The 57,671-nt window shown below is 45.2% G+C and carries 49 protein-coding genes and 1 pseudogene (1 of these 50 running past the window's edge); 10 read left to right on the forward strand and 40 right to left on the reverse strand.

The window, feature by feature from the left end; translation table 11 throughout:
* The first annotated feature begins 62 nt into the window (after nucleotides 1–62).
* The 3 genes from AOU00_RS05720 to AOU00_RS05730 all read left to right on the forward strand — a co-directional run bounded on the left by AOU00_RS05720 (nucleotide 63) and on the right by AOU00_RS05730 (nucleotide 4,219).
* Entirely contained in the window at nucleotides 63–1,520 is a 1,458-nt protein-coding gene (locus AOU00_RS05720; protein WP_069290147.1) for an RtcB family protein, read from the forward strand.
* A gap of 1 nt (nucleotide 1,521) precedes the next feature.
* A complete protein-coding gene (locus AOU00_RS05725) occupies nucleotides 1,522–2,802 on the forward strand; it encodes an AAA family ATPase (protein ID WP_069290148.1) in 1,281 nt (426 codons plus the stop codon).
* 262 nt (nucleotides 2,803–3,064) lie between these two features.
* Entirely contained in the window at nucleotides 3,065–4,219 is a 1,155-nt protein-coding gene (locus tag AOU00_RS05730; protein ID WP_069290149.1) for an MFS transporter, read from the forward strand.
* 120 nt (nucleotides 4,220–4,339) lie between these two features.
* On the opposite strand, the gene AOU00_RS05735 is transcribed toward AOU00_RS05730, so the two are convergent.
* From AOU00_RS05735 to AOU00_RS05745, 3 genes are all read right to left on the reverse strand, one after another.
* Nucleotides 4,340–5,092 (reverse strand): amino acid ABC transporter ATP-binding protein, encoded by a 753-nt coding sequence (locus tag AOU00_RS05735; protein WP_069290150.1) that lies wholly within the window; start codon nucleotides 5,090–5,092, stop codon nucleotides 4,340–4,342.
* Nucleotides 5,093–5,106: 14 nt separating this feature from the next.
* Nucleotides 5,107–5,775, reverse strand: coding sequence for an amino acid ABC transporter permease (locus AOU00_RS05740; RefSeq protein ID WP_013311442.1), 669 nt, complete (start codon nucleotides 5,773–5,775; stop codon nucleotides 5,107–5,109).
* Between the two features lie 73 nt (nucleotides 5,776–5,848).
* Nucleotides 5,849–6,700 carry an amino acid ABC transporter substrate-binding protein gene (locus tag AOU00_RS05745; RefSeq protein WP_069290151.1) on the reverse strand — a complete coding sequence of 284 codons (852 nt, stop codon included), beginning with the start codon at nucleotides 6,698–6,700 and terminating at the stop codon, nucleotides 5,849–5,851.
* A 278-nt stretch (nucleotides 6,701–6,978) separates the two neighbouring features.
* Here AOU00_RS05745 and AOU00_RS05750 point away from each other — a divergent pair, with 278 nt between their 5' ends.
* Entirely contained in the window at nucleotides 6,979–8,280 is a 1,302-nt protein-coding gene (locus AOU00_RS05750; protein ID WP_069290152.1) for an MFS transporter, read from the forward strand.
* A 126-nt stretch (nucleotides 8,281–8,406) separates the two neighbouring features.
* Here AOU00_RS05750 and AOU00_RS05755 read toward each other — a convergent pair whose 3' ends face one another.
* A complete protein-coding gene (locus AOU00_RS05755) occupies nucleotides 8,407–8,664 on the reverse strand; it encodes a GlsB/YeaQ/YmgE family stress response membrane protein (RefSeq protein ID WP_025686368.1) in 258 nt (85 codons plus the stop codon).
* Nucleotides 8,665–8,964: 300 nt separating this feature from the next.
* On the opposite strand from AOU00_RS05755, the gene AOU00_RS26970 reads away from it, so the two are divergent.
* Both AOU00_RS26970 and AOU00_RS05760 read left to right on the forward strand, forming a co-directional pair.
* Nucleotides 8,965–9,228 (forward strand): YkgJ family cysteine cluster protein, encoded by a 264-nt coding sequence (locus tag AOU00_RS26970; RefSeq protein WP_013311446.1) that lies wholly within the window; start codon nucleotides 8,965–8,967, stop codon nucleotides 9,226–9,228.
* A gap of 36 nt (nucleotides 9,229–9,264) precedes the next feature.
* Nucleotides 9,265–10,215, forward strand: a complete 951-nt coding sequence (locus AOU00_RS05760) for an acetylxylan esterase (protein ID WP_069290153.1) — start codon at nucleotides 9,265–9,267, stop codon at nucleotides 10,213–10,215.
* A 168-nt stretch (nucleotides 10,216–10,383) separates the two neighbouring features.
* Here AOU00_RS05760 and AOU00_RS05765 read toward each other — a convergent pair whose 3' ends face one another.
* A complete protein-coding gene (locus tag AOU00_RS05765; RefSeq protein ID WP_069290154.1) occupies nucleotides 10,384–10,707 on the reverse strand; it encodes a DUF3817 domain-containing protein in 324 nt (107 codons plus the stop codon).
* Between the two features lie 152 nt (nucleotides 10,708–10,859).
* Here AOU00_RS05765 and AOU00_RS05770 point away from each other — a divergent pair, with 152 nt between their 5' ends.
* A complete protein-coding gene (locus AOU00_RS05770) occupies nucleotides 10,860–11,861 on the forward strand; it encodes an LLM class flavin-dependent oxidoreductase (RefSeq protein WP_069290155.1) in 1,002 nt (333 codons plus the stop codon).
* A gap of 321 nt (nucleotides 11,862–12,182) precedes the next feature.
* On the opposite strand, the gene AOU00_RS05775 is transcribed toward AOU00_RS05770, so the two are convergent.
* From AOU00_RS05775 to AOU00_RS05790, 4 genes are all read right to left on the reverse strand, one after another.
* Nucleotides 12,183–13,805 (reverse strand): cellulase family glycosylhydrolase, encoded by a 1,623-nt coding sequence (locus AOU00_RS05775; RefSeq protein WP_069290156.1) that lies wholly within the window; start codon nucleotides 13,803–13,805, stop codon nucleotides 12,183–12,185.
* 404 nt (nucleotides 13,806–14,209) lie between these two features.
* Nucleotides 14,210–14,461 carry a hypothetical protein gene (locus AOU00_RS05780; RefSeq protein ID WP_025723818.1) on the reverse strand — a complete coding sequence of 84 codons (252 nt, stop codon included), beginning with the start codon at nucleotides 14,459–14,461 and terminating at the stop codon, nucleotides 14,210–14,212.
* A 226-nt stretch (nucleotides 14,462–14,687) separates the two neighbouring features.
* Nucleotides 14,688–16,448 (reverse strand): dihydroxyacetone kinase subunit DhaK, encoded by a 1,761-nt coding sequence (gene dhaK / locus AOU00_RS05785; RefSeq protein ID WP_069290157.1) that lies wholly within the window; start codon nucleotides 16,446–16,448, stop codon nucleotides 14,688–14,690.
* A gap of 1 nt (nucleotide 16,449) precedes the next feature.
* Nucleotides 16,450–17,583 carry a glycerol dehydrogenase gene (locus AOU00_RS05790; RefSeq protein ID WP_061828720.1) on the reverse strand — a complete coding sequence of 378 codons (1,134 nt, stop codon included), beginning with the start codon at nucleotides 17,581–17,583 and terminating at the stop codon, nucleotides 16,450–16,452.
* Nucleotides 17,584–17,772: 189 nt separating this feature from the next.
* Here AOU00_RS05790 and AOU00_RS05795 point away from each other — a divergent pair, with 189 nt between their 5' ends.
* The gene (locus AOU00_RS05795) at nucleotides 17,773–18,804 is read left to right on the forward strand and encodes a PocR ligand-binding domain-containing protein (protein ID WP_061828719.1); all 1,032 of its coding nucleotides are present in this window, start codon (nucleotides 17,773–17,775) and stop codon (nucleotides 18,802–18,804) included.
* Nucleotides 18,805–20,172: 1,368 nt separating this feature from the next.
* Here AOU00_RS05795 and AOU00_RS05805 read toward each other — a convergent pair.
* The 4 genes and pseudogenes from AOU00_RS05805 to AOU00_RS05820 all read right to left on the reverse strand — a co-directional run bounded on the left by AOU00_RS05805 (nucleotide 20,173) and on the right by AOU00_RS05820 (nucleotide 22,890).
* Nucleotides 20,173–21,255: an ADP-ribosylglycohydrolase family protein gene (locus AOU00_RS05805; RefSeq protein ID WP_335582237.1), complete on the reverse strand. Its 1,083-nt coding sequence runs from the start codon at nucleotides 21,253–21,255 to the stop codon at nucleotides 20,173–20,175.
* Nucleotides 21,238–21,729: pseudogene (locus AOU00_RS05810) on the reverse strand (IS110 family transposase); the annotation flags it as partial. The gene AOU00_RS05805 and the pseudogene AOU00_RS05810, both read right to left, overlap by 18 nt.
* A 130-nt stretch (nucleotides 21,730–21,859) precedes the next feature.
* Complete coding sequence (locus AOU00_RS05815) at nucleotides 21,860–22,102, reverse strand: hypothetical protein (protein WP_061828716.1); 243 nt, start codon at nucleotides 22,100–22,102, stop codon at nucleotides 21,860–21,862.
* Between the two features lie 11 nt (nucleotides 22,103–22,113).
* Entirely contained in the window at nucleotides 22,114–22,890 is a 777-nt protein-coding gene (locus AOU00_RS05820; RefSeq protein WP_061828715.1) for a recombinase family protein, read from the reverse strand.
* 176 nt (nucleotides 22,891–23,066) lie between these two features.
* On the opposite strand from AOU00_RS05820, the gene AOU00_RS05825 reads away from it, so the two are divergent.
* A complete protein-coding gene (locus AOU00_RS05825; RefSeq protein WP_061828714.1) occupies nucleotides 23,067–23,276 on the forward strand; it encodes a helix-turn-helix domain-containing protein in 210 nt (69 codons plus the stop codon).
* A gap of 519 nt (nucleotides 23,277–23,795) precedes the next feature.
* Here the strand turns inward: AOU00_RS05825 and AOU00_RS05830 are convergent.
* The 19 genes from AOU00_RS05830 to AOU00_RS05915 form a co-directional block, all read right to left on the reverse strand.
* Nucleotides 23,796–24,419 carry a helix-turn-helix domain-containing protein gene (locus tag AOU00_RS05830; protein ID WP_061828713.1) on the reverse strand — a complete coding sequence of 208 codons (624 nt, stop codon included), beginning with the start codon at nucleotides 24,417–24,419 and terminating at the stop codon, nucleotides 23,796–23,798.
* Between the two features lie 576 nt (nucleotides 24,420–24,995).
* A complete protein-coding gene (locus AOU00_RS05835) occupies nucleotides 24,996–25,688 on the reverse strand; it encodes an Imm3 family immunity protein (protein WP_061828712.1) in 693 nt (230 codons plus the stop codon).
* Nucleotides 25,689–25,710: 22 nt separating this feature from the next.
* Nucleotides 25,711–29,196 carry a deaminase domain-containing protein gene (locus AOU00_RS05840; protein ID WP_069290158.1) on the reverse strand — a complete coding sequence of 1,162 codons (3,486 nt, stop codon included), beginning with the start codon at nucleotides 29,194–29,196 and terminating at the stop codon, nucleotides 25,711–25,713.
* A gap of 68 nt (nucleotides 29,197–29,264) precedes the next feature.
* Nucleotides 29,265–29,687: a DUF4280 domain-containing protein gene (locus AOU00_RS05845; RefSeq protein ID WP_069290159.1), complete on the reverse strand. Its 423-nt coding sequence runs from the start codon at nucleotides 29,685–29,687 to the stop codon at nucleotides 29,265–29,267.
* Nucleotides 29,688–29,713: 26 nt separating this feature from the next.
* On the reverse strand, nucleotides 29,714–31,138 hold the full coding sequence (locus AOU00_RS05850; protein WP_069290160.1) for a phage baseplate assembly protein V: 1,425 nt from the start codon (nucleotides 31,136–31,138) through the stop codon (nucleotides 29,714–29,716).
* Nucleotides 31,135–31,752: a hypothetical protein gene (locus AOU00_RS05855; protein WP_061828708.1), complete on the reverse strand. Its 618-nt coding sequence runs from the start codon at nucleotides 31,750–31,752 to the stop codon at nucleotides 31,135–31,137. Before AOU00_RS05855 ends, AOU00_RS05850 begins: the two co-directional genes overlap by 4 nt.
* A 95-nt stretch (nucleotides 31,753–31,847) precedes the next feature.
* A complete protein-coding gene (locus AOU00_RS05860; protein WP_061828707.1) occupies nucleotides 31,848–32,618 on the reverse strand; it encodes a hypothetical protein in 771 nt (256 codons plus the stop codon).
* 18 nt (nucleotides 32,619–32,636) lie between these two features.
* Nucleotides 32,637–32,789 carry a hypothetical protein gene (locus AOU00_RS26535; protein WP_172828266.1) on the reverse strand — a complete coding sequence of 51 codons (153 nt, stop codon included), beginning with the start codon at nucleotides 32,787–32,789 and terminating at the stop codon, nucleotides 32,637–32,639.
* A gap of 60 nt (nucleotides 32,790–32,849) precedes the next feature.
* Nucleotides 32,850–33,362: an RDD family protein gene (locus tag AOU00_RS05865; protein ID WP_061828795.1), complete on the reverse strand. Its 513-nt coding sequence runs from the start codon at nucleotides 33,360–33,362 to the stop codon at nucleotides 32,850–32,852.
* A gap of 62 nt (nucleotides 33,363–33,424) precedes the next feature.
* Nucleotides 33,425–36,076, reverse strand: a complete 2,652-nt coding sequence (locus tag AOU00_RS05870) for an Hsp70 family protein (RefSeq protein ID WP_069290161.1) — start codon at nucleotides 36,074–36,076, stop codon at nucleotides 33,425–33,427.
* Nucleotides 36,077–36,107: 31 nt separating this feature from the next.
* Nucleotides 36,108–36,797 carry a hypothetical protein gene (locus AOU00_RS05875; protein WP_028542472.1) on the reverse strand — a complete coding sequence of 230 codons (690 nt, stop codon included), beginning with the start codon at nucleotides 36,795–36,797 and terminating at the stop codon, nucleotides 36,108–36,110.
* Nucleotides 36,794–38,113, reverse strand: a complete 1,320-nt coding sequence (locus AOU00_RS05880) for a normocyte-binding protein (protein ID WP_069290162.1) — start codon at nucleotides 38,111–38,113, stop codon at nucleotides 36,794–36,796. The genes AOU00_RS05875 and AOU00_RS05880 overlap by 4 nt, the downstream gene beginning before the upstream one ends.
* A 47-nt stretch (nucleotides 38,114–38,160) precedes the next feature.
* Nucleotides 38,161–40,038 carry a serine/threonine protein phosphatase gene (locus tag AOU00_RS05885; RefSeq protein WP_069290163.1) on the reverse strand — a complete coding sequence of 626 codons (1,878 nt, stop codon included), beginning with the start codon at nucleotides 40,036–40,038 and terminating at the stop codon, nucleotides 38,161–38,163.
* A gap of 22 nt (nucleotides 40,039–40,060) precedes the next feature.
* The gene (locus AOU00_RS05890) at nucleotides 40,061–40,891 is read right to left on the reverse strand and encodes a PP2C family protein-serine/threonine phosphatase (protein WP_069290164.1); all 831 of its coding nucleotides are present in this window, start codon (nucleotides 40,889–40,891) and stop codon (nucleotides 40,061–40,063) included.
* Nucleotides 40,892–40,926: 35 nt separating this feature from the next.
* Nucleotides 40,927–41,454: an FHA domain-containing protein gene (locus AOU00_RS05895; RefSeq protein ID WP_069290165.1), complete on the reverse strand. Its 528-nt coding sequence runs from the start codon at nucleotides 41,452–41,454 to the stop codon at nucleotides 40,927–40,929.
* A 68-nt stretch (nucleotides 41,455–41,522) separates the two neighbouring features.
* Nucleotides 41,523–42,071, reverse strand: a complete 549-nt coding sequence (locus AOU00_RS05900; RefSeq protein WP_023989858.1) for an FHA domain-containing protein — start codon at nucleotides 42,069–42,071, stop codon at nucleotides 41,523–41,525.
* Between the two features lie 32 nt (nucleotides 42,072–42,103).
* The gene (locus AOU00_RS05905; RefSeq protein WP_069290166.1) at nucleotides 42,104–42,553 is read right to left on the reverse strand and encodes a J domain-containing protein; all 450 of its coding nucleotides are present in this window, start codon (nucleotides 42,551–42,553) and stop codon (nucleotides 42,104–42,106) included.
* Between the two features lie 130 nt (nucleotides 42,554–42,683).
* Complete coding sequence (locus tag AOU00_RS05910; protein WP_013311475.1) at nucleotides 42,684–43,109, reverse strand: hypothetical protein; 426 nt, start codon at nucleotides 43,107–43,109, stop codon at nucleotides 42,684–42,686.
* A gap of 119 nt (nucleotides 43,110–43,228) precedes the next feature.
* Nucleotides 43,229–45,397 carry a hypothetical protein gene (locus AOU00_RS05915; RefSeq protein WP_023989860.1) on the reverse strand — a complete coding sequence of 723 codons (2,169 nt, stop codon included), beginning with the start codon at nucleotides 45,395–45,397 and terminating at the stop codon, nucleotides 43,229–43,231.
* 638 nt (nucleotides 45,398–46,035) lie between these two features.
* Between AOU00_RS05915 and AOU00_RS05920 the strand changes: the two genes are divergently transcribed.
* The gene (locus tag AOU00_RS05920) at nucleotides 46,036–48,123 is read left to right on the forward strand and encodes a vWA domain-containing protein (protein ID WP_230585121.1); all 2,088 of its coding nucleotides are present in this window, start codon (nucleotides 46,036–46,038) and stop codon (nucleotides 48,121–48,123) included.
* Nucleotides 48,124–48,166: 43 nt separating this feature from the next.
* Here AOU00_RS05920 and AOU00_RS05925 read toward each other — a convergent pair whose 3' ends face one another.
* The 8 genes from AOU00_RS05925 to pulA form a co-directional block, all read right to left on the reverse strand.
* Nucleotides 48,167–49,078: a serine/threonine protein kinase gene (locus AOU00_RS05925; RefSeq protein WP_039272919.1), complete on the reverse strand. Its 912-nt coding sequence runs from the start codon at nucleotides 49,076–49,078 to the stop codon at nucleotides 48,167–48,169.
* Nucleotides 49,079–49,255: 177 nt separating this feature from the next.
* Nucleotides 49,256–50,509 carry an L-lactate MFS transporter gene (locus tag AOU00_RS05930; protein WP_061828705.1) on the reverse strand — a complete coding sequence of 418 codons (1,254 nt, stop codon included), beginning with the start codon at nucleotides 50,507–50,509 and terminating at the stop codon, nucleotides 49,256–49,258.
* A gap of 190 nt (nucleotides 50,510–50,699) precedes the next feature.
* Nucleotides 50,700–51,464 (reverse strand): LytR/AlgR family response regulator transcription factor, encoded by a 765-nt coding sequence (locus tag AOU00_RS05935; RefSeq protein WP_013311480.1) that lies wholly within the window; start codon nucleotides 51,462–51,464, stop codon nucleotides 50,700–50,702.
* Nucleotides 51,461–53,122 (reverse strand): sensor histidine kinase, encoded by a 1,662-nt coding sequence (locus tag AOU00_RS05940; protein WP_172828267.1) that lies wholly within the window; start codon nucleotides 53,120–53,122, stop codon nucleotides 51,461–51,463. The genes AOU00_RS05935 and AOU00_RS05940 overlap by 4 nt, the downstream gene beginning before the upstream one ends.
* A 45-nt stretch (nucleotides 53,123–53,167) precedes the next feature.
* Nucleotides 53,168–53,416 carry a hypothetical protein gene (locus AOU00_RS05945; RefSeq protein WP_039272912.1) on the reverse strand — a complete coding sequence of 83 codons (249 nt, stop codon included), beginning with the start codon at nucleotides 53,414–53,416 and terminating at the stop codon, nucleotides 53,168–53,170.
* A gap of 186 nt (nucleotides 53,417–53,602) precedes the next feature.
* Nucleotides 53,603–55,099 (reverse strand): methyl-accepting chemotaxis protein, encoded by a 1,497-nt coding sequence (locus AOU00_RS05950; protein ID WP_069290167.1) that lies wholly within the window; start codon nucleotides 55,097–55,099, stop codon nucleotides 53,603–53,605.
* A gap of 284 nt (nucleotides 55,100–55,383) precedes the next feature.
* Nucleotides 55,384–56,025, reverse strand: a complete 642-nt coding sequence (locus tag AOU00_RS05955; RefSeq protein WP_061828704.1) for a 50S ribosomal protein L25 — start codon at nucleotides 56,023–56,025, stop codon at nucleotides 55,384–55,386.
* Between the two features lie 231 nt (nucleotides 56,026–56,256).
* A protein-coding gene (gene pulA, locus AOU00_RS05960) for a type I pullulanase (protein WP_069290168.1) crosses the window boundary here: on the reverse strand, nucleotides 56,257–57,671 show its 3' portion. It continues 1,120 nt past the right edge of the window; the window shows 1,415 of its 2,535 coding nt (coding positions 1,121–2,535); the start codon falls outside the window, past its right edge; it ends in the stop codon at nucleotides 56,257–56,259.

Here is a 57,671-nt window from a genome sequence, read left to right on the forward strand (position 1 = left end):
TTTTTATATCTTTTTATGCAAGTATTTATGAATTTACTTGAAGAAGGGAACTACCCATTTATATGAATATACAACATACAACCGACTCGTCCTTGCATAAAGGACCATACAGCCATCTGATGAAGCTTCCGGCAGGTGATCTGACCGTATATGCTTCTCAGCAACTTTTCTCCTCACTAGATTACAAGGTGTTCGAGATGGCTAATAACAATTTACAAATTCCGGGTATCCGCTATATGGGATACACACCAGATGTACATGTAGGCGTCGGAACCTGCATCGGTACGACTGCTGTATGGGGAATAGAGGACGGCTATGTATCTCCCTCCATCGTTGGCAGTGATATTGGCTGCGGCATGCGCCTACACCTGACCAATCTGCACAAGGATGCTTTGAAGGAAACCAAGCTGCGCCGTAAGCTGGTCAAAACCATCGACAAATATTTGCCTATGGAAGCCCACCAGCGCGGGCATTATTCGGATATCCGACTGGAGCATATTGTACGCAAGGGTCTGCACGGCTTACCCAACAAATATATTCCGGACAGCTACACTCCTAAGAAATCCACCTCACTCACCCATGTAGAGCACAGTAAGTTCTCCTTTGACGAGGAGGTGCTGAATCTTGTCGAAGATCGTACGTGGCATCGGGCTCACCGACAGCTCGGCACGCTGGGTGGAGGCAATCACTTCGTCGAAATTCAGGCGATTGAAATCGCGGAGGAAAACCGCGAAACAGCTGAAGCTTGGGGGATGTTCGACGGTCAGGTGGCTGTGATGATTCATTCGGGATCACGGGCTTGGGGTGGAGCAGTCAGCCAGGCCAGCTCATCTGCCATTGCCAAGGCAATGAGCCGTCTCGGGCTCGGTACCTCCGACCCGAGACTAGTATTCGCACCGCTGGATCACCCCGAGGCTGCACATTATGTCGATATGATGTATTCGGCGCTGAATTATGCTGTGGTGAACCGACATCTCATCGCATACTCCGTGCGTGAAGCCTTCCGCGATGTCTTTGGTACAAAGTGCGAGTTGCGTACTTTGTACGATCTAATGCACAATTATGCTTGGGAGGAATCCCATCCGGATCACGGCAGCGTGTTTGTGCATCGTAAAGGTGCTACGCGTGCTCTTCCAGCAGGACACCCCGACAATCCGCGGCCTTATCAGGCGACCGGGCATCCAGCCCTGATCCCCGGCTCTATGGGGACAGCCTCTTATATTATGGTAGGTTTACCGGGCGGTCAGCATAACTTCCACTCCATTTGCCATGGAGCAGGCCGGATTCGCTCGCGTTCTGCGACCAAACGACTCGTCAGTGTGGACGATTTTGCAGGGGCCCTGGGTGTAGGAACAGACGACGAAATTGTGGTCAATCAGGCATCGCTGGAAAGCATTATCGACGAGTCTCCACAGGCCTACAAAAATGTAGATGATATTATCGAAAGTGTCACCGGGGCAGGACTCGCAGCAGTTGTAGCCAAATGCAAGCCGCTGGCCGCCCTGAAAGGAGCCAAATAATTTGAGTATAGACATCCCAGCTATTTACGAATTTGATGAACGTACAGATGGACGCATTACCGGTTATGCCGCTTATGCCCGTCTAATCGATGGTATCAGTGAAGCACTCTATAACCGCTACGGCGTAAAATACGTGCTGTATGCCAGCGATGATCCCAATATTGAGTATTGGGATCTGCTGGAGGAGGACATTCGTTCAGGTAGCCCCAATCTGGAGCATGTGGCACGGGTCTTCGATCGTTTGGAGGAACGCACCATCCAGTATGACGATGACGGACCGACTCCTGAATACGGCGTGCATCTGTCGATGCGTAATAATGTATTCGCCTACCCCAAGTGGGGCATCGCGCTGGCGCGAGTTCCCTTTTTCCGTGAGAATGGCGTGTACAATGAAGATTACGTATTTGCGATAGGCGACCAGGAGCTGCAAGGCTTCCTCGCGGGAGTACGCGGTCGTGAACGTAAGCAGAATATGAAGCGTGTCACCGTTTTTACCGACACAAGCCGTGGACTTTCTCGGCAGGCAGAGCCGATAACCCGCGCAATTACGCGGGATGACGTGATTTTGAAAGCGGAAATCAAACGGGATATTTTCCGATCACTCGATCAGTTTTTTGAAGCGGATCGTACCTTCTATCAGACTTATAACATTCCTTATAAGCGTGGTATTTTGCTATATGGCCATCCGGGCAACGGCAAAACAACACTTGTAAAATCTATTGCCAGCAGTGTACCGGGTCCGGCAGCCTACTGGCAAATTACGGAGTATACAACCAGTGAATCGGTCAAAGAGGTGTTCGAGGCGGCTACTCGCCTGGCTCCGATGGTGCTAGTCATTGAGGACATTGATTCCATGCCTCAGGAAGTGCGTTCCTTTTTCCTGAATACCCTCGACGGTGCTACATCCAAGGAGGGCATCTTCCTGATCGGAACGACCAATTATCCCGAAAAAATCGACCCGGGTCTGATGAACCGGGCAGGGCGTTTCGATCGGGCCTATGAAATCAGTTTGCCTGACGAAGCGCTGCGACTGGCATATCTCAAGCTGCGTAACTTCCTTGTTTTTGCAGGGGAAACAGGTACACAGAAGGCGGCAGCCATGACTGACGGTTTTTCCTTGGCTCAGCTCGGAGAACTGTATGTCAGCACTGCTCTGGAGTGGCATGAGCAGGGAAAAGCCGATATTGAGCTGATTATTAAAGGTATGCGAGGCGAGCTCGATAAGAGCCGTAAGCAGGACTGGCTAAAAAATGTGGCCGAAGGACGAGTCGGGTTCTTCTGATTTATCCTTTCATTGCCTTATCAAGAAATTTATGTTACGTTGATAAACAATAAAGTATCGAAAGGGTGACCTTAAGCCAATGATCTACTAATCCTATTCCACCAAAGAAAAAAATCGTAATCTTACGAATTTTCTGGATAGGATTAGTGTAGGCTTTTGGGTATTAACGATAAGAGCATTGCTTCTTTGACGGGAGCAGTGTATCTTCTTGTTCGTACGTCTACCTCCTATCCAGAAACCAATGGATCAGGAGGTTTTTTGCATGAAAAGAATACTTGGAATCCTAATGATTAATATCTTCATCGTTATGGTGGGCGTTGGTTTAATTACCCCCATCCTGCCAGAACTGATCATTGAATTTGGTGCCAGTGGGCGGGCGATCGGTTTATTGGTAGCAGCCTATGGAGTGACACAATTCCTGCTCTCTCCAATGACTGGGCAACTGTCTGATCGATATGGGAGAAAAGTATTCATCGTCGTAGGTGGCATTGTTTTTGCTGTAGCTAAATTTATCTTTGCTATCGGAGATGAGTTATGGATGCTGTATACCTCAAGACTTCTGGAAGGAATGGCAGCAGCCCTGATTATTCCGCCCATGATGGCATATGTGGCGGATATTACAACAACCGAAGAACGTGCCAAAGGAAATAGCCTGCTAGCCGCAGCCATGTCATTCGGATTTGTCATCGGTCCTGGACTTGGTGGTCTTCTTGCAGGATATGGAACGAGAGTGCCGCTGTATATAGCAACGGGTGCGGCTATTATTGCAGTTATTTTTTCAATGATTTGTTTACCTGAAAGTTTGACGAAAGAACAAATGAAGGCAGCTCGGGCAAGAATTTCTCGGAAGGAATCTATGTACAAACAATATGTGAGATCGTTAAGGTCAAAGTATGCGATGCTCTTTGTACTTGTTCTGGTGATGACCTTTGGACTCGCTAATTTTGAATCTGTTCTTGGTTTATATGTAACGAACCGCTTCCAATTCTCGCCGCAAGATATTTCAATTATTCTAACAGCAGGTGCTGTGATCGGAGTCGGTATGCAGGCACTAGTTGTTGCTAAAATAATTAATAAGTTTGGTGAACAAAGGGTGATCAAAGGTTCGCTTCTTTTCACCTCAGCTGCTTATATTTTGTTTCTTTTCGCCATAGATTTTTGGAGTATCTTTCTTCTCACTTCCCTTATTTTCTTTGCTACCGCTATGCTTCGTCCAGCTCTTAATACACAATTATCGAAGATGGCAGGGAATGAGCAAGGATATGTAGCTGGTATGAATAATGCCTATATGAGTGTCGGGAATATTGTAGGCCCTACTCTAGCGGGATTTTTATTTGATACAAATATGTTCGCACCATTCATAGCAGGCTGTTGTATTCTATTGGGTACTTTTTTGCTTACATTAAAAATGAAATAAAAGAGGACAAATGATGAGTAAAAGGCAGCTACGGGTGCGGGGCTTATTTTTCAACGCCCGCCTGTAGCTGCCTTTTTATTCAGTCTAATCGCTTATATTTAACAAACACTCAAATTCCCTTTATTCTGCTTCCCCGCTTAGACGATTCAAAAATTGAATAGCCCGCGAACTGGTCGGCTGCTCCAAAACCTCATGCGGCGTACCCTGCTCAACGATTACACCCTGATCCATCAAAATCACATGGTCCGCCACCTCAGCTGCAAACTTCATTTCATGGGTGACAATAACCATGGTCATCCCTTCAGCAGCCAGTTGCTTTATGACCTTAAGCACCTCACCTACTAACTCAGGATCAAGCGCAGAGGTCGGTTCGTCGAACAATAGTACCTCAGGTTCGACCGCCATTGCCCGGGCAATACCGACTCGTTGCTGCTGTCCTCCCGATAACTGATGCGGATAGGATTCCGCTTTATCAGCCAACCCCACTTTTTTTAGCAATTCCAATGCACGTTTGCGCGCCTCGTCCTTGCTCTTTTTCTGAACCGTGACTTGTCCCTCCATCACATTTTGTACGGCTGTCATATGCGGGAAGAGGTTGTAGGATTGAAATACCATCCCTGTCCGCTTTCGCAGCGCCAAAATGTTTTCTTGCCAGAGCTTCGTTCCTTTCGCAAAATTCAGTGCAATATCCCCTACTTGGATCTCTCCTTGGTCAGGAACCTCCAGCAAATTCAAGCAGCGTAAAAGCGTTGTTTTACCAGAGCCGGAAGGACCAATGATAACAAGCACTTTCCCCTTATCCAACGTCACGTCAACACCCTTAAGCACTTCCAGCGAGCCGAACGATTTGTGTATATTCCGAATTTGGATCACCGGTACAATCTCCTTTATCTGACGGAAAAACGGCCTAGTCGCTTCTCCAGGTAATTTTGCAGCACAGTCAAAATGGTGCTAAACAGCAGGTAAATAACTCCCGCCTCGGTATACACCAATAGCGGTTCGTATGTGGTAGCTACAATCTGGTTAGCCGTTCTGAACATTTCCACATAGGTGATGGTCGCAGCCAGTGAGGTATCCTTCACCAAGCTGATGAATGAATTAGCCAACGGAGGTACGGACACACGGGATGCTTGCGGAAGCACGATACGACGCAATACTTGCCATCGCGTCATCCCCAAGGAGTACCCCGCCTCCCATTGGCCTTCCTGAATGGATATGATAGCCGCACGTATAATTTCAGAGCTATAAGCCCCTACGCTGAGAGTAAAGCCGATCACTGAAGCAATAAACGGGTCCAGTGTAATACCTACGGAAGGTAAACCATAGAAAATGATATACAATTGCACCAGCAAAGGAGTTCCTCGAATCACCCATACATAGAAGCCGAAAATCAGCTTGAGTATTCTCCATTTGGACAGCCGGGCCAACGCTGTAATCAGCGCCAGCACGAGTCCAAGAGCAAAGGAGATAAGCGTGAGCGGAATCGTAAAAGAAACCCCTGCTTTAAGCAGAGGCAATAATGAATCGATAATGATTTGTATTTGGCGATCATCCATTGTACAGACATCCTTTGAAAAGATAGGTTTGGGAAGATTCGGTTCGACTTGGCGAACGTTGGGTCTTCATTTATTATTTGGATACGTCAGCTCCAAAATATTTCTCGGAAATTTTCAGGTACGTACCATCAGCCTTCATGTCAGCCAGCGCTTTGTTTACTTCCTTGATTAAATCTTCGCTGCCCTTATTGAATACAGCTGCGCTGTGTGAAGCATCTGAAGATTCGTCCACCTTTTTAATTGGTGCGTCAGGCTTTTGCTTCTTCAGATCAAGATAGGATAATCCATCATTGACGGTCGCATCCACCCGCTTGGAAGTCAGGAGGTCAATGGCTTGGTTGAATCCCTCTGTTGCCACAATTTCTGCGCCGTTGCTTTTCGCGATTTGAGTCAGGTTACTGGTCAGGGACTGCCCAGCCTTTTTCCCTTTTAGATCAGCAAATTTCTGGATGTCTGTATTGTCTTCGCTTACGATCAGAACTGCCTTGGAGACAATATACGGATCAGAAAAATCATATTTTTGCTTGCGCTCATCTGTAATGGATACTTCATTGAACACCGTGTCAAACCGCTTGGAGTTCAACCCTGCGAATATGCCGTCCCATTGCGTCTCGATAAACTCCGGTTGTACACCCAGGCGTTTGCTCACTTCAGTCGCAATATCGACATCGAAGCCTGTCAGTTTACCTGCAGCATCGTGGTAGGTAAACGGAGCATAGGTGCCTTCCGTGCCAATTCTTAGCTTGCCGCTTGCTTTTACAGATTCAAGAGTAGCTGTAGCAGTAGTATCTGCTTTTCCATTATTAGATCCGTTATCTCCGGTAGATGCATTATTGTTACTGGCGCCTTTATCGTTGTTACCGCAGGCCGAAACCAGCAATGCCATCACGATGAGTACAATCGGCAAAAAACTAAATTTTTTCATGGTATCCACACTCTTTCCCTTTTTCTTGATAACCTAGCACGCGGCTGGTCATTGAATAGTACATCATTCATTTTCACGCGTCAATGCTTTTATCCAATAATCCCTATGCAAAAGGTAAGCTATATATCTTTGCAGCCTAAAGTTATTCTAGGTTGACTCTTTCATTGGCAGGCTATTCATTATAACTCCCCTCACTGCAACTTTTTCTGTACCCTTACGTTAGAGATTTCGTATAATAGGTTTTAATATGCAGTTTAGAAATATACCGGAGTGTGATCATGGATACCCAAAATTCAACCTTATCCTCTACATCACCTGAAGGAAGTCACTCGGCCTGGGCTACCTTCACTTCACCTTTAAAACAATCCAAAGCGTTCACTTTGTTGTGGCTTGGACATTGGATCGCAATGTTGGGGAGCTCAGTCACCACAGTCATTTTGCCACTGGTTATCTATTCCCTAACAGGCTCGACTACTATTATGGGACTGGCGATGACTGTTTATATGTTGCCTAACGTACTTATTCTGCCTTTCGCAGGCATGATCGTGGATAGAATTGACCGAATTCGTCTCCTTCTGTTTACGAATATCGCCCGGTTTGGACTGATGTTCATTGCGGCGGTGCTGATGTTTACAGGCGGAATGAAATTGCCGGTTCTATTCGTTGGCCTAGCGTTGTACGGATTGATGGACGGTATCTTTAATCCTGCTTATTCTGCCTTACGTGCACAGGTATTCACACCGGACATACGCAATGCAGCCAACGCACTTAGCCAGATCAGTATACAAGCCGTCCGTCTACTTGGCCCTCCGTTAGGAGGCTTCATTGTATCTTTTTCCTCACCTGGTGTTGGCTTTGGACTGGATTCTATCGCTTATCTGATATCTTTTGCCTGCTTTTGGATGTTAAGCGCTCATTTGGCCTCCATCATCGGCAAAGGTCAGGTAGATCCAGAACAGCAAGATCAGGGTAAGCAGCATTTTCTCAAGGATTTTATCGCAGGCTTTACCATTCTCAAAAGCCACCCCTGGCTATGGATTACGATTCTTGCCTTTTCCTTCATTAATATTTGTTATTCAGGCATTATCGCTGTACTCATTCCGTGGCTGTTCAAGGTTCATCATGGCTACAGTCCAGTCGTATACGGCATTGCGATGGCAAGTAGCGGCATTGGCGCTATGCTGGGGGCCTTTGTGTATGGATCACGCAAGCATTGGAAGCATCGCGGTCTACTCGCTTACTTAGGAGCTTTTGTCAGCGGTCTTGCTTTACTACTGTTGTCTGTAGTCACTTGGATGCCAGGACTGATTATGAGCATGATGCTCGAAGGATTTGGCATTATGATATTTGCGATTATCTGGGAGACAAGCCTCCAGGAATTAGTCCCAGCCGAGTCTTTTGGACGTGTAGCTAGTCTGGATCTAATGTTTTCCTTTGCCCTGCTCCCTGTCGGCTATCTGGCAGTAGGTGCTGTGGCAGATAAGCTTGGTGGTATGTTCACAATTGGCATGTTTGCAACCATCGGCATGTGTATCGTGCTGGGCGTTCTAAGTGTTCCTCATATCAGGCGGTTTCAATAGGAAAAATTCGTCATTTTCCTCAAAAAAAGCTGCTCCCACAGGTTCATTTTCGAACCTTGCGGAAGCAGCTTTTTTCATTTTAGTCCTAATCCCCATAGGGGCTAGTCTATTCAATGATTCGTAAAGTTAACCCCTGCTCCGTCCAACGGAACGGAAGATCAAGCTTACAATCACGACCAGCACAATCGCACCAATTAATGCAGGAACGATGTAGAACGATCCGATTTCAGGACCCCAGTCTCCCAGAATCAAGCTACCCAACCATGCACCGATAAAGCCAGCGATGATGTTACCTATCACGCCACCCGGAACATCACGACCTGCGATAATTCCTGCCAACCAACCAATAATACCACCAACAATCAATGCCCATAACCAACTCATTTTGCGTCACCTCGTTTAAGTTTTTATCGTTGTGTTCTATTATTAACCACTCGAACTCCTTTTGAACACACAGAAGACAATTGGTTAATATTACCATCGAACGAAACACTGATTTAGGGGCTTGATACCATCCTACGTGCCTCTACGACTATTTATACACCCCTAGTGTAAAAAGTGTGTCTAATGTGCGCTTATCCTTGTATTCCTGCTTTTTTTGTGCCATCCTCACATTATGGCTTCATTAATGTCACTTCATGCATAAGTTACAAAAATAACAGATTAATTAAGGAGTGACCCCAACTGGAGTGTCGAGTAGGATGTGCCGCCTGCTGTATTGCCATTACGATTTCTTCCCCTATTCCTGGCATGCCAGATGGAAAACCAGCTGGTGTTCCTTGCCCTCAGTTAACTTCCGATTACCGTTGCCGATTGTTTGGCAAACCTGAGCGCCCAGTTGTATGCAGTGGATTCCATGCTGATGAGGATACGTGTGGAAGCACTAATGAAAGAGCATTTGAGCTGCTAAGAGAGCTGGAGGAGTCAACTTTACCGGGTAAAGCTTAAGGAAAAGTTCATTCTATATGAAGGAGAATTTTGATTATGAATGTTATTGAAAAAAGAATTGCCGAATTGAAGCAATATCGGCCTGATCTTACCGCCCCGAAGGATATAGATTTATTCTGGGCCAATACACTGGAAGAAGTTCACGCCAAACCTGTACATGCGTTCAAAACTCTCGTAGAAACGCCATATCCTCATATTCTTGCTTACCGGGTTACTTTTGAGGGTGTCGATGATACGCCTCTGCATGCCTGGTATGTACGCCCCCGATTTGCCGGAGATCAAAAACTGCCGTGTATCGTTCTGTTTCATGGCTATACAGGCGGAAAAGGCTATCCTGAAGATTATTCCTCCTGGCTCATGCTTGGCTTTGCAGTATTGGCGGTAGATGTGCGTGGTCAGGGAGGAGAAACGGGAGACCGTCTGGGTGATCCTCATGGTACGATTAAAGGCTGGGTAACGAAAGGAATATTGGACAAGGATACCTGCTACTACAAAACAATTACAACCGATGCCCTTAGAGCCGTAGATTGGGTAGCGGTGCAGTCGGATGTCGATTCGGCTAAAATCGCAATCAGTGGCGCCAGTCAAGGCGGCGGACTTTCATTAATGGTGGCTGCGCTTAGCGATAAAGCTGCCATTACGGTAGCGGATATCCCCAATATGTGTCATATGGATTTTGGTATGATGAATTCTACCAGTTCACTGACGGAAGCAGCTGAATTCGCCAACCGATTTCCAGAGCATTTGGAGCAGGTACTACATACATTAAGTTATTTTGACGTGATGAATCTTGCTCATCGTATTCGTATCCCGATCATGGTATCGGTAGGGTTCAAGGATACGGTGTGTATGCCTGAGACGATTTTCGCCGCTTATAACCGTATTGAATCACCGAAAACGATTGAAATTTACCCGTTTACCGGACATTGGGTTGAAGGCTTTCAAAGACGCAAAACGGCAGAATTTTTAGTTCAGCATTTTTCATAATTGGATTTCCAACGCTCGAAATTACAATATATAGAATGATTCCTCCGGTGCACAAAAAAAGAACACCACGCATCAAACTGCGTAATGTTCTTTTCTACTGCATCGGGGCCAGTCCCGCTTACGCCAGACAAACTCCTCGACACTTCACACGAAACAAATCTTCTAAGATTACGATGCAGCTCGCTGTTCTGCTGCCGAATCCCCTGCCCATTTTCGCACCCAAACAAAATCCATAATCATCAGACCAAATGGGATGAAGGAGGCAAACATAATAAAAAGAGGCCGCCGTATAGACCAATGCAGTGCTGTTTTCCCATAGATCAAAGCAACGAGGAGCAACAAAAAGCTCACCCGGTATATGTTACCAATTACCATAACCGCCTGGGTCATGCCCGCAGCTTGCAGGGGCTGGTGGGTGAATAGTATCGCCAAATAAGCTATAGCTTGAATCCAGAGCATGAGTCGGACACGCCCCAAAGGTGTTCTTAACACAAATTTAATCCCCTCTCCATAAGCAAGGATGTTCTCTCATCCTTTACACATCCTTTATTATAACGAAAAGGTTCCCAAACTCCAACCTATCCATTTTTGAGTTTTGACCTAATGAGTTGTGTCTGATAGAGTTGTGTAAGAGGTGATTATAAATGCTTAAACTGGGTATACTGGACCAGTCTCATATTCCTGAAGGCGGTACTGCTCAGGATGCATTATCCAATACAACAGATTTAGCGCGTGAAGCTGATCAACTGGGATATAGCCGTTATTGGGTATCCGAACATCATGCGTCCAAAACACTAGCGCACTCCAGCCCTGAGGTGCTGATTGCGCATTTGGCTGCTCACACATCACGCATTCGTGTGGGTTCAGGCGGTATTATGCTGCCACACTATAGCGCGTATAAAGTCGCCGAAAACTTCCGCTTGCTGGAGGCGCTCCATCCAGGACGCATCGACCTGGGAATAGGACGTGCTCCCGGTGGTTTACCCCTGGCTACTCGTGCCCTGCAGGAAGGCAAGTATCAATCTGTCGAACAATATCCACAGCAGATTCTCGATTTAATCGATTACTTCCATGATTCGCCTGACAATCATCGATTTGCCGGTCTTCATGCCTCCCCGATGATATCGACCGTTCCTGAATTATGGTTGCTCGGCTCCAGCGGAGAGAGCGCCAGATTGGCCGCGATGATGGGTGCCTCCTATGCCTTTGCCCAATTTTTCGGGACTCCAGGTGGTGTAGAAGCTACCGCACGTTACCACGAGCAATTCCAGCCTTCGATCCTGGGTGATAAGCCCCATTCCATGGCGGCAGTTACGGTGGCCTGCGCGGAAACCGAAGAGGAAGCTGAGCAGCTGGCGTCCAGTGCTAGTTTGTATTTCCTTTTGCTCATGCAAGGTAAAGAAATGAGTTCTCTTCCGTCGGTGAAAACAGCAATGTCCTATCCGTACACGGAGTTTGATCGTGAGCGGCTGCGTCAGTCTGCAGCCTGGCGTGTTGTTGGTACCCCTGAACAGTGTAAAGAACAGCTGCTAAGACTGGCTGAGCAGTATCGTACCGATGAGTTACTGGTCGTTTCATCCATTCATGACTTTGATAAACGTATTCAGTCCTACCGTCTGCTGGCCAAAGCTTTTGCTTTGGTATAGACGCAATTGAACGGAGGCTGAGCTTCTGAAACATTAAAACCCCCGCCTGCCTATGATGGCAACAGCGGGGGTTTGTCGTAGAGAAGGGTTCATTGGAACCAACCCCTCTGCACTATGGAAGTAATTCAAGCACCACAAAAGTCGAATATCATATGGTACTTTGGTAGTATATAAACCGACACTAAAGGGCGGGTCGTCCACTCCTAAAGTTCCAGTATCCATATACCAAAGACGTATGCTTTATACTCCAAAGCTTAGAAAGATTGCACCCTAAAGTCCCATATCTTTACTCGTTTCGATAAAGTTAGTAACGGTTAAATTCTAAGGTTCTATACCCCAAACCAGCTTACCCTGCTGATATACGGTGCCATGGTCCCAGTCTGCGAATGCTGTTTGGGTAGCACCATAGGAGTAATCGTTGGTCTCATCAAAATTGCTCCAATTTGCAGCATGAATCCGGGGTTGAATTTCTCCACTTTCCCCGCCAGGCTGAATCGTTCCCGCTCCATCTGTGAAAGAAATCTCCACATATTTATCAGCCTTGGACTTTGGATTCGGCAATGTTACAAAAGTTGCTTTTACCTTTTCAGTGCCAATCCTAGCCCAGTCCACAAAAAACTGTTGAGCTTGTTTGCTTTCATCTGTGTAATAGTAGCGAATTTTTAGATCACTCAGCTTCACAGCTGTTTTTCCTGTGTTTTTGATATTAAATTCAGGACGGATTGCGTTATCCTTGGCGTTCGTGTCACCAGTGCGATACTGAAGCACAATCCCTTGATCGTTACTGCCTGGTGTACTTCCTCCGTTGCCGTTATTGCCGCCGTTGTTGCCACCACCGTTATCACCGCCAGTATTGCCAGTATTGCCATCTCCGCCGTTATCCCCACCGTTGTTTCCGCCTCCACCATTGTTGCTGGAGCCTTCCAGTATCGCCTGTTTTACGAATTTACCGGAAGCCGACAATTGCGAATCAGGCCATCCGCCCTTACGGTCAGCACCAGGCAACAGCGCAGCAGAGGTCTCATTTTTATCTGCCAGCGACCAGTTAGTCCAGCTGATTCCACGGCTTGCAAGAAAATCAGTCCATACTTTGGATTCATTCAGGAACGGACCACCGTTACCCGAAGCATCGCTTGTACCCCACTCGGTAGCAAATATGCCCACGCCTTTGTTCAGCGCATAATCGACCCGATCGCGCAAGTACTGTCCATGCGTACCCGCATAGAAATGTACGGTATACATTGTATTCTTGTCTGGAAGTGGATGGTCTGCTGCATCATGTACATCCTGACTCCATGTGCCTGTTCCTACAATAATAATATTGTCCGGGTCCTTAGCTCGAATAACCTGAGATACCTCAGACGCATAAGGTCGGATTTGATTGTTCCAGTTCACATTCCCATTCGGCTCATTGGCAAGTTCATAGATTACGTTAGGCAAATGGCCGTACTGAGTCGAAAATTCATTAAAGAAAGCTTTGGCTTCATTTTTATGAATGTTCGGATCGCCATCTGAAAGAATGTGCCAGTCAATAATGACGTACAAGCCCAGTTTCTGTGCTGCCTCAATCGCTTCCTTCACTTTATTTTTCAAAGAAGGGTTGGCAATATAACCATTTTCTTCAGTGTACAGTGCAACCCGGAATACGGAAATGCCCCAATCGTCCCGTAGCCATTTCATAGAGTCCTGATTTACCAGATCCCCAAACCATTGGACGCCGTGAGAGCTAATCCCTTTGAGTTGTACAGGTTTACCGTTTTTATCCACCAGTTTACCATTTTTTACCGAAAGTTGTCCGTAACGTTCCACAGGGGTCGTCCCGGCAGCCTCCGCTGTTTGCGTATTCCAGTTGAATCCGTTCGTTAACGTTAATAGCAATACTGCTGTTAGCATCACCGCTACTCTTTTTGCGATCCTTGGCAGGACCCATTGCCCATTCATCATTTACACATTCCTTCCTTTTTATAAAGTAGATGAGACTTATCAGTACGTTGTTCTCCGCTCTTTCGCCCCCTCCTTCATACAACAAGAGGATCAGGTCCAAACATCGATGTCACTTACCTGTATATGGATGATACTACTATTATAGTTAGTTTCATGTTACATTTCGACTCTATGATTGAAAATGAACAGGAAGTCACGGTTTTGGGATGTGTTCTGCTTGGTTGGCTACTATAGAATACTAAAGGGACAAAAGACTCATTTACCGATAGCAAAATTCGGAGAATTTTTAGTTGTTTGATAAAAAAAGACTGCTTCCCGTGCCTTGGCTCGGTAGCAGTCTTATAGATGATCTTATATGTGATCGAATAATGTTACAAATTTCGTCTTAACGTAGGATCTCCCTATTACCCCTGAGCAGTTGCTTGAGGTTCTTTGGTCGTCTGATCTTCCTTCATATCGCCGCCATCCGTCGCTTGATCTGTCAGTACAGTCTCAGATGAGTTACCTATTACCTTGTCAATAAGTTGCAGCCAAGGTTCTTCACTACCTCCACAGCTCTCAATATCACCGAGCAGGGACTCTAGCGTGGTTCCTTCTTCTGGCAAATCAATAACTAAACTGTCTTCGTCAACTTGGATGGTGCAGCAGGTTTTCATTGTAAATCCCTCGCTTAATTCATATTTGAGCATGCAGTAAGCTAGCTCAGATGGGATGAACTCCCATGGATTCCGGGATAAGCCCTTTGAATCCGTCTGAAATTATAAACCTAATGCACATCAATTGCAATGAACAAACCTTGAACTTTTAAGAATTAGCGAGTGTTACAGGCAGGAATGGATATCTAAACGAAGTATTCGCGCCAGTAATTTTGGATTTATAGAATTAGTTCAAACATTCAGCAAGCTCCGTAAAAATCACTCCAAGCGCATAAGCCCCCGCGTCTGGATAACCAAGGCTTCTCTCTCCTACCGTTCCGGCACGGCCCATGCGCGCCACGATGTCTTCCGTCTTTTTGGCCCCTGATACAGCGGCTTGAGCACCTCTTACAAAGGCTGTCTTCACGTCAAAATCTAATTTCGCGCTCTCCGCCCAGCTATCCGCACATGGCACTAATGCATCTATAAGCGTTTTATCGCCAACGGCGGCTCCTCTGCCAAAAGAACGTTCGCCTGTCGATTGTATGCCTTGCACCGCAGCCTGCATCATATTTGCGAATTCAGAAACGGTGAGTTCGGTGAGTTCGCCCGCAGATCGTGCCGCTGCGCGAAATGCTGAGCCCCAGATCGGACCCGAAGCCCCACCGCAGTACTCCATGATGACGAGCGAGCATGAATGAAGAAAGGCTCCCATCGTCAAAGAATCTTGATTCAGGATGTCTCTCCATTCCCGTTTCAGCTGACGAAATCCCTTAGCAACGCTCATTCCAAAGTCGCCGTCACCTGCATGAGAGTCAAGATCGCAGAAAGATACCTCATTCTTGATGATAACCTCACTCATCTTATCGACTAGGTAGATAAGATTGTTCAACGTAACTTTGTTGTTCTCAATAACCGCGAAGGCAGGGTCCGTTTCTACCCTAAAGGATACTTGCCGATTTTCGTCTACTACAGTTGAAATATCCGTGAATACGACATGATCAACAGGTCCAGCCACCTTGAACGCAGGTGCGTTGCTTTCATAGGAGAGGAGCGTTTTCAGTTCGTTGTCCAGCTTCATGATGGAAACCGAGATACCTGCCATATCGATACTCGTCATATAATTGTTGACAAAAGTGCGATCGATCGTGATCCCCTTCGCTGCTAGTTCGCGAGTGACCGAATGGTTGAAAAGGTACAGTTCTTGCAGAGGCGTACCGCCGAAACCATTGATCAACAGGGCGATTTCTCCGCTGAAGCCAGTTTCGATCTGCATGTCTCGAAGGAGATCGGTTACCATTCTGCCTGCCAGCGTATCCGCATCCGTCAGCTTCTCGCGGCTGGTCCCAGGCTCGCCGTGAATGCCGACGCCGTACTCGATTTCATCATGCCCGAGCTCTAATGTTGGCGTGCCCTTCGCCGGCACGGTACACGAAGTCAATGCGAATCCGATACTGCGTACATTCGCAGCGGCTTTCTCGGCCACTGCTTTAACTTCCGCCAGACTCCGGCCCTCTTCCGCCGCTGCACCCGCGATCTTATGGACAAGTACCGTTCCTGCCACCCCGCGCCGTCCGACTGTATATAGGCTGTCTTCTACAGCGATGTCGTCTTCAACCTTTACATAGTCCACTTCCAGACCGTCTTCAGTGGCCAAATGGGCGGCGTTTCTAAAGTTCATAATATCGCCGCTGTAATTTTTAATAATCAGCAGCGCACCTTTTTTCCCAGTTGTCGCTCGGATGGCCTGATATACTTGAATCTGTGAGGGAGAGGCGAAGACATCACCGCAGACCGCGGCATCGAGCATCCCTTTGCCAACGAAGCCGGCATGGGCGGGCTCATGCCCGCTGCCACCGCCGCTGATGAGCGTTACTTTCTCCGCGTTCAATTCCTTTTTCTTGAGCACTTTGTATTTTGGCAGAAATTCCAATTCGGGATGCGCAAGCGCAATACCACTGCACATCTCAAGGACCAAATTTTCCGCACGGTTGATGATCTTTTTCATGCTACTTTACCTCCGCTTTGTACTGGCTCCCGATACGGTCGGCCGCAGCGATTGCCGCTGCAACCTGCTCCACTGTGACCGGAAACGGCATGGAATGAATCGATTCCTCCAGAATGCAAGCCTTTGCAGCTACTTCCATGAGTTCTTCCTGGCTGATATGGTCGACGCCAATATCAGCCAAGCAGACTGGTAAACCGACGGCTAAACAGAAATCAAGTACCTGATGCAATTCTTCCGTCGGTGCATTTTCGAGCACCAGCTGTGCGATCGTGCCGAATGCAACTTTCTCTCCATGATAATAATGATGTGTGCCTTCCAAAATCGTGAGTCCATCATGAATCGCATGGGCCGCCGCAAGTCCGCCGCTTTCGAAGCCGAGGCCTGAGAGTAAAATATTAGTTTCAATGATATTTTCGAGTGCTTGCGTAACTTGGTTTTCATCACATGCCGCTTTTGCTTTGGCACCGTCTTTCAACAGCATTTCATAGCATAGCGTTGCAAGTGCAATCGCCGCATTCGTACCTACTGCTGGCGCACACTGTCCTTCGCGTACTCCGTTAGGCAGTCCGGCATTGACCCTGGAGTAAGAACGGGAAGTCGCACGGGCTTCAAAGTAAGTTGACAGTGCATCACCCATGCCAGATACAAGGAATCGGGTTGGTGCATTAGCGATAACGGTGGTGTCGACTAATACGACACTCGGACTTTGCTTAAAATAAGCGTAATCGTCAAAAGCGCCTTCTGGGGTGTAAAGAACGGCCGAGTGACTTGTCGGTGCATCCGTCGCAGCAATCGTCGGACAGATGATTAGCGCTTCCCCTTGAGCCACGCATTTCGCCGCGTCGATCGCTTTCCCACCGCCGAGACCTACGATACAATCACATCCATTCGCAGTAGCAATTTCCTGAAGTCTAGACACTTCCTGTCTAGAACACTCACCCATAAAACCGCTTTCAATAAAGGTTACGTTATATTTACCCAAAGTGGAATCAAGCTTATCTTTTACCCGCGCCACATCATCAGGATGCGCAATCAATAAAGCGGATTTGCCGAAAGTGCTCACATAGTAACCCAAATTCAACAATTCGTTTTCACCTTGTACATATTTGCTTGGGCTGATAAAAGCTTTTCTCATCTATAATTCCTCCTTATGATTGTGTTGGCTTCGTTCTGATTAAAACTATAACCGAACCATGTAAACTTTACATTGGAGGAATCAAGGAATATATTATAATTTACAATCGTATTTTTTTGCACTGAAGATCACGAATTGTACTTTTTTGTTATTGATTACAAGATAATTTACCATTAAGGGATGAGAATCTTGATACGTGAACATTTGAGCATCCAGAAAATCTTTGATTTGAAAAAGTGGGAGCAGTTGCAGGATTCATTAGCATCCGTTACCAAATTAGCCATTCTCACCGTCGATTATAAAGGGAATCCCGTAACTAGCCACAGCCAATGCCAATCGTTCTGCAAAAAGGTTCGCCATGATGAGAATCTCCTTCCTTACTGCCAAAAATGTGACTCTCGTGGTGGACTTGAAGCGGTGCGTTCCAACAAACCTTATATTTATCTCTGTCATTATGACATCGTCGACATCGCGGTACCGATCATTATCGACGATAAGTACATCGGCGCCGTCATGGCAGGTCAGGTACGTTTAGCCGATCCTTCGAGCGCCTTACAGCTCGAGCAAATCCTCACCTCAAAAAATGAAAAACTGTACAGTTCCAAATGGGAAGAACTTAAGAACGACTACGCCGATCTGCCGTCCATGACCTATCAGGAAATTCAGACGATCTCCAGCATGTTATCCTTATTGTGTAATTATATTGTTGAAGAAGCGATGAACAAAAATCTTCTCGCAGAAATGTTCGAGAAAGCGTCGGCCACACAGTCCACTCCGCAGTTGTCCGAGATCCTTCCTGGCTACTCGTTGGAGCATATCGAAAACCTTAAGAAAGAAATGAATAATTTCTTAGCAGATGCCTATCTGAATTCCTCAGGAGATGTGGATATTTCGTGCGGAAATCCCGTACTAAGACCCGCCTTCGAATATATTTTTGAGCACAAGGGTGAAACTTTTTCTCTGAAAGCCATGGCTGACTTGTGCCACATTAGTCCAAGCTATTTTAGTCGGCTGTTTGCGAAAGAAACGGGGGAGAACTTTTCCAGCTATCTTTCCCGCCTGAAGATTAAATGGGCGAAGCAGTTGCTCGAAGCTACAGATATTCCGGTATCCCAGATCAGTAGCGAGCTCGGCTTCAATGAGCCGGGGTATTTCATCAAAATATTCAAAAAGTATGAAGGCACAACGCCCGCGGTGTACCGAAAGTATTACAAGGGATAAAAAACGAAAAACAGATGATTCACGGATCTATCGTCACCATGCTCATCTGTTCATATTGTTCTGCTCAAGTTACGTATCCATGTCGTGCTTCTCAGGCTGCCTGAGATTGTGATTTGCGTTATATTTACTGAATCTGCACTGCTTAATCCCTTCATCCCCGCTCATTTTGAGGTGCATTGTGCACATGGTTGGCGTCGGTAAACGTAGAAAAACAGATCAATCATGGTGGTATCTGGATATTAATTAACATACCTTATGTAAGGCTATTGCGTTTAATAGAACTTTTTCCAGACATTCTGTACCTGCATCTTATTTCATGAAAACTTCCTATAGGTAAAACAATTAATGTTGGTGAATCTAGGGTAAATCTATTTATTCGGCACTGAGTGGAGTCTATGTAATCAGCCACCGGGACTGAGAAACGAGCCAAAAAAGACCACATTTTAATCGGTTAGCTCATATAGTACAATTTGCATTTCAGCATTAGCCCCAGTGGAAATGTATAACCACCGCAATATTATTGCAATGAGGTCATCTGGCTGTTCCTCCTCTTTCAATTAATAGAACCAACGTTCATACAGGTTATGGAATTTTATTGCATACTAATTCCCGTTATACACTAAATACAATCTGCAATCGGCCTAACTACCAGCCTTCGTTCAGCACTTTGCTTAATTCCTCTATAGGCTTTGCAATAGCTTCTGGAAGCATAACCACCTTTCCTAAAAGAATCCTCGCCTCATCTTGAGCTTTCCGTCCTTGAGAGGCGCACTTTCCAGCTTGTCCCTGCCCGCAGAACCATGTAACGGACCGTCTTTCCCATCCCCACATTCTTAGTTAGAATCGTCGTGATGCCTTTTTTGCTATCTGGGGCATTCATATCCATTCTCATAGTCTATTTAACATGTCTGTTTCAGTGTTGTTCTTCACACCGTCGTAGCAACCGCCTAATCTGCCTTTAATCGCTTCATACTCTGTTTGGGCTTGAGCGATTAACCCCAATGTTTCCTTTACTCCCAGTACCTAATTTGTCATTTTCCTTTTGTGATTTAACATGCAAAAAAGACTCATTCCTCTCCTTTGTTCAAGTTGGAATAAGCCTTTAAAAGTTATCAAGCCTATTTGTCAGGTTTTTAAGTGATTGTTTTATTGTATATATTGGATAAACTTATCCCGTCAGTTTTTTAGGATATTAAAATATTTAGCAGAATCAAGTAAAGAAGCTGACACCCGTTAAGTAACCACGGCTAGCTTATTGCCTAAGGGCTATTTCTTAATGTCAGCAAAGTGAGGTCTTGACCATTTTCCACGAGGATTTTTATTATATTACATATTATCATTTAATTCACACTAAAAAGTTAATACGTATTATAATTTTCTTTTAAATACATTATTCATTTTATTTGCTAACTCAATAATCATCTCTCGTTTTGCTATCTTGTTAATCCATTGAATGGGAATTTGCTGAATTCCATAATATATACCAGCCAAACCACCAGTTACCGCAGCAGTAGTATCAGTGTCATTACCTAAATTCACAGCCTTTAATACAGCGCTTTTATAATCATTTGTTGTTAACAAACACCAAAAACTTGCTTCTAATGTGTCAATAACATACCCTGAGGAATTTATTTCTTCTTCATTAAGTTCCATTAAGTTTTCTATAAGTATCCTTTTAAAAAATTCAAGTTCAAGGGAAAAGGATTCTTTCCTGCAAAAGAAATTCAAAATGTTGTTCCTCATAATATTAAAAGCTTCTTGAAGGGAGAGCCCTTTTAAAAATAATAAAGCATATTCAACATATATTGAGCATGCTAAAATTGATCTAGGATGAGCATGTGTAATCTTCGATACATCATGAATAACTTGATACTTATATTCTTCATCCTCAACATGTTGTAAATAAAAAGATAGCGGGAGAATTCTCATTAATGATCCATTACCGTTATCATTAATTTGTTTACCACCAGTGTCTGAAGGATGTCTACCTTCAATTAAATTTTTTATAGATTCTGATGTAGTTCTTCCAATATCAAACACTTCACCATGCGGAGTCCAATATGATTGTTCATACCATTTTTTCATTTTATCAGCAATATCAGTAATATAATAACCATTACATAGACTATCTCCTAGGCAGAAAGTCAAAGAGCTATCATCAGACCAAGTTCCTGCTGGTTGTTCATGAGTACCGTAACTAATCATATCCAAAATAGGATGTTTTTTCAAACTTGCTCTTGAACTAAACTCAACCGGTAGTCCTTCTGCCTTACGGGTGGAACAGGTGTTATGACTCGCTTTACGTAAATACTCCGCCAGTTCATCCACCCCCACCATCAATGCCTGATGTGGTGCAGGATACTTCTCCCAGAAGGCGAGTGCGGCTTTCCCGTCAATATCACAGAAGAACTTCTTGTAGGACGGATAGTGATAGCTTAATTGTTGGTGCATTTGATTCTTCAAGCCACTGGCATGTTTGACGATGGAATTACGTCTTGCTACCAGTTGACCTAATGTCCAGTACAAGTCTTGCGGATTCGCATCCGGCAATTCATCAAGCCTTGCAAGCAATACCTTGGCGATGCAGAACGCATCCCAACTGTCGCTTTTTTGCGTAGTCGCATGGCTCATTCATTCGCTGTAAGACAAGGCGGAATTGACCTCCTTGACGATTTGCTTCTTCTCGACAAGGTGAACAGCTAATGCTCTGCCGTTACCGCCTGTATCTTCCAACCCATAAACAGGGTTCAAGCCTTTTGCCGTATGCTTCTTGACGAACTTCATCAGGTCATCAAAGGCAGACGGTTTGTTTTCAATCTGGATTTCACCAAGTCGTTCGTTCCAACAGTTAATGATAACGGCGGTATGGTGGGCTTTATGTAAATCCAGACCGACATAGATGTGATACTGCTTGTAATGGCTCAAAAGACTTCACCTCTAGATTACGGATTCTGTGACGTAGGTAAAGAATAGGGGCAACCTCAGTTCAAGCGTTAACCGTAACGGTTCGCAATGGGACGCAAGCCTCTCTACTCCTTGCCTTGGAAGTCACAAGTTATTTCAGTTCAAAAGCCAGAAATGCTTTTGCCAATTTCAAATGTAAAAGTTCCAGACGCAACGTTTCTTCCAATTGATGAACAGCTAGCAATACTTCTTCTGCTGTCAGCTTGTCAAAAATTTCGCGATATCGGTAGATATGGTCAACTATCGCATGTTGGCATTGTTCCAACGTTTCGAGCTTCTTGTAATAGCTGTCTTCCTGTTCGACGTAGCCATTGTAGGTTTCCATCTTCTCCATGCCGCCACCGCCTATATAATGGCTTGATGAAGCCCATTGGCTTCAATGCCACCATAGAGATAAGTACCTTCGTACAACGGGCGGCGATCAAGGATACGTTTAATCTGTACCTTTGTAAACTTCTTGCCCTGTTGAGTTGTAAAGCCATCATCGTTCATCTGATACGCTAATTCCGACAATGACCAGTCGGGGAATAATTCCTTGAGTTCAAATACTCGCTGTACAGCGGCGACTTCATCCAAATTAATTTCGATTGCCTTCTGACCTTTCTTCGCCTTGTATCCAAATGCCGCCCGACCACCCGCATAACCACCTTGCTGTGCTTTCTTGTTACGCCCTCGACTTAACTTCATCGAGATTTCAAGCCGTTGGTATGCGTCAAGCAGTTCCATAAGCCCATTAATCAGGAAGTCTGACGGGTCTTTCTTGTAAATGCTGTAGGTCGGCTGTTCGATGCTTCTTACGTCTACGCCGTATTTCTTGAACTCCCGATGAACAAGCACCTTCACAATGTCAGACCGCCAGAGACGGCTTGTATTCAGTACGACAACTGCATCCACATCTTGGACGGCAATTGCGGTTAACAGGCTCTGAAAGCCCATTCTGTCCACCTCAAGGGCTTCTTCGTCTATCTTCGCACCACTGATTCCTTCGTCCGTGAAGATGTGAAGCAAGTTCCATCCTCGTTCTTGGCAGTACGAACAGATTTCGTCTTGTTGGTACGATAAACTGTATCCGTCTTTGGCTTGTCCTTGTGTCGATACTAGGACATATCCGATGACATTCATCATGTTTCCTCCCCCACCGTTACGATAATCAGAATTAACGTTACGCTTTAAGGTTTAAACCCTTAAGAGTATTATATCTGCCTCCAATATACCACTCTTAAGCGTATAGTACAATGTGTTTCTGACCATACTGTGCTATACTTAGTGTATTTACGCTTAAAGGTAATGGAGGAACTATGAAAATTCGTATCCGGTTACGAGAGATACTAGCGGAACGCGGTATTTCACAACGACAATTTGCCCTTTCGATGGACATGAGGATTGCGACAATTAATCATCTCTGTTCCGATTCTGTAGACAGAGTTTATATCCGCACGTTGGAACAGATTTGTGAAGCATTGGATATTACCGTTGACCAACTTATTGTCTCAGCAGAAGACGAGTAGGGTTGCATCAACCTCATATGCCTTCTATAAGGCTCGTAGAGCCATGCTACTATTTTCGCCACCCACTTATTGTCAATGCATCAAAACGCCTGTAAAAGCTTCCTTTGCATTTTCAGAGCCATTGAGCGAGCCGTCCGACTGGGCGGAGCGGCGGCGGAACTCCATCTTTGACTCTTGAGTAAAGTATCTATAAAGAGTTATCCGCCGTCTTTACCCTCCGTCCAAAAATCAAGAAGCTCCCCCCGAAATCGCAGGCCGCCAACGGCGTGTCTGCTGTTTCTTTTTCAAGTGATTCTTAGCTTGATTCTTCTTGAATTGAATCTTATTTATGATTCTTATTAGTGAGACTATCGGACGGTTCACAACAGACTCTAAGTCTACGATTCAGACTCTCTGTCTAGCATTGCCGACTCTCTGTCGAAATCATAGACACAGAGTCTATAGCCTTGATTTCTTGCCTTGAACCGACCGTGTGACGGCTATCTGGACAAAGAGTCCGCTGAAATAAGAGACTCTCCATTATGCTCCGTTGACATCTGGCGGAAATCGCTTGGCAAATGCGGTCATCAGGAACTGCTTGTAACTAGCCAATGTTTCCGTTTCAGCGAATTTGTCCATCGGCAAGCGTCTTTCATGAAGTCTTTGGAGTCGGGCGGTATATGCCATGTAATCGTCACTCTTTACGACTTCCTGAATCCACAGCGTCAGTTCTCTCTCGTTTACCTGCTTCCTCACACTTCCAATGAACTCATGAGTCTTCTCTGACACGAGCAAATAAGGATGTACGTGAAGATAGTTCGGCAGGTAGTACGTATTATTCTTGCTCTGACTCACCAGAATCAGCTTTTTCTCTGCCAGTTTTGCAATATGACGCTCTACGGACTTGGAACTGCATCCTAGATTTCGGGCAATCATCTCAATAGTGGGGTAGCACTGGCTCTGGTCGCTCATATACGCGACAATATCGACGAAAATCAGCTTCTCATACGGACTTAAACCGTAACACCGATGGATTTTATGCGGCAGGATGGTATACCCCTTGTGATGCCCTGTAAAGTTACTCTCCTTGGCAACATCATCCATGTACGCATTAGCGGCTTTATTATTCTTAACGAACCAGAAGTCGTTGTACTTCGTTTTCATCTGCAATTCCTTCTTGTGCTGTTATACCGCTATCGGGCGGCTATGGAGTAGGGAAGGCGGCTAGCCCGAAACGTCTCCTTACCTGTCTATGTCAACTGGTCGTCACCAGATTTGTTTATTCACGATAACCATCGCGGCAAGTAGTCCATTCGTTGTGGACAATATGCAGATATGTCCTGACAATATTAATGGTCGGGCTATCCATCCTAGAAGGTGCGATGGTTTAGACAGCTTATCTATCGGGACGGCGTATTCTACAGTTGCAAGTAAATTTGAAAAAAACGCAAGAAAACGAAGATAACAAAAAACAGGTCAATTATGATGGTATCTAACCATAATCAACCTGTTCAACGTAACGGAATAGCGTTATTTAGGTTATAAAATTAAAGCATTTGATGTGCGTACAACCGAAATGAAGAAATCTTTATACGGGTATTACATGGGTTATATGTGTTATTGGTTGAATGTTGGGTTCATTCGGCACTGGGTAGCCCCTCATTAAATATAAATTTGAGTCAGTATTGAACAAATTTATCTCAGTTGAGAGGTTACACAGTTTATTTTACAGACCCCCTTTCAACTATTGTTTGATTTATCCAATACTTTATTAATAAGATTTATTAACTGATCTTTTTCTACTTGAAGAAGTTGATCCTTTGTATCGTTAACATCGAAACTTTTTATTTCTGAAACGATTTCATCTGGGATTAGGTAATTTTGCGTTATGAGTATCTCCCCTAAAGTGGTATACACAATCATTTTCTCACTGAGAGTATTCTCGCAATCTCGTCCAAACCGACTTAACACACTATTTGTAATTTTTTCCACATTCATATCAGCACTTTTAATACTGAGAAAATATTCATTCACCTCATCTATCAATTCTTCATAGTACCATCTTGCCATACGACAAATATCTATCGGCATTCTTTTAATATTTTCTAAAACACCGTTGTATTTGGACTGTAAATCGTCGTATTGCTCCGTGGTGAGTTTCTGCTCTTGCTTAATTAACAAAAAATCTATTTGATTTAATTTCTTTAATAGATTGTCCCTTGTATTAACCAATACCCTTAATTGTTCGGAAACTATCAGTTGCCCATAAGTAGTGAGTATAATCGCTTTCTCTGTTTCACTACGAGACATTAAGCCATCAAAATCGTACAAAGTTCTTGCAATTGCTTCTACCGTGCTGAGCTTATCTTCATTTTTGTAATCTTCATAACATTCATAGAACTCGGCAATATAATCTTCGTATGATTTCTTCATCATTTATCCTCCACGTATTAAATCATGGCTCAATTAGTTTTCCGTTATTATGAATTAATTCAATTGTAATACCAGAATACTTTTCTTTAAATTTGCTGATAACCAAATTACAACTTCCACATGTATCTTTTTCCGTAAACATAGTAATTGTACCCTTCGCTTCTCTATTATCCCCAAGTTTCTTATCAATATCATTCAAGATCTTATATTCAGTATCCATATCTCTGAGAATAATATCACCTTTACCCTCATCCAAAGCGGCCTTAGTAGCAGGAAATGAAGGGTTTTCTGGGTCTAAAGAAAATTTTTCAGTTCCGGGAATTTTTTTGTTCGGATCACTAATTTTACTATGTGCAAAGAATTCTGACTGATCAAGCCCCTCAATTTCCGCTTTAACATATGCAAAATTCCCTTTATCTTTATATTTATTAGATAACCCTGATCTAGCTTCTACAACTTTGTCAATGAGATACTGTTCAGTTTCAAGATCAATAGGTCTGGCAGGAATCCAGTCATGATAAATTATTTCTCCAGTTTTAGGATCAATTGGTCTTACCTCATCAGCTACATTACTCGTCCCCTTAGTTTCAAGCGGCATCTCCTGTTGTTTGCTCACTTTGGGAGCTGTAAGTTTAATACTTGAACTGGATGGCTTGGCAGCTATATTAATCTTCCCTTTGGAGATAGATCCCGTCTGATTAATCTCGGGAGAAGTAACCTTATACTTGCCTGCTCCACTTGTGTTCAGACGAGGTTTAACTTTCACTGGTTTGGTAGTAACATTCATCTTCTCTTTGGAGATGACTTTCGCCGGATTGACCTTGGGAGAAGTAACCTTATACTTACCTGTTCCGCCTGTGCTAAGACGAGGCCTAACTCTGGCTGGTTTGGTAGTAACTTTCACCTCTTTAGAGATAGCTTTAGCTAGATTGATCTTGGGAGAAGCTTGAACTTTCATTCTTTGTTTGAGCAACGATAGCATTTGAGAAGTCTTGCCGTTACTTGTGAGTTGTCTTGCCGATGTGTACACTTTTCCCATGTTCGATTTCACTAAAGGGCCTAATCCAGCAAAAGCTCCACCAAACGCCCCTCCAAGTGTCGTCCCTGTCACTAAGGCTTCTGCTAATTCGTCACTCTTTGAGCGATCATGGGTCAGAGAAAGGCCAACAGATTGTAATCCACCAGATATGCTCCCTGTAAGAACCCCGTTAGAAATTTTTTGGGATACCTCTTTATTCATTACTTTCCCTATACCGTTTGCTAATTTGTTTTCAACGGCTTGTCCTGCTTTGGTGGCCAAAGTGCTTTCTGCAATTTTGACTGTACCTGAATAAAATCCTTGCCCTTTGATACCAGATCCAGGAGGAGTTAAAAGGTTCCCTGCGACGTTCCCTGCAAAATCACCTAATTTATCTACCGTTTCATTTCCCGTTGATGCTACCTCATACTCTACGGGGCTGCCATTAGCAGCAGCAGATGAAGTACTGAAACGCTCAATTGCTTTACCCGCAGTAGTTTCTAGTAGAAAATAATTAATCCCATCAACCCCAGGAACTAGAATATTCTTCTTCATCCATTTCAATGTAGGATTTGAAGGGTAAGTGGCTGTTAGCTCCCTTTGTCTTTTCTCATACTCTGAGATTTTCTCTTGTGGTTTAGGTAGTGCATTCACTCTCTTTACCCATTCATCTAATGCTTTCTTATCCCCCGCAGCCCCACGAGCTAGTAAAGAATTAGTCAATAGATAATGGGCATTCAATGGATTAGGAGGAGCAACATTTTTAGGTACGCTTGCCAGTAGCGATAAACCTGCTTTCGTATAATTCTTTTTATATACGTTTACGCCCGTATTTAAAGCCGTTGCCACAGATCCAACTATGGGAATCATACCTGCTACACTTAGACACGTTTGTACCTTGTTAAGTATTCCGTCCAAAATCCCCGACTTCGGGTTCATCTTGGCTACGGTTTTCCCAGGAGCAGGCTTGCTCTGAGATGCCTTCATTTCATTATAGGCTTGTACCGTCATGAGTGGAGGTTCTGGTACAGGAGCTAGATCGGCAACATATACAGGACGCTTTATAATTCCATCCAGATTGACTTGAGATGAGCGAAAATCAGTCTCTCCATCAAGTATCAAACTGCTTCTCGCTGCCTGCATATATATAGACTCCCCAGCCTGCATACTCAGTTTAGTACCTGCATCCAACGTCAACGTCCTTCCAGCGTAGATGGACAGTTCACCTTCACTTTGAACTTGCACTCCATTTTGATCTAGTTGGATATACACCTTACTCATCTTCGCCGTCACCAACACTTCAGATGGACTTAGCTTCAGTTCCTTACCTCGGTTTGTCCCCCAATACTTGACGTCAGGATCAGTCAATTTGGGAGTGGATGACTTACTACGCCGTACAGAACTCTTCACAAATCCTTCCGACTCTCGTTCATTTGGAAATTGCAATTGTACTGTATCACCTAGCTCAGGCATAACGTACCATCCGGTATGCCCCTCTGCTGAGAATCCTGTGTCGTAAGGAAACCACGTTGCCTTGCTCTTATCTTGTCGTTCATCAATGCTCAGATGTACACGCACTTGGTCTCCCATAACCTCGACAACTTTACCTTCCAAGGACGCCCCACAAATTTGGGCATTACAATAGAGGTTTTGATGTATTCCCTCGCTCTGGACCAATGTGTATTCATGCAATAGTAATCCACTTCGTATTTTGGATACAATCCGGGTTACAACAAGCTCTTTGCCTCGAAACCGCAGGTGATCTCCCGGTCGGAAATACTGTCCACTTTCTACAGTATAACAGGTCATATGTAATGAAGCTGATGTCTCAATCGTGTCCTCTGTTTCTCCTATTGCTGCAAAACTTCGTTTTGTGCTGTATACCACCTCATTTAATTCACCTACATTCCCTTCAGGTATACCGAACCAAAACTTAGGTGTTTCAGCAGCAACTTCTGGTACCAAAACACCTCCGAACCGGGAAGCCATACGTTTTAAAAAAGCCCAATCCGTTTCTCTATATTGTAGAGTAAATTCTCCTAATTTGGTATTTTGAGATACAGTATCAATAATATCCGATCCTTCATACTTGGAAAGAATCTGTCTTTGTAACTTATCATAGGTTAGATTCTGATCTTGAAAGGATCGGGTAATAGGCTTTATATCTAGTTGAATCGTATGTGATACCGCTTCTATCTCAATATAATAAATATCACGAACTATTTTCAAATCCACATGCGTAATTTCTCCATGAAATAATATCCTTACACGCTTACCAAGTTCATCTTTTTGAATCACTTCTACAGACTCGGAGGCACCCTCCATTTGAATCAAACGAGCCTGCTCTCCTTCTGGAAAAATCCCCCGAATTCGTAGGAAGGCGTGATCATTTAAATTTCGTTCAATATGCAGTTGTTCTATATGTTGTATAGGATAAATACCGACAAATTCTAAACTCTGATAACTCGATATTTTCTCAACTTGGCTCACTGAGTATATTCCCCCTCTCTTACAACATCACCTAAAAAAATTGCAAAATATCTATTGGGATTAAACATTCAATCCAAATTCTGGCCATCGTTCTCAATACTTATGAACCCACAGTATAAACATGAGTTTGAACACTGGTCTGTTAGCGAAGCCTGTCCTTCTACCAAGACATCTTTTTTTCCACCTATCCATGGCTTTGTAATCATTGGAATACAGGGGGCTTTTTTCACACCGTAAATATCAACCATATTGCTATTTAAAACTGCGGGATTAGTAAGGCTGAAACAACGTCCGAAACCTGAAATATTATCACCCGGCAAATAGTCACTCACATTCATCTGCGCTTTATCCTTGATATACACTCCATGACTGAATGGACGCTTGAGTCGCGTCGGTTGCGTACCAAAGCTACATTTTAATATTGCTCCTGCAACAACGTAACCTCTCTTGTCAGCTGAATTGGCCTGTAAAATCATTTGTTCTTCTGCCATCCTACTACCTCCTATACTTTAAGCAATCAGTTTGTTTTCACTTCACTACCGATTACACTAGTATCACCACCGAGCACGATGTTGCTGCTCTGGCTAGATAGGGCAACTTCCTCTCCGGCAGAAATTTTTATTTTTTTACCCGCACTCATATGAATATTTCCTCCAGCAGAAAAACTGATAGCCTTGTCACTTACAATCTGAATTCCACTTCCTTGATTCAACTGGATAAAAATGAAATCGTCTTTACCTGTAATTACGATTTCATCAGGTGTCATTCGAATTTCCTTGCCATGCGGTGTACGAAAAATCTTGGTATCAGGACTGTCAATCTTGTTGTATCCATCTTTAGTGCGATCTTGACGGGCCGAACTACTAGCAAAACCCTCTTGCTCCTGATGTGCTGGAAAATACACTCTTACAGTATCACCTATTTCAGGCATAACGTACCATCCACTATGTCCTTCAGCTGTATAACCTGTTGCATAAGGGAACCAATGCGCTTTATCTTTAGCTTGAACTACATCTATTTCAAGATGCACCTTAACTCTGTCTCTCTGAATCGCTATAACCTTACCCTGCAACGATAAACCGATCATTTGTTCATTAAAAATTTCCCTTTGGCGAAGACCTTCATGTGAGGTCAATGTATAAATACACTTCAATATTCCTTTACTCATTTCGGTTAGTGCTTTATATATAAACAAGGTTTTCCCATGAAAAGTAACCTGATTCCCTAGTTCAAGGACATGATTAGTCTCTACAATATAGTCTATAAAATGGTTTTCTTGGATATTAGCTGTACCATTTTCAGAAAAATAGCGGAAGGAAGACATACGTTTACTAATGGTATAATGATAATTTTCCAAGTTCACTGGGGCATTAACTTCTTCCACACCAAAATAGAATTTGGGGGTGCTAAACGTAGAAGCTGGCATAAGAGATGTATGATAACGTGAAGCGATCCGTTTAAGAAATTCCCAATCTGTTTCGCGGTACTGTATTGTTAGTTGATTTAATGATGCTCCTGCGGTTGCTGAGTCAATAATATCAATTCCAGGATAATCGTTAGCAATAACCTTCAATAATCCAGCCATTTTCATATGTTTATCTTGAAATGAACGACTCTTCTTACATATGTCAAGCTTGTAAGTATGAGATATAGCCTCAACTTCAAGATAGTATACCCCTCGTACGAATTTCACTTCAATCTCCAACACTGTACCACTAAATATCAATAAATACTCGCCTTCCTCTGTAATCTGGGATACCTCGATTAAAGAATCTGCCTCTGTCATTTCTACGTAGGTATCCTTCAGTTCTTCGGGTACAATAGCAGTAAATTTTAAACGTGTGTGATGGTTCAATTGCTTCTCAATTGTCAACTCCTGTAGATTAACTAATTGATAGGGTGTAATTTGCACATTGCTGTATGTTGTACTTAAAACCTTCATATTAGTTCACCTTCCCTGTTGGCCTGAATTTCTAAAGACCCCATCATACCTTTTGCTATCGGCCGCCACAGTTTAACCTCTTCTTTCATACAGCTAAAAGTAATGATAAGAGCACGCTCCTCTAATGTGACAAAACAAGCCAGATTGTAGAGCGGAGTACTCAAAGTGGGCGTTATAAATTCACAATATCCAGCTAACTGATTTTTAATATTGATAATGCCGTCTCCGTACCATTCCATAAGCTTTTCTGTATTTTTAAGAATATTGACCATTTCATTTTTAAATGGCTCCATCTCGGACTCCGAAAGCTCACTTAATGTATGGTTAAATGTAAGATTTGTTGTACCCGTATTATTCGTAAAAATAAGTCCCGGTCGATGGCAAGATGGATACTTTAACAAAGCATCTTCTTCCTCCATTTTCTTAAACGTTTTCGGCATGGTCATGGATATACGCTCATTCAGCAAAATGCGTTCAGTTAAAGAAACAGTCTCACCGTTTAAATGTATTAACGTCTGCAGGGAAATCGTTGACCAGTCTTTAACAGATACAGATAACTTCTCTTGCTTTAATGAGTTCATTAATGCTAAGATTTGCTCGTCCATATACTCCATATCATCAGCTCCTTGGCCTCATTATCAACCCATCGATAATATGACCGTTTTCCAAATTGATTCTCTTACTCAATAGCTACTATGACTCTAAACTGCTAATCTACCAGCATCCGTTGACCACCTGAGCGAGCGACACCCATGTTCATACGGCGTCCCCCTTTTTCCTCCAATACACGAGACATGACCTGATGTAACTTACTGGAATCGTAGTCTCGGTAAGCTGTCCCTGATCGGGATGACAAATAATGAAGAACGGCTTCACGTTCAATAAAGCCTTGATTTAGACACAGCATCGCAAAGGACAGATCAAGTGGATCTGACGTTCCACGACTGATAAGCTCACGTGCGAACATTTTGAAAATACAGGAAGGTAGCGTCGGCAAAGTTGTACCTGCCTGTTGTACTTGAATAAGGTTAAATGTGTTGAACTCTGTTGCCAAATCGGCAAAATCCACATAATCAGATCGTAATAGAGCGCCTGTTTTGAGCTTAAATCTGCCTAATTCCAGCTCACGCTGATTAACTTCTTCCTCTTCGAGAGCAATTTCACCCAAATAACGCTGAAAATCGGCAGTGGATTGCTCTTCTTGAAATTTGATTTTCAACACCGATAGCCGGCCTGTAGCCGCATACGGCACTTCCTGCTCCTGCTCCAGCAGGTATAGTCTATCCTTGTGCTTCACGATGCCTCTACCAATGGTCAGCGTGTTCTCCCCGACAGTTACGTTCATTCCGGTGATAATGCCATCCGAAAAATCCTGATACCGGATATCCAGAAAACTGCGCGGGTAGTCTCGCAGATTCTCCAGCATCTCGGTTTTTAGAATACGGCCCTTCTCAAACTTCGGGACGATATGCGTTAACATGGTGCTCCCCTCCTTTCTCTATTCTTCTTTATTTAGGGGAACAGATAGCCGATTCACACCGGGTGCAGGAGGTGGAACAGGAACTGCATCATCGATGGGTTGAGCTTTTCTTACTCCAAGTAATCCAGTAAATAGGCGAATATTCTTTTCTAAAAATCTGCGTATATCCATCTTGCTCCCCCTGTTTGAAGACTACGGTTCATTATGATCTTAGAATCTATTTATCTACCTTTACATCCCGGTTCCGCGATCAGCCTGCTCACGAAGGATATAGTCCAGCTCGCGTTTGTCCACAACATAGGTACGGGCGATCAGATCGTGAAGAGCCTGTTTCCTAGCCGTAAAGCCTGCCATGATAAAACCGACGAACAAAATGATGACTGATAGAAGCTTACTCCAGTAGCGTGCACTTGCACGTCCAAAGCTGAGCTTATGGTTAAACTCATCTACCACAACGATGCCGAGAGCCAGCTTGCCCACCGTTGCTTTGCATTTGGACGATTCCATAAGCGCATAATATAGCCATATAGCTCCCCAATTCAGCAAGGTCTGCCCTATTGTTTTCATTGTAAAAGTATAAGTCGATCCATCTGAGATCAAAGAGCTTTCTGCCGGAGACGGTACCCAATCCCCTAAGGTCCGAATCACAAGCCAGATCAATCCAATTATTAAAAATACAAACCATACAATAAGGCTATCGATGATATAAGCCAAAGTTCGTTTCCAAAAACCTGCATACAGCACGTTATCCCCTCCAAATGTTGTGTACTTTTCTGATTTCAGCATTTTGCGAAATCCTTAATTTACTATTTCGTGCCGTCAAAGAAATCCAGCTCGGAGAGATCATTTTCGAAAGCAAAAAAGCGTTTGGGTCCCAGATGCAGCAATTCATCTCGGCGGGTAATCGGGACTACATAAAAGCCCCAGCGGCTATCTCCGACAAAAACAAAATATTTCGTTTCCCCATTACGGATGGAGTCCGTATCATCCTGCGGGATATCCCGCCCGTACAGCACGGCAATTTCCTCATACGGCATGGGTTCAAAAGCTTCTGGCCGACTACGGTACACATGACGCTGACGCAGCTTGCCGCCGTCGGCCGTCAGGAAGAACTCTACCTCAGCCGCATGAGACGGCCGGGAAATAGAACCGCGTACCCGGTTGCTTTCCAAATTCGCAATCAGCTCTTTCTCGCGTCCCGTATGTGTCCATGCGCTGACCGTGTACGGAATAGCCGGAATATGATTGGTAATGACAGGCTCAATCGTGCCCATTTTTTTAGCGTTCAGGTAACGGATAGCCCCGCGCAGACAGGCCATTTTCAACTCAGGTACCCGGCTGAGGTCCTCTGCCTTTTGACGGAACTCAATACTGCGCCCTGGTACAAATTCCTTGAGTGCTTCGCGAAATACGTCAATCCGGCAGGACTGCCCAGTTAGCTTGATAATCGAATAATCCTGCAAGCGCCCCTCCAGATAAAACTCATCCAGAAACTTGCGCACAATATTGTAGATGTCTGCCTTAAGAAGCTGCTGTATCTCCCGAATGTTAAACACCACATCAGGCAACCCATATTCATCACGAAACCGTCCGTTCTCGATGACTGATACTAGCCAACGATCCATCACTGCAATGTTCAGGTCGCTTTCAGCAGATAATACCTGCTCGGATTCGAAGCGGCTGCGCAAGATCCCCGTACGTAGAAAAAATTCCTTTTTCATATTTTCTGCCGCGCTCCACAATAGATGAAAATTACTCAGTACCCGCTGATATTCATCCCGTGTAGCATGCTCATACTGTTTGAACGCGGTAGGCAAGATGGCCTCTGCCTCTCGGTAGCGCTCCTCCAGTCCCGCATATACAGCATCTACACCAAACTCATCCACATGACGGTACAAATCTCCTGAAGGAATACCGATCAGGGCATCAATATCGGTGTCAGGCAAACGAGTCTCGGCAGCATAATAACCTGCAAATACAATTTTCATAAACTGCATAATCCGATACGTCAGATTGTTTCCACCAAAATTGGTATCCCCATTTTCATACGTTGTGTGAATATCCAGCTTGTAAGCAATACGTCCGTCCTCAATTCGGAATCGGCAGGAAGACAAATCTGTGGTGCCTCCACCACAATCAATGACAAGTGCCTGATACTCCTCACCGTCCGCAAAAGTCCCTCGTTCCATCTGGTCTGCCAGCGTGTTGTACAGCACAGCCAGCCCTTCGTCCAGCGCATCCTCCGCTTCGATCTGGTAATCAGGCAAAATATCACTAAACATCTCTATAAACTGGGGCTGCAGCTTGACCGGAGCAGAAAAGTGCAGGTTGCGGAACCGACACTTAAATTGCTGCTCGGCTGTAGCAATCACATAACGGATAAAAGCAGCTAAAATATCACTGCGGGAAGCGGTTGCTGTATTCCCCTCGGAATCCATTAATTCCTCGATTCGCTTATAATCGTTGACCCACCGCTTGATCCCTCGCAATACTGTCGCACGGCTGCCTGCCACGTCAGATCCACGTAGTGCATCCTCCCCAAATACATAAAGGATATGTTCCGGATTGGAGCAGTCTGCGACGCGAATAGCAGTCGGCAATACTTCGATCCAGTCGCCCTCTGCCCCTTCTGGGCCGGGGAATGACACATAATTGATGGCGTTCAGCCTTACCGTGCTGCTCATACCTGTATCAGGGGCCGTAACGTAGGAACTATCCAAATAAGCACCTGCTGTGGTGTTCGAGGTGCCAAAATCAATCGCAAGTACCGCATCTGTAGTTTCAGTGCCCCGAATGATCAGCTCTGCCACCGGAACCCGGTGACCTTGAAGCTTCAGCGGCAGCATTGGCTTATCTCCATAGTAGAGGTTATAGAAATATTCTGATTCCTGTCTTCGCAGAAATAATAGGCTATAACTATGATTAGACGTCTCTCGCAGTTCAGCATCACGATGACGAGAAAGATAATATACGCCTGTTCGCCCCTCATCCTTCACCAAATTCAAAACACCGCCCAACTCTCCCATCGCATTCACCAGCAGCACATTAGATGAGCTCAGCCAAGGCAAATCGGATTCGATCCGGTAGTTGTCCATGCGACCTGTGCGTACACCCTGATACAGTGTGATTTTGGCGGGAACCCGGATACCGCTACTCTCCTGCCGACGGTCATTCCAATTTCGCTGTAGTGCCGATTCCATGCGTTCAAAACCACCAGGATTCGGCCTTGTGATGAGTAAATGCTCTTCCGCACTCCGAAATCGCAAAATCACGCGAATCAATTCTTCACGTGCCAGGCGATTGGCAAATCCCTCGACCAGTCGTTCCTTATCGCATATCCCGCGTAACTGAAAGGTCGTCATTTGCTCCAATTCCGCCCGCGTGTATTTCGCCGTGAAGCGTATGCTTTTTCGATCGGTGAGCGGGTCTAGCAACCTGTATGTATAGGGTCCGTTCATCGTTCACATGTCCTTTCTTAGCCATTTAGCCTTAATAGAGGGCGATAGCGTCTATTTTCATCGTAGGATCTTCCTCTAAAATGCCGAAATGACTTGTCCAATACAATTCCGTCGTAAAACGTGCCGGAAGAAACAAATCCAGAATCAAATCCACTTTAATCCGTGACAATGGCGTCTCCTCTTGGCCGATATAGATGAGTAATTCGTCTTTTTCCTCACAATTGGTGTAAATGATTGAGCGATGAAAGACGCGCCGCATCGTTTCTTTTAGCAGATGTACGGCTTCTCCCGTCTCATACAGGCGCAGTAATCCTTCAGCAATCGCGTCCTGATCCTCACGGTTTAATTGTCCAAAGCCTTCCTTTACCTTCGGGCCAAAAATGCCCTCTGCAATATCACGCCGAACAAACCGGATATGGTACTCCCGCCGATTCATCCCTTGATACAAGTCCATTTCCGCCAGAAAATGCATCATAATATCAAATAGCGATTCTCTCAGCTCCAGATACTCTTCAGCATCCGGTGGAAACAGATCCCGAAAAATAGAATAAAAGCGGTAGTACGGATTGATTTCCACTACCTGCTCCAAATGGGAAGTATTCAACTCTGCCAGACTAAGCTCCATATACGGAGAGTAGCTGACAGCGGGTACGAAGCGGAATTTATCTACATCCAGCCCCTGTTCCCTCGCGCGCATGAGCAAATCCCAGACGTAATTCACACCCATTCTCCTTCACACTTGTACTCTGGAAAATACATCTGCACTTCCGATACCAGAAAGCTCATTAAATCGGATAAAATATAAGCAGGCGCGGTTGGCGAAACATCGTCAGAACCACGTCTGAACCCCAAACGCATGGTCTGCTTGCCTTCCTCTGTCCGTACGTTATCGCTGACAAACGGATTTAACGGATACGTCTGGGTTTTGGTTACAAGGTTGCTTACATCATTTCTCCCTGCACCTCCCCAGATGTCCACACGTTCCAGCTCCAGCCCCTGCGCTGCTTCAAACGAGTTTACGATGCGCATGATTTCCGCTTTGGCACGGACAATCACGGCCTGTTTTCCTGCATAGCGGCCCAAAAAGCTGTCCTGTCGCCGATTAGACAATAACGGATAAGTCTGACGACTAAGTCTCGTTGTAACAGGCTTCGTAACCTTCAACACATTCCATTCGCCAGATTTATCACGTGGTGTGACAATCGTCAGTTCCTCTTCTGTACGCTTGATATACCGGATATCGCCTTCAGTCCCGTCAATCAAGTAACCATGCTCAGGACCTGTTTTTCGCAAAGGCAGCACATGCTCATAGTTCACACGATCCATAGCGGGTATAGGAAAACCGCTGTTCTTTAGAGATAGCCTTTCAATGTTCCAAAGCGGAAAAACGTCGCCCTTCTTAAAAACGTCGAATTCCTCCAATGAAATTGTAATTTCATGAATTTCTTCATGGGCGGCCGGCTCGCCGTCTCCACCAATCAATACACAGTCCACAAACTTATAAGCGTACGGGTGATTAATTGTTTTCCATGGCATACCATTTTGCATAAACGTGTGATATAACTGCTCAATTTCCAAAATATAAGAACGGTTATGCTCCAGACGAAAACGAATCGGATAATTGCCGGTTTCCGTGACCAACATTCCTGAGAAAATTCGCTTGCTGCGCACCAGCGCTGAGATACGTTCGGTCTCCATCTCAAGAAAAAGCGTAAACAGCGGCATCGCACCGCCTTCGCGTACCACCTCTGCCACACGGCTGATGTCCATCTGCTTTTCCTCCGTATCAGACGGTAACACAGGATATAAAAATTCATGAATTGGGTCATAGTCCTCACGCGATGTCAATGACACGTACACATCAATCTTTTCTTCCGTATTCTCAATTTCCTCAAATACCCGCCGTTCTAGCTGGCGGGTCATTTCTTCCTGATATTCGACGAGGTTCATAAATACCCCCGCCATCATATTTTTCAGTAAACGTCTCTGCTCTAAATCGTCCATCTTGCTCAAACGGTCCTGTACCAGCTCTTTCACGACGTCTCACTCCTTTCCGGCTCCAGCATTCATTGAACATGAAAAACTTAACCTCCGTTCGCAGCAGCCCGATCTTGGTTCTCTGAATCAGACGCCCCTGCTGCTTTAGAAGCGGAATCAGCAGTTCCTTGCTCTTTGTTGGTATCCACCTTGGCCGAAGGGGCAGTTCCATCGCCTGTACCACTGCTCTTTGCAGCCGAAGAGGCTTCCTTCTTCGCGGGTGTAGTTCCCGCTGAAGCCGTTGGCGCAGCCTTCGTTTGCGATTCTGCAGCAGGGGTTGCAGCAGCGGAAGATGAAGCTTCACTCGCTGTGTCCCCTGCGTCCGTGTCGTTCAACGCTCCGTCAGACAATCCCAATCCAGCAGGAAGCTGACCATTTTTCTGCTGTTCCGCGCTCTGCTTTTCCTCCGCCTTGGCAATGCTCCGTTCCAATGCCAGAACACTTTCGAGCTTATCAATCTCCTGATAAATTTCCTGTGCCCCGCTATAGGCATCAATGGCTCCTTCATAATCGAGATCCTTCATCATCCGATCCCCTTTGGCCTGAAGTTTTCCAGCTTGAATCTCCTTGAGCTGCTGCTGAATAGCTGTCAATTTATCGTTGGCCTCGGTAATTTTCTTCTCCAGTTCTTTTTGCGCGGACGTATAACCGGATTCCATCGCAGCCTTGTTTGCTTTCTTGTATAGCTTAAGCGCATTCGTGTAATCGCCGCCCTGAAATTTTAAATCTCCGTCCTTCATCCAGCTCGCTGTCTCGGCATAGCTGTCCAATTGATCGATTTTATGCTCAATATCCTTCACATTAAACGGTGGATATAGCCCGGCGCTTTTCCGTGCTTTCTCGTAGCTGGCTTCAGCTTTGGTAAAGTCCGCCTTTTCCACGTAGCCGTCTCCGTCCACCAGCAATTGAGATAGTTTCTGCTCGGCTGTATACAGTCGCTTATGAATCTTATCGTTAATTTTAACCGCCGCGTTTTTCGCTTCGCTGTAGGACTTGAGCGCCTTCGCATAATCTCCTGTCCTTGCATAATCGTCTGCGGCTTGGGCTGATTCGATCATCGTTTCCAGTGCAGCTGCCTTATTCGCAGCCATACGAGCCAGCGTAATCCATGCTCCCCCGCCCACAACAATAAAAACAAGCAAAGCAAGCAAAATCCGTTTGATCAACTTGCGGCGGTTTTTAGGCTTTTCCTGAAAAACTTTATTTACATAAATGGCCGCAGCCGTGTAATTATTCACCGTCCGATGCTGTTTGCTTAGCAGAACCTCTTCCAAGGTGTCCGTCAGCATGACCGGGTGCTTCGCTTCCTCCAGCGCCCCCAGCATTTCCGCCAGCTCAACATCCTCCCACATCCCTGAGGTGGCAAGCAGGATTACATCTCCATCTGCAAGCTGCGTCTTTTTGGCGTAATGGGCATGAACTCCATTCGGATTTCCCAAGTATTCCAGCAGATTACCTCGTTCCTCATGTGTGCTGGTCGCTTCGTCTGGAATGCGTCCATCATCTGCCAATGACTGAGCCAGACTATGATCCTTACTGCGAAAATTAAGCCTTCCATTGCGAAAATGATATAGCCGCACATTACCGCACGAAACATACACCATTTTGTTATAGTTGGTCACTACCATCAGCAGACTGGCTTTGAGCCGAACACGACGGCTTTCAAATTGCAGCCATTCCTGCGCTTCACGCAGATCTCTCATCAAGCGCCGTTTGGACATGGAAGGCTTCTCCATGAAGTTTTCCAGCACCGTTTTGACAACCATTTCTGCGCTGCGCAGCTCCTGATCCGAATCCAGACCGTCTGCGAGGACATAACAGGCCATGTCGTCCGTCTCCATGAATGCAAAATAGTCCCGGTTGTCTATGTAAGAGCCCGCTTCCGACACAAAGGCGGTACTAAAATCGCTGTTGTCCTTGCGCATCGCTACCCCCGTCTTTCTTGTTTCATCCTATCGCCAAAATAAGTACTGTCGCATTATCCTGACTTTTAAAGCCTTTATCATCAATGGCGTCGATCATGGCATCCGCTGTTTCCTGCGGTGTTCCACCCTTGCGCATAATCTCTTCCAATTCAATCTCCGTCAGCGCCTCCTGAATGCCATCGCTGCACAGCAGCACATGATCGCCTGAATACAAACGAATCGGTGCATTACCCATTTCCATGCTCTCAAAGCCCTCATAGCCCAAGTAGTTGACCAGTTGATTGCGCACTGGACTCGTTTTGGCTTCCTCCGAGGTCATTTGTCCAGCAAGCACTCGTTCCTCCAGCAGTGTTTCTGCTGTATGCTTGGAATTGACTGTCTGGAAATGACCATTGCGGTAAATCGTAATCAAGCTGTCGCCCACCGCTCCGTAATACAGCTGATAGCCGCACACAATGACCGCAGCCAGCGTCGTTCCTCCGCCCTGTCCGTTCAAATTTTGCAAAATGCCGCGATTGCTTTGAGTTGCCGCCTCTGTAAAATATCCATTCAAATTCGTTGCATCTTCCAGCTTGGCAAACGCCTTCGTAAAAGTAGTCACAGCCAAGGTACTGGACATACGCCCATTGGCCAGCCCACTAATACCGTCTGCGACAACAGCCAGCGTACCGACAGGTGTCGTCATACTGGAGAAATAATCATCCTGCTCGCTCCGGCTCCCGATCGTTTGACCATTTCCGATCTCAATTCCACTCACGGTACGGCTGCCGGAACTTCGCGTCAGTCGTATACGGATCATAAGCAGAACAGCGAATAGTACCGCAGCTCCACTTACAACAAAATAAGGCTGCATATCGTTACCTCCCTGCACCATTGCCCAATTCCGTCCTAGTTTTCGTTATCCCACTCAAAATGGGCGCCACACAGCGGGATAAAGATAAATTTGCTGTGTCCCAGCTGAATCACGTCATAGGCAGCCAGCTCTGCTGGTGAATATACCGCCTCGTTATTGTGGTACGCCAAACCTGATGAATCGCCTGGCAACAAGTAAAAGTTACGTTTCTTCGGATCATACACAATGACCGCATGATTTCTACGGGAAATCGTGTTGTCCCCGATAATGCGGACATGCATTTCCTCTGCGCGCCCGATAAAGTTTTTCTCCGCCATAATGCGATAATCCTGACCCACCTGTGCTCCTTCGATGCATACCAGCCATCCGGTTACCGGATGAATGCCCACCGTCTCGCCCAAATACGGCATTGTTTTGTCGTTATCTCCTGCGACGTTTGTTTTCGCCACTGGCTCTGCGCTCTTGGGTGCAGCTACATTTACTACCGTATTGCAATAAGGACACGTATTTCCGTGCTTTCGTGTACTGAACATGTGTCCGTTCGGGCATCTTGTCAAACTCATAGTCGGTTCCTTCCCCCATTGTCATGATTGTCTTTTCAAGCGATCTGAGGATTTTGCAGCATCCTCATCTATTTAACGAGCAGTCTCGTATTGGCAATATATAATAAATCACCTGAGTAAATCCGGTATGGCTCACCGCTTTCCAACTTCTTGGTTACACTTTCGTTAGCAGACCGCAAGCCTGTACCATTACCGGAATCCACATCCTCCACAAACCAGTCGCTGTTCACCCGGTTGAGCACCGCATGCTCCACACTTACCAGGGAGGCATAATCTGTACCTACCAAATCAATATCCGCCTCCGAACGTGACGTTGTTTTACCGATTAATAGCGACGTTTCGCCTTCGATATACCATTCTTTAATGGACTCGCCCTCTTCATCAATCAACACCAGCTTGGCAATCCGCTGACGCTGTGCCTTTGGCTTAGCCACAGGTACAACGGACACCAGATTACGCAGTATGTATACAAGCACGCCGATTCCAATACCTATCGCGACCACGGTTTTCAAACCGCTGTAGCCTGTACGATTAAACACATAAAAGGCGATCGCCAGCATCAGCCCGAACATGGCAACATCTATGATGAAAACCCATCTGTTCTGCGCCGTTTTCACTGCTTGCTTCCCCCATTTCTATCCTGAAATCATCACTTTTTACGAATACCGAAAAATTGGTTAAACATCGCGGAGGTATCCGTCGGATCATCGGGTTTTTTCGTTTTTTTCCCTGGTGAGCCCTCCTTCGTTTTCGGATGAAAACCAAAAAATTGCTCAAAATCAGTTCCTATATCAGCCGGATTGAATCCTTTGGCTGCCGTACGCGCACCCCTGGAGGATGCAGCCCCTCTCCCTCTCTCTTGCTGTTCCCCGCCAGCTCCCTCAGTTTTTCGGATGAGCTCGGCATCGTATGCCTGCCGCAATGCTTCGTCACGCAAGGTATTGTAAGCCTCGTGAATCAGCTTGAACTTGCGCGTTGCTTCCTCGCTTCCCTGGTTGGTATCAGGATGATACTTTTTGGCCAGTTTACGGTAAGCCTGCTTAATCTCTGCCTCCGAAGCATCCCGGCTGACACCGAGCAGCTCATAGTAGTTGGTCATTGTGTGATGTTCCCCTCTCCGAAAAAAATAAATATTAAGAGACCCGTAGGCCTCTTAATATTTATCCACCCTGCACTTGTGTGCCGGATGAGTGTGTGTTTAAGCTGCACTTAACGTGAAGACGTTAAGCTTAAACCGGATATCCGCCGTCGATTGTAGCCAGCTCGGTTTTGTCTTTCTTTTGTTTGATGTAGAGTGTAAATGCACCTACACCTTCTGTGTCGCCGAAGTGCTCGTTGTAGTCTACAACGAAAGCATTCGGGAAGTGGATTTTACGCACAACTTGATCAGCTGCGATAACTTCCAGTGTTACTTTACGGTAGCTGTCTGCTTTTTCAGCAGGAACCAGAGACCACAAAGCCAGTTTCAGCGTGTCATCCGCGCTGTCACCGTCTACGGCTGTGATGATTTTACCGCTGATGCGCAGCGTGGAGCCTACGTCAGTGGAGCGTGCATTGGAATCGTCCGGTGTATCGGTGTCATAAATAACCGTTTGGATGTTATCCAAGCCCAGCTCGATTGTTTCTTGTCCTTCTACTTTCAATCTGAATCCCATGTGTGTTGCCTCCTTGAAATTAGGTAATATGATGGCGGGAGATGCAAAGCTTCTCCGCGATTTATGTATAAAGGCGGTTCTGGATAGAAACGCCTCTAACATCTTTCGTAGTGCTCGGATCATGATTTGACCGAGCTGGTTCCCTTAGTGATCATGACTTCCAGGTTCTTCACATTACCGTTGAAGACCAGATCGATATGGCACATATTGCTTTTCTCATCAATAATGAAGCTCATATCGTCTCCATCCTGAATGATCGAGTTAACAGATCCTCTGCTGCTCAGCCACTTGCTCTTCTGACTGCTCGGATTGTTACTGAAGAAGCGGACGATATTTTCGTGTTTGAAGTCCCCTGTCTGGTAGCGTAAAATACGTTCAATGTACGTGCTGACCAGCGTCTTGTAGATGGAGTCAAAACCGTCCTCGGACATCGCCATGCTTCTCGCCTTGTAGACGGTAATCCGGCGGATATCCTTATCCTGGATCTGAGCATTCTCCGACGAGAATACAAAGCCGAAGTTTTTACGGTTGATGGCATCCTTGATCGTGTTGGTGAATCCGGTGATTTCCTTGGCCATCGTCGTTACCGTGCGCAGGCTGTTGTCTCCGGCTTCAATGTCGAAGCGTACGCCAGGGAAGTTTTTATTGACCGTTTTGAACGTCTCACGCAAGTACTCAGGACACTGATAGGAAGCGACCAAGCCAGCAGCAACGTAGGCTGCACCTACATAAACACCCTCGATCCACAGCTTGAGAATATCCTCTTTCTCCTTAGAGAGCTGTACACCGTCTTCGGTCTGTAGCATTTTGCTGTCGATAATGACACCCGATTTGTCCTTCGGAATAATCGTAAAGTTCGGTACGCAAGGAATGGCAAATTCGCTATATTCTCTGCGAACGAGACTGGCGCATTTATCGACATATTTGTCGATGCCTGCTGTCGCCATACTGTTGAAAGTCGTTTCTTCACCGGATTCAAAGTTAAAGAACATTTGAATTTTGTAATCCTTCACGACTTGCAGCAGCATCGAGAGCGATTCCATAGAATTTCCGCCCTGCTTAACGACCTTCTCGTTGCCCTTGAAGCGTTCACGTGAAACCTTTACCTTACCGGCTGCTTCCAGCTCGACGGATGGAACGATACCGAACCAGATCGTGTCGCTGAATTCATTCTTAGCATTCACAGTGTTCAGGTACGTTTCCAGGCGCGGGATATTGCTGCTTTTCACCAGCATGTCCAGCTTGTTGTTCGCCACCAGCATTGTCGGCAGCATGCCTTTGCTCTTCGTTGCATATTGATCGAAGAACATTTTGACACCGAGGATTTTCTCCACAAGCGGCTTAACCGCCTTTACGAAATCGTCCTTGGCATTTTTATAGAACTCCAGATACGTGTTGTAGTTTTGAACTTCAACCGCTGTATCCACCTTGGTCTGAACAGCTGGCAGTGGCACAAATGTGCGAACCACCAAATCCTTCACATAGTCAGAAGGCGTATCTGTGATGGAGTTATAATCCTCTTCGAATACTTGGGAGAGATCGCCAGTGCTGTTTTCATCCAACAGCATCAGCTCAGTGCTGTCGCTCTTCGGCGCTTCAATAATTTTCAGTTCGCCGCTTTCCCCAATGGAGAGCATACCCACCTGGATCAGTTCACCGGAGTTTTCCTCTTGGGCGCCACCGAGCAGAAGGCGGGTTTTGATGTCCTCAATTGCCAGTGGGAGCATAGCCATAACGTTGTTATAGTTCTGACTCGCTTCCTCGAACATTCCATTCAGCTTGTCACCCATGTCGAGTTTCTTCGGATCGCCATCATCCAGCTTGTCGTATTCACCGTACATATAGTGAATCTCTTTGCGGACTTGACGAATATCATCCATAACCTTTTTCGGTGAAATCATATCCAGCAGATTTTCAAATTTGAAATCTACATTGGTGATTCCTTGACTGCGCTTGGTATCAATGAGCGTAAACAACATTTTCAGAAAATCATTACTTTGATTTACACGAATTTCAGAAATGCTATCCTCATCAATTCCCTCTGGCTTTTTAAGGGTGTAGACGACTTTTTGATTGGCCGCGTTAAAAAACGAATACACGGTCGGTGAAAACTTATCCAAAAATTCGTCAAAGCTGCGCACCAGAAGGTGCTGATTAATTTCCTTGATCTTCTCATCGCTCAAGCTGTCAATACCCTTCACATCACCTACAATGGTGATCAGGTCCAGCTTTTCCGGGTTAATCTCTTCAAAAAGCATTGTCCGGTTGGTTTGATAAATGATTTCCATCGCTGTCGGCAAATGAACAAAGTATGAGTTATAGGTCCATTGCTCCATATACGGACATGGGATGTCCAATTTGAAACGGACGAAACTCATTTTTAGTTCTTTTGCCTCCTCCCCCCTACTTAACATTTAAATTCGTCAAAGGATTGAGCTTATACCACATTTAAGGTACAGGCATGTAACCTCGAAAATCGGTCCGAAGCGTTATTCGGCTTTTAACGGCAAAGCATGCAAATGAGATGTATTTCCAAAATCAAAAGTCAGATAACACAGAAATTTTAAATTTATGATTTCGTATTCCTAACTTCAATCCCAATTTTTGCCGTTGATACGAGAGCTATCATACAAAGCACCCTTCAGTTTTGTCAATTTCTGTAGTCTCAGATTGAAACAGGGCATTTTGACTCATTTTATGCGTGAATACGTAATTTTCATGATATGTTAGACCTGTTTCTTCAGGGAAATATTCACAAATGGAACTCAATTACCGATAGAAGTCCATTGGATATTTCTGATAAGCGTAAAAGAATCAAATTCATGGCTAATGTGAGGGTTATCAGCTGTTTTGATCCTTTATCCCTTATATCCCAAGGATTAGGAGAGCTGATCCCCCCACGTTGGCCTCGGCGATGGAGGAGCTTATGTTCAGAATAAGGAAACTAGGGATTATCGTTTTCATGACTTTTGTACTATTTTTACAAATGAGCCTAAACGGGGTCATTTGCACTGTAAATCAGGCTAATGCAGCATCTTTAGGTGCTGTCCCGATCGAGGGTTACGATGCCGTTTTTGTACTGGATACCAGTTATTCCATGAGGGATACCGATCCTGAAGGCATTGCGGCCGAAGTCATCAATATGTTTATGGATTTGAGTGATGCAGACCGTACGCGCGTCGGATTCGTTGCCTACAATCACCATGTGGTCGCCTCGAAACCACTAACTTCGATTGCCGTGGCAGCGCAAAAATCCCAGATCCAACAGGAAATCAGAACGCTAAATCGTTCCGGTTATACGGATTTGGGACTTGGGCTGCGCAAAGGCTCAGAGCTGCTAGCGGCAGGAGCATCCCAAGGGCGTCAGCCTTTTATGATTCTGTTGTCTGATGGAGAGACTGATTTTGGTGCCTCCTCTGGTTCCCGATCCAAAGGTGACTCCAATAACGATGTGTCCTCTGTCATCAAATCTGCACAGACCAAGGGATATCCGGTGTACACAATTGGTCTGAACCATGATGGCACAGTGAACCGACAAGAACTCGAACGGATCGCTTCTCAAACGGGTGGAGCTTCTTTTATTACGAGTAGTGCCGAGGATCTGCCGGAAATTCTGAACCGTATTTTCGCCAGTCAAATTCGTTCCAAGCTCGTCCCAATTGCTGCAATTACGACTACTGGCGAGATGCAAGAATTAACTGTAACTCTACCTGATTCTAGTATGGAGGAAGCCAATTTGGTGCTTTTGTCGGAGCATCCCCTTCTGGAAACACAGCTATATTCCAATTCAGAAAATGTCCGCAGGTACAAGTCGAGCCGCTATGCGATTTTAAAAATCGAGCATCCACAGGCAGGTAAAGTGAAGTTGAAGCTACGGGGCATACGCGGGGATTTGGTGAAAATCAATTTACTTGGCAGCTATCGACTGGAAGCCGAAGCTACCATGGGAGCAAAGCAAGCAACGGCAACTCATGGCGACAAGCCTGTGCAGTTGCTGAAAGGTCAAGCGACACCGTTTCAAGCTCAGCTTCTGTTGCCGAACAATCAAAAGCTTACAGATGAAGCCGTATATACGTCTCTCCAAGCCCATATTGTAGTTACTCCCAAGGGGGGCACAGCCAAAAAGGTGCCTATGACCTATAAGTCAGGAGCCTTTCATACCGAATATGCGTTCCCTCAAACCGGGGATTATACATGGCAGCTATCTCTGGATAGTCCGCAATGGTACCGTAAGGGAATTGTACATAAGGTTCACGCGGCCAATGCAGCACCACAGGTCTTAAAAGACCTGACGATTCACCTGGTAAAAGAAGACGGCGATTCCCGTCGAAGTTTATCAGATTTTATTGTTGACCCCAATCATGACAAGCTGAACTATAAGCTGGATTCAGAAGTCGCTGGGGATACGGTCCATGCTGAGATTAACGGTAATGATCTGCTGCTATCCGAGCTCCACACAGGTGACTCTCAGCTGAAGATTAAAGCTACCGATCCGGAAGGAGCATCCAGCAGCGCTACACTAACCGTTTCTGTACAATCCCGGTATACAGCCATTAAATGGACGGTAGCCATCAGTGTCGTAGTAGCCGCTCTTCTGTATTGGTTCTTGCGGCCGAAGCCGCAGTTTGCCGGAAGAATTGAAGGATATTTTCTCGCTACAGCAAGTGGACAGGAGATTCCGGTAAAATCTTGGCCGCTCACCTCCTTTCCGGGCCGTAAGGTCAGCTTGCAGGAATTGTTCCGTACGCTTGACGTTCACGAACCGTTGCCAGAAGCGGAACGGATCGTATTTTCCGCAGGTAAAAAAGGGAGCCTAATCGTAAAACATGATACACGCTGTGCCTTACAGCATGGAAAGGTCAGATTAGCCCGCAACAAAAAAGCGGTCATGGAGTACAGTGACAAACTGTACATTACATTCGAGGATGGTGTCACTGAAATCGAGCTGCGATACAAAGCGATTAAACCGAATACTTCAGTGTACACCGACCATATCCAAGCTCCGACAGGATAATGTCCGTCACAACGTAAAAAAAGAGAAGCGCCGTCTCTTACGATTAATGAACCGTAAGAGTAGGGCGCTTCCCTTTTTTTATCCAATATTCCGCACGTAGTGCGGCTTTAAACCATCGAAGTGAACGGCAACGCTTGTTAGCCTGTACCTCCAGACCACGCCGAATGACATACGGCAGCAGAGAAAGTCCCGCATTTTCAATCTGAATCCGCTCAGAATGATCTGCAAACAATCGGCCTGGCACATCTGGCGGAGGTGTTCCTTTTCGGCAATAATACAGCGTGGCGGCCAAACTATAGATATCCGACACAGGCCCCTGCTGCGAACGATTAGAGTAAAATTCCAGCGGAGAATAGCCCGCCGTAGTAAAGATCGGATGCTCTTTGCCTTCAAAATGCACAGCCGAACCAAAATCAATCAGCTTGATGTTGCCATTTTCCCCAATCATAATGTTGCCCGGCTTAATATCCCGGTGAATAATTCCTTTGTCGTGAATGTACTCCATGGCATCAATTAAAGGTAGCACCGTGTGGTACAAAAAAGTGGGATCAGATGTTGGCACAGCTTCTTCTTTCATCATTCGATCCAATGTCTTGCCTGCACAGTATTCCATGACCAGATAGGCTGTTCCATTTTCCTCAAAGTGATCTATATAACCGACAATTCCCGGATGACTTAACTCCTTCAACATTTGCCCTTCACGCAAAAAATAATGCATAAACTCCACGTATTTGGATTGCATAGAAGTACCGCAAGTGACCGTTTTTCGATCCATCCCTCGCAAAGCCAGGGCATTCGGAAAAAATTCCTTCACAATGACCTTTTCTCGGTTATCCAACAGCCTTGCCGTATACACGATGGCCAGCTCACTGCGGGACAAGGCGCTTCGAATTTGATATGTATTTCGCAGCTTCGTATTGCGGGCAAGCAGATTCCCGCTTGTATCCACGATCATGACTCGTCCTCCTGTCAGGTTCTTAGCTTATGTCTTTTGTATATATCGGCTTATTACACATCTTTTTATTATACCGTAAAATAGATTATTGGAAAAACAAATAACCTGCCATAATCTCCCTTAGAGAAATGATGACAGGTCTTTTGGCATTCATCTGGTTCTTTGTTCTTAAATCGTTTAACCCAGTTTCGTTCCAGGCTTCATGCTGCGCACACTGTTGGTATTTTTCTTCCGTTCACTGCGCAGTTTGCCTTTGCCTTGTTCTGGGGTGCGAATGGTGAGGGCAATTAGGAACGATACGACACACAGCACAGCAATCGTGGTAAAGGTCGGGATGAATCCACCAAGCAAGGCTGCGATAAATGACCCCGCCAGCGCACCGAGGCCAAAGCCTTGATACACAACACCATAGTTTTTGCTTTGATTTTTCAGACCGAAGAAATCAGCTACAATGGCAGGAAAGACTGTAATGTTGCCGCCGAAGCAAAAAGCAATTCCTGCTACACAGGCAAAGAATAAACCAAAATTCAGCGGTACCAGACTCAGCACTGTGACTGCGACCGCCGTTGTCAGCAACGCACCCGCTACTACTTTCAGACGACCTACTTTATCCGATAGCGCACCCAGTATGATCCGGCCCGCCGTGTTGAAAATTGCGACCATAGCGACCGCATTAGCAGCTGTTGCTACATCTAGGCCGGCCATCCGTACGCCGATATCTTTGACTACCCCAATCAGGTAGAGACCACTCATACAAGCGGTAAAGAACATTACGAACAACAGATATGCCTGCTTAGTGCGCAGCATTTCTTTGACGGTGTAATCTCGCTGTACAACCCCATTTTGTACCGAAGGCTTGTTCACGACTACAGCTTCTCTTACCAGGAAGGAACCACCCACAATCATAATCAGCACGATCATTCCCCAATATAAAAACGCTTGTGATACGCCAACGGACTGAATCAACGAACCATTAATATACTTGAATATAAGACTGCCTGTTCCATATGCCCCAACCGAAATACCGGAAATAAGTCCTTTTTTCTCAGGAAACCATTTAATCAGATTCGACAGTGATGTAATATATGCCGTTCCATCCGCAAAACCTACAACAATACCCGCCAAAATGTAAAGCAGGGACAGCGATGTTACCTGCGAACTGAGCATGAGACCGGCTCCTAAGACGACACCTGCACACAAAATCAGACGACGTAGTCCCCATTTATCCTGTAGCTTGCCTGCGAATAACGTAGCAAACGCCAGTGCAAAACTGGTAATTGAAAATGTAATGGCGACCGAACTGAGGTTCCAGCCAAAGCGGTCCACCAACGGTTGATTAAATAAACTCCATGTGTAAATGGTTCCTAATCCCATCTGGACAATAATCGTTCCAAGTACAACCAGCCAACGGTTTCCGCTGTTTGTTTTCATATAAATCTCCTCTTTTCATTCCGGCTCTACAGCGTCAATTTGTGATCATCATAACCGGGAATCCAGTACGCTTTGCGCCTGTGGAGGAGCAAGTCTGTAAGGATTCTCTCTACATGGATTATTATAACCCTGCATGTTAGCCAGAAATCGTTTGAGGAATGAAATGCACATATAGCGGAATGAAATGCCTTTAAAGTCGCATAATTTGCCGAAATTCCTTGGCCTTGCTACGGCTTACCGGAATTTCAGCTTCTAGTCCACGCAAACGCAAGAGATACGTATGATTAAACCAAGGTACAATTTCACGGATCTGCGACAGATTCACCGTGTACGATCGGTGACAGCGGAAAAAGTCCTGCTGCGGCAGCCGGGCATGAAATTCCGAAATGCTCATCGGCATCGTATATTCTTCGTGCCTTGTAAAGACACGGGTCACCTTTTCCTGCGCACACGCATAGTAAATATCGTTTGCATCCGTTACGATGATTTTGTCATTTTTCAGCAGATTAATACGACCTGGCGCAGCAACGGTGCTGGCTTCGGCAGCTCGGGGTTGCGCCGTCTGGACAGGCTCCTGTATTGGAACGTTCTGCTGCTCATAAGCATTTTCCAGCTTACGTAGCATAGATGCGATCCTTTTTTCATCATATGGTTTGAGGATGTAGTCGAACGCCTCCAGTTCAAAAGCCTGCGCCGCATGTTCTTTATAGGCGGTCGTAAAAATAATATAGGGCTTTTTGGCAAATTTGCTAATGTTCTGTGCCAGTAGCATCCCGTCCAATGAAGGAATGTTAATGTCCAGAAAGATCGCGTCCGTCTCCTGATCTTGCAGAAACCGAAACACATCTAGCCCATCCTCGAAACTATCAGTCACCTCAATGTTGCTATGAGTCTGAATAAGATACTCCAGCTCTTCACGTGCCGGAAGCTCGTCTTCTACAATTATGGCCTTCATGACTTCTCCTTTGGTATGTCAAAATAAACTTCGGTGCCCGGCTCATGCTTTAGAATAATAACTCCCTCGCCGTACATAAGCTTGAGCCGTCTGTGCACATTGTACAAGCCGATCTGTTTAGCCGGAACCCGATCATGATAGAGGTTATCCACAACATCATCCCGTATACCTACCCCGGTATCCGCCACAGAAATACGCACCTTTTCTCCACGATCCTTTACAGAAATAGTTACTGTACCTGACCCCTTTTTCTTGAGGATTCCGTGATTAATCGCATTCTCAACCAGGGGCTGGATAATAAGACTTGGAATACGCACAGACACCTCATCCATTACATATTCTACCTGAAGCCGGTTGCCGAAGCGTGCTTTCTCAATTTCCACGTAATCAGACACCTGCTGAAGCTCTTTATGAATTTCGATCAAATCATCATTCAGTTCCAAATTATAGCGCAGGTAGCCCGATAAATTAATGATCAGCTCTCGTGCCTTATCCGGCTTGGTGCGTGTCGTAGAGGCAATGGCGTTCAGCGCGTTAAACAGAAAATGGGGATTAATTTTCGTTTGGAGCGCCTTTAGCTCGGCTTTATTCGCCGCTTCCTTAATTTGCTCCACACGCGACACTTCCATTAACGTGGAAATGATTTGAGACAAGCCAATCGCCATCGTCTGCAACGGATACGTGATTTTATAAGCTTTGCGATAATAAATCTTCAAGGTTCCAGTTACTTCTCCCCGCTCCTCTAACGGGATAATGAGCAAAGACTGGATTTGGGGTGTTTTATCGTCTGCAATATGGTTGCGGATCGTGATTTTACCGCTGCGGATCGTCGATTTAGTCACATCGCTAATAATCTCATCTCCGATGTGATAACGCTCTTCCCCAAAACCGACATAGGCCAGCACATCTCTGGTATCGGTAATCGCTACCGCGTCTGCCTTGATATCTTCTTTTATGATCGAACAAATGGTATGCAAGGATTCCGCATTAATGGAGCGAAAATAAGGCAACGTCTTATTGGCAATATCCAGTGCCAGCTTGGCCTGTCTGGCCGCGATATTCTCCTTTTCCCCCTCCACACTCTGGATCAACAGAACGATTAAACCGATACTGACTTCTCCGATAATCATAGGTAGACCGATCTTGGAAACGATGTCCACACCAAGGCCATGGGGTTGTGCCATCACCAGAATGAGCAGCATCGTCAACGCTTCACAGACCATACCTGCGGCGATACCGACCAGCCATCTCTTGGAACGATTAACCCGGCGACCGATATATCCTGACACCACACCTGCCAGAATACTTGTAATCAGACACGGAATCGAGGTCACTCCCCCGATATCAATTAGATAACGATGGATACCTGATACAATACCTGTAACGATCCCAACCCAGGGTCCAAACAAAATACCGCCCGCCATAATTGCAATGATTCGAACGTTAACCAGCGAACCTTCGACTTCAATCCCGGTGTACGTACCGAACAGTGCAAACATGCAAAAAATCAACGTTAGTAAGGTTAGCTCTGCCGGGGAATGACTGTTCTTTTGCAAGGTTTCCTTAAATCGTGGGATACGTGTAATAAAAAACAAACAAATCAGTAACAACGCTGCGCGCTCAAATAGCTGCATCAGCATTTCCAACAAGGCGTTCACCTGCGTTCCTCCCAAATAAAATCGGATATGCCTACATAGGTTATGTTATCGTGTACGTCGTTCATATACACCATACCCAAGTATCATCAAGCCACATACGAATAAAATAATAACAAATATATTGTCAACAAAACTCGGCATATCAGGTTCTGACATAGAGATGCCCGAACTATTTAATTTAACAGGTACGGAATTCGCAGCCCATTGAATGACCGATATAAAGCGCTCCATCGTATAAATCACTCCGCTACCCAATAGGCTCAACACGCCGATCAACAAATATTTAAGCTCCATAAGAATTTATTCCCCCTTAATTACAAAGCATTTAAACTGCCACAAATTATACCATCAACTTCCATCTAATTATAGCTTCTAGAAATCCCCTCTTCATTTCCCTTCTTCAAACGCAGTAAAAAACCGGAGAGTACCGCTTGATAGCGATACTCCCCGGATCTCTAGTCCGATAAAGAAGCATTTCTGTTATTTGCTTTTGCTGATTTCGGTAGGAATGTTGTCCTCCTTCTGATCATGTACCAGTTCTTTTAACTGGATAATCAACGTCTCCAGCTCATTAAATCCGGTCACCATATTGGAGGTTATATTCAGTTGCTCCTCTACTCCAGCCAAAATTTGCTCTGACGCTGCACTCGCTTGTTCTGTAACGCTTGAAAACTCCTCCATCTCTTGAACGACCTGAGATGAGAATTGCTGCATACTATTCGTACTGGCTTCCACCTCCACGGCCTGCAGCAGCACTTTATTGGCATTTTGCAGGATATCCTCCAGTACAATTTCGGTCGAATGGGCCGATTCCATACTCTGCTGTAGTCTTTGCTGTCCCAAGTCAAATTGGCTTACGACAGAATCCATCTGAGTTCTCAGTTGGGTCAAAATACCTTCCATTGCCACCGAGGTATTCCCTACCATTTCAGCCAAATTACGCACTTCGCCAGCCACGATGGCAAATCCTTTTCCATGCTCTCCCGCTCTGGCGGCCTCAATGGATGCATTCAAGGACAGCAAATTAGTTTGTTTCGAGATTTGAGTAATATCTTTGAGCATGGCAGACATATTATCACTTTGTGTTTTAAACTCGTCCAATTCTTCTTTGGTACGACTCATAACCAGACCCAAATCCTTAATTTGAGACGTTAATGCAAGCAGTTGATTGCTCCCTCTGCTCCCGGCACTTTTCGTATCTTCGGAGAGCTGCTTCAATTCTCGGGAATGATCGGCAACCTCGCGCACGTGCTGGTCAGACTGAGCCAAGTTATCCGTTACCTCAGTGATATTCGAAGCTTGCATTTCTACCCCTTTGGCAACCTCCTGAAACCCGATGGCGACTTCATTCGTCACGCTGCCGGTAGCATCCACTTGATTCCTGAATCGTTCTGTGAAGCTATGCAATCCAGCTACAGCCTGTCTCACTTGTTCAAACAAAAATTCAATACGTTGCCTTGTGGCATCCATATCTTTATTTTGCTCTTCCGTTTTCTTAAACTGCTTTTGATTTAACACCGATACCACTAACAATAGCAAACCAATCAGTAAAACAATAATAAACTCGTGTATATAACGCAAAGGACCGGTAACCGGGGGAGTTGCTGGCGTACCGATGGTAATTTGTATAAAAATATTACACAGATTTAAGACCATTGTTATCAAAAAGTATCGGTAAGATGGGTAGAGCAACAACAATGAGCAAATAAAGATCGTAGTCACTGCCTCCACGCTAGATAAGTTCACAAATATACATATTAATACGCTATATAACGTAATAATCCAAGGAATAAGGCGGATTCCTTTCTTTTTCATATTCAGAATCGTCAACACTGCGGCGACTACAAATCCTACACCACTAGACACCCACACCGATGGATTAGATAATGCCGGGATGGTGCTGCTCAAGGTCATAATCCAAAAAATAATGATCACCAATTTGTTTCTTTGCCACAACAATTCATTTGTTCTGTCCATGATTGTGTACGCGCTCCTTAGATATATATTAGGTATTTATAAAATAAATATGTAAATGCCATACTATATATATCGTCATATCAGAACGCGTATTGAATGAAAATCGTACGAACACCACATTCCCTTTTAAACACCAAATCACAACAGGACAACTTTTTAAAGAGAAAGAGTATGTAAGTGTAAATAAATGAATGCAAAAAATCGCCCCCTAGCAGGGAGCGATTTTGAATACCTTTTTGATGATCTTCTGCAATTGAAAAAGATTCATAAACCAACTGAAAACATTAGGATTCCTTGTTTTCGGAAGCCTCTTCAGTGCCTTCAGTTGCCGCTGCATCACCTTCCACAGCAGCATTTTCTACTTCAACTGCACGCGGAACGATAATAGAAGCAAGCAGTTCTTCTTCAGGGACGTGCAGTGTTACTCCTTTAGGGAGCTTCAAGTCGCTAGCGCTCAGCTTGTCGCCAACATCCAGTGCGGATACATCCACTTCAATGGTAGATGGTAAATCAGCAGGAAGGCCTTCGACTTCAACTTCCGTTTCCTGAACTTGCAGAATACCGCCTGTTTTTGTACCTACAGGTGTACCCTGATAATCAATAGAAACACGCACGCGAAGCGGTTTGTTTTTGGCAATTTTCAAAAAATCGGCATGCAGCCATTGGTTGTCACGCTGTTGATAATCTTTAATAATAACCGGAATGGTTTCTCCACCCTCTACAGTGAGGTTGAACACCTCTGAACGTCCGGTTTTGACTACTTTATTAAATTCCTTGGCATCGACATGTACAGGGGTTCCTTCAAGCTCAGAGCCGTAAACCACAGCTGGAATCCGTCCTTTTAACCTCAATTCACGAATAGCCGAACCCTTCTTCTCTGTTCTCGGCTGGGCGGTCAGTTGAATACTTCCTCCATTAGAACTCATGATATACAACCTCCTTCAGGTTACCTTACAAATGATTTTCCTCCAAGAATCTTGCCTGTTTACCAGTCGTACTACAGGATATAAGCCAGCAAGCTGGCAAAACTAAACAAGTCCATAATTCTATTTTACCCCTTTTTTCTGAAACTGACACACGTTTACATAAAAAAATAGCATTTCTCGAAATAATCGAAAAATGCTACTTTCGTATATATAGCGACCAAGCATACAAGTCTATCCGGCCCGATTATCATTTACCAGTAGCAAATATTCTTCTCTGCCACTATGAATCAATACCTGCATCACAGACTGGTTCAGGTTTATATCAATATAGCGATCTGCCTCAACATCCTTGGCATCCCAGTGATTAAGCCGGACAATGTAGCCAATTCGCTGTATATCAGGAGACACCTGAATACGCGCTATTGCACGACCGTCATCCAAATCACGAAATTCAACATGTCCGTCGCGGTGCCCAGTTCCCCATACCCATACGTTCCAGCCAGTGTATTGCCGATCTGCACGCTCGTATATCAGTTCAATCGTGCGAAATGGAGCGACTTCCCTATCGTTTCCAAGCTGCACATCTGTCAACGTCATAGCTGTACCTGCAATTTCTTGATCTGTTCCCTCATCCGAGTCTTCCAATTCGTTCTCCGCCTGACGATTAACCTGATCTTGTTCAGTCAAAAAGGAGACTCGTGCAGGTTCTTCCTGATCATATAACACCATCATCGACCAGCGCGATACAGTCACACGATGGCCTACCACTTCATACCGTGTCTCATTACCAGCCCCGTGTGCGTCCACGACCACATGCCAACGATCCGATTCCGCAGGCAATAATATCGTTTGCTCTGTATCCGAGCCGTTATAAATCACCACAATATGATTCCAGGCATCGCCGTTAGCATGGTGCCTCAAAGCAAAAGCCACCACATGCCCATTGCTTTGCAGCACTTCCATATGCTGCTCCACCAGCTCACGATGGTCCATTCGGAATGCCGGGTGGTTGCGCCGCAAAGCAATTAAACCTTGGTAGTAATCAAACACTGGGCGAAACCTCGCCTTGTTATGCCAATGGATGGCATTCACCACATCTGGGCTTCGGTAGCTATTATGGTCTCCATATTTGGAGCGCAGCAGTTCATCCCCTGCATGAATAAAAGGAATGCCTTGCGATGTGAGTACCATACCGTTAGCCAACAGGGACTTGCGTACGGTTTCGTTCTCTAGCAAGTTATCTTCATCCAGTTCCCAATACGGGTCTGCTTCGGCAACAGCTTGTTCCGGTGTCCTCCCATCCTGTGGCTTCCCCTGCTCCCATTGTGGAAAACGACAGTGCTCCCGCAAATGTCTTACTGTCAAAATTTTATCCCACAGATTGAGATTATCGTGGGCAGTTACATAATTGACGGTCTCCGATGGCTGAGCTGTGAAATCATGAATAGCCCCAAAAGTACCTTTGAGCACCTGCTCCTCCTGATGTTCTGCCCCCGTGGCAAACCCGCTCCCAGTACCGTCGCTATCTCCCTTAATAGCAGAACGGTAGTTGTCGTTAAAAACGGCAAAGCCTTTGTCGCGTTGCGTTCCTTTTAGCGTAAGCAAGGGTTGCGGAGATTCTCCTCCCGTCCAAGGCTCACCATAGA

This window comes from Paenibacillus polymyxa (genome assembly GCF_001719045.1).
GTDB classification, from domain to species: domain Bacteria; phylum Bacillota; class Bacilli; order Paenibacillales; family Paenibacillaceae; genus Paenibacillus; species Paenibacillus polymyxa_B.

Bases quoted from the DNA above. Each gene is read 5' to 3' on its own strand.
- dhaK (WP_069290157.1), bottom strand. From the start codon at position 16,448: ATGAAAAAGATCATCAACCGTGCGGAAAATTTGGTCCTTGAGATGTGC.
- AOU00_RS05830 (WP_061828713.1), bottom strand. From the start codon at position 24,419: ATGAAAACGAAGTACAACGACTTCTGGTTCGTTAAGAATAATAAAGCC.
- AOU00_RS05760 (WP_069290153.1), top strand. From the start codon at position 9,265: ATGAATGTTATTGAAAAAAGAATTGCCGAATTGAAGCAATATCGGCCT.
- AOU00_RS05910 (WP_013311475.1), bottom strand. From the start codon at position 43,109: ATGGGATTCAGATTGAAAGTAGAAGGACAAGAAACAATCGAGCTGGGC.
- AOU00_RS05745 (WP_069290151.1), bottom strand. From the start codon at position 6,700: ATGAAAAAATTTAGTTTTTTGCCGATTGTACTCATCGTGATGGCATTG.
- AOU00_RS05895 (WP_069290165.1), bottom strand. From the start codon at position 41,454: ATGAGTTTGACAAGATGCCCGAACGGACACATGTTCAGTACACGAAAG.
- AOU00_RS05775 (WP_069290156.1), bottom strand. From the start codon at position 13,805: ATGATGAATGGGCAATGGGTCCTGCCAAGGATCGCAAAAAGAGTAGCG.
- AOU00_RS05925 (WP_039272919.1), bottom strand. From the start codon at position 49,078: ATGATCGTGGATACAAGCGGGAATCTGCTTGCCCGCAATACGAAGCTG.
- AOU00_RS26535 (WP_172828266.1), bottom strand. From the start codon at position 32,789: ATGGATATACGCAGATTTTTAGAAAAGAATATTCGCCTATTTACTGGA.
- AOU00_RS05820 (WP_061828715.1), bottom strand. From the start codon at position 22,890: ATGAATGTCATCGGATATGTCCTAGTATCGACACAAGGACAAGCCAAA.
- AOU00_RS05890 (WP_069290164.1), bottom strand. From the start codon at position 40,891: ATGCAGCCTTATTTTGTTGTAAGTGGAGCTGCGGTACTATTCGCTGTT.
- AOU00_RS05855 (WP_061828708.1), bottom strand. From the start codon at position 31,752: ATGGAGTATATGGACGAGCAAATCTTAGCATTAATGAACTCATTAAAG.
- AOU00_RS05850 (WP_069290160.1), bottom strand. From the start codon at position 31,138: ATGAAGGTTTTAAGTACAACATACAGCAATGTGCAAATTACACCCTAT.
- AOU00_RS05845 (WP_069290159.1), bottom strand. From the start codon at position 29,687: ATGGCAGAAGAACAAATGATTTTACAGGCCAATTCAGCTGACAAGAGA.
- AOU00_RS05790 (WP_061828720.1), bottom strand. From the start codon at position 17,583: ATGAGAAAAGCTTTTATCAGCCCAAGCAAATATGTACAAGGTGAAAAC.
- AOU00_RS05825 (WP_061828714.1), top strand. From the start codon at position 23,067: ATGAAAATTCGTATCCGGTTACGAGAGATACTAGCGGAACGCGGTATT.
- AOU00_RS05915 (WP_023989860.1), bottom strand. From the start codon at position 45,397: ATGGAAATCATTTATCAAACCAACCGGACAATGCTTTTTGAAGAGATT.
- AOU00_RS05780 (WP_025723818.1), bottom strand. From the start codon at position 14,461: ATGAAAACCTGCTGCACCATCCAAGTTGACGAAGACAGTTTAGTTATT.
- AOU00_RS05945 (WP_039272912.1), bottom strand. From the start codon at position 53,416: ATGGAGCTTAAATATTTGTTGATCGGCGTGTTGAGCCTATTGGGTAGC.
- AOU00_RS05920 (WP_230585121.1), top strand. From the start codon at position 46,036: ATGTTCAGAATAAGGAAACTAGGGATTATCGTTTTCATGACTTTTGTA.
- AOU00_RS05805 (WP_335582237.1), bottom strand. From the start codon at position 21,255: ATGCACCAACAATTAAGCTATCACTATCCGTCCTACAAGAAGTTCTTC.
- AOU00_RS05720 (WP_069290147.1), top strand. From the start codon at position 63: ATGAATATACAACATACAACCGACTCGTCCTTGCATAAAGGACCATAC.
- AOU00_RS05750 (WP_069290152.1), top strand. From the start codon at position 6,979: ATGGATACCCAAAATTCAACCTTATCCTCTACATCACCTGAAGGAAGT.
- AOU00_RS05770 (WP_069290155.1), top strand. From the start codon at position 10,860: ATGCTTAAACTGGGTATACTGGACCAGTCTCATATTCCTGAAGGCGGT.
- AOU00_RS05755 (WP_025686368.1), bottom strand. From the start codon at position 8,664: ATGAGTTGGTTATGGGCATTGATTGTTGGTGGTATTATTGGTTGGTTG.
- AOU00_RS05955 (WP_061828704.1), bottom strand. From the start codon at position 56,025: ATGAGTTCTAATGGAGGAAGTATTCAACTGACCGCCCAGCCGAGAACA.
- AOU00_RS05730 (WP_069290149.1), top strand. From the start codon at position 3,065: ATGAAAAGAATACTTGGAATCCTAATGATTAATATCTTCATCGTTATG.
- AOU00_RS05950 (WP_069290167.1), bottom strand. From the start codon at position 55,099: ATGGACAGAACAAATGAATTGTTGTGGCAAAGAAACAAATTGGTGATC.
- AOU00_RS05740 (WP_013311442.1), bottom strand. From the start codon at position 5,775: ATGGATGATCGCCAAATACAAATCATTATCGATTCATTATTGCCTCTG.
- AOU00_RS05815 (WP_061828716.1), bottom strand. From the start codon at position 22,102: ATGGAGAAGATGGAAACCTACAATGGCTACGTCGAACAGGAAGACAGC.
- AOU00_RS05930 (WP_061828705.1), bottom strand. From the start codon at position 50,509: ATGAAAACAAACAGCGGAAACCGTTGGCTGGTTGTACTTGGAACGATT.
- AOU00_RS05870 (WP_069290161.1), bottom strand. From the start codon at position 36,076: ATGAACGGACCCTATACATACAGGTTGCTAGACCCGCTCACCGATCGA.
- AOU00_RS05860 (WP_061828707.1), bottom strand. From the start codon at position 32,618: ATGTTAACGCATATCGTCCCGAAGTTTGAGAAGGGCCGTATTCTAAAA.
- AOU00_RS05905 (WP_069290166.1), bottom strand. From the start codon at position 42,553: ATGACCAACTACTATGAGCTGCTCGGTGTCAGCCGGGATGCTTCGGAG.
- AOU00_RS05885 (WP_069290163.1), bottom strand. From the start codon at position 40,038: ATGCGCAAGGACAACAGCGATTTTAGTACCGCCTTTGTGTCGGAAGCG.
- AOU00_RS05935 (WP_013311480.1), bottom strand. From the start codon at position 51,464: ATGAAGGCCATAATTGTAGAAGACGAGCTTCCGGCACGTGAAGAGCTG.
- AOU00_RS05835 (WP_061828712.1), bottom strand. From the start codon at position 25,688: ATGAAGAAATCATACGAAGATTATATTGCCGAGTTCTATGAATGTTAT.